Here is a 57,671-nt window from a genome sequence, read left to right as displayed (position 1 = left end):
GTCGGTATCTATTTTGGTATGAAGTCCCCGATGATGCAAACGTCTGACGGGCAAATAGAAGAGTCCTACTCTATTTCTGCCGGACTGGATTTCCCGTCCGTAGGGCCGCAGCACGCCTACCTGAATAGCATTGGTCGTGCCGACTATGTCTCGATTACCGATGATGAAGCGCTGGATGCCTTCAAAGCACTCTGCCGTAGTGAAGGTATTATTCCTGCACTGGAATCCTCCCACGCATTAGCACATGCCTTGAAGATGATCAAAGCAGAGCCGGAGAAAGAGCAACTGCTGGTGGTCAATTTGTCAGGTCGGGGTGATAAAGACATCTTTACCGTGCACGATATTTTGAAAGATCGGGGAGAAATGTAATGGAGCGCTACCAACAGCTATTTGCACGCCTGTCAGAGAAAAAAGAAGGCGCGTTCGTCCCGTTTGTCACGCTGGGCGACCCCTCTCCTGAGCAGTCACTGAAAATTATCGATACGCTGATTGCCGCGGGTGCCGATGCGCTGGAACTAGGCGTGCCCTTTTCTGACCCGCTGGCGGATGGCCCGACCATTCAGGCAGCTAATCTGCGCGCTTTTGCCGCAGGCGTCACGCCAGAGCAATGTTTCGAGATGCTGGCGACCATACGTCAGAAATACCCAGAAATTCCGATTGGCCTGCTGATGTATGCCAATCTGGTCTTCAGCAATGGTATCGATGAATTTTATCAGCGTTGTGCCGAGGTTGGCGTCGATTCGGTGTTAGTGGCGGATGTTCCCGTGGTGGAATCGGCCCCTTTCCGTACGGCAGCGCTACGACACGGTATTGCCCCCATCTTTATCTGCCCGCCTAATGCTGATGATGAACTATTGCGCGAGATCGCCTCTTATGGCCGTGGCTACACCTATCTGGTGTCACGCGCAGGCGTGACAGGAGCAGAAAAACGCGCCCAACTACCGCTGAATCATCTGGTTGCCAAACTGAATGCGTATCATGCTGCCCCACCACTGCAAGGATTTGGCATTTCCGATCCGACTCAAGTGCAAGAAACACTCGCGTCAGGTGCCGCGGGGGCTATTTCTGGCTCAGCGATCGTGCGGATTATTGAAAAAAATCTGAACCAGCCCAGCTTAATGCTGTCAGAGTTACACACCTTTGTGAGTGAAATGAAAGCGGCTACGCGTTCATAACACGTTTCAGGCGCGCGATTTGTACTTAGCGCAAGCAATGTCGCGCGCCGAATAGTGTTTCAAATTATTTCTTATTTTACTGACGAGAAATATATTCAATAATTATTTAATTTCCAAATTTCAATAATTGTAAGTAATCTTTTCAAATTGAAATAATTATTTAATTCCGCATCAAATAAATAAATTAATTTCCCAGTATTTTTTAATCCGCATAAATCCCATAAATAAAACAAGAAGAAAATCACAGAATTGAGATCATTTAAAAAATTCTCTTTTTGAAGATCTTGTTCACATTACTGTAAGATAAAATAAATAGAATGAAATCGCTGAACAAAGTGGCAGCGCGTTTTTTAAATAATAATTCTCTTCAACATGGGATAATAAAATGAAAGTTAAAATATTGACGATGATGGTAACTTCCTTAATCAGCTTAAGCTCCATGGCTGTTACGATTGACTATCGTCATGAGATGAATGATTCAGCAAAAAACGACCATAAAGATCGCCTGCTGATGTCCCACCGTTTTGACAACGGCTTTGGCCTGTCAATGGAAGCAAAATGGGGCCAATCAGACGCAGATAAAACACCAAATAAACCGTATAACGAGCCAGTCAGCAACGGTACTGAAGTCACCGCTAGCTACCAGTACAAGTTTGACAAAACCTTTGGCGTTGAAGCGGGCTTAAACATGGTGTCTTCTTCAAAAGACAACAACTACCGTCCTTATGTCAAAGGTACGGCTAATATTACCGACTCACTGTACTATGGTCTGCGCTACCGTGCATCTTACCTGCGCAAAAGTGACAGCATCGGTACTACAGCCCCTTCAGATATGAAAGGCTATACCATCACCAGTACGCTGGGTTATAAACTGCCTGCGAACTTTGTGGTTGAATACGAATTTGAATACGACAAGAAAACCAAAGCCGGTTCTGTTGGTTACCTCGCCGACAACGACAACTACGGCCTCACTCATAACGTTAAATTAGCGTACAAATATGACAAAAACTGGACGCCTTACGCTGAAGTCGGCAACGTGATTGGCAGTAAAACGACTGACGAGCGCCAAACTCGTTACCGCGTTGGTGTGCAATACAATTTCTAATGGCTAACGCCATATAGAAAATAGATTTAATAGCAAATAGCGTTATTTTTATTGGTTTGTTATTTCCTGTCTATAAAAACGGCGACGTTATTTACGTCGCCGTTTTTTTATGGCGTGCCATCCCTGGCCGCCCCCTTACGGACCGTTGCTCACGCAACGTTAAAAATTTCTCTCGGAAATTTTTTATTCTTCACATCAAATTAAATTAACAATCAGAAGCGATAGCCTACACCAAACATAAAGGCCCACGGATCAAGTTTAGTATGGATACTTTGCTGATCGTTACCGGCTTTAAATTTCACATCAGTATCAATATCCATCCACCATACGGACATGTTTACTAGCCAATTCTTGTCCAGGTTGTAATCCAACCCTGCCTGCGCCGCAATACCCCAGGAATTTTTCAGGCTCAGATCGCTCAAACCCGCACCTTTCCCCGTATCATTGAATTTCTCATCGAAGAACATCGTATAGTTCAGACCAACGCCTAAATAAGGACGTAATTTATCTTGCGCATCGCCAAAATAGTACTGCGCTACCAGTGACGGTGGCAGGTGCTTAACTTCTGCAATCGTTCCCGTACCCGGTGTGCCAACTTTGTGTTTGAACGGCGTAGCGGCGAGCAACTCAACACCAATGTTGTCCGTCACCATGTAGCTGAAAGTCAGACCCAGTTGAGTATTGTTGCTAACCTGAAACTCCCCCAATCCCAGCACGTTGTCCGAGCTTTCAGCAGGACGCACAGTCGCCGTTCCCGCCCGAACAATAAAATCACCCGCTTGATGAGCCTGCGCAAATGCAGGCATGAGCGCCGCTGCCAACAATAAGAAAGATGTTTTTTTCATTACCCACTCCATTTATAGGGTTTAAATTTCGAGCAAAAGATACCCCTAAATGGGTATTATTGTTTTAAGCCAGATCACATCCTTTAAAGGTTTTACGTTCAGATTGAACCAAATCACTTATCACTAACCAATTAAAATTCATGAAATTGATTCAGATCAAAAACAGCATGACGAATAAATTACGTCATGAGTGATGAGGAAAATGGCGACGGCTACCCCTACCACATTGATCCTCAACGAAAGGAAAAACAGCATTGCATCGCCAACGGGGTGCCACAGCGCGAATTAACAGGTTACAATCGCGAGTTAAGTTCTTTCTGTCGATTTATCTTTTTCAAGGAGCCTTCATGCCTATCACGGCTAACACGTTGTACCGTGACACGATGAATTTTACCCGTAACCAGTTCATCAGCATCTTAATGATGTCACTGTTGACGGCATTCATTACTGTCATACTGAATCATGCGCTATCGCCTTCTGGAGACGAGTTACAGATTCTGAGCAGTTCCAGCAGCGATCTGTCATCTTCTGTCGAATCAGGCTTAATGGACTTGATTCAGCAGATGACGCCGGAACAACAAACCGTGTTACTGAAAATGTCGGCAGCCGGCACCTTTGCTGCGTTAGTAGGCAATGCGCTGCTGACGGGCGGGATTCTGATGCTGATTCAGTTGGTTTCTGACGGACACCGCACCAGTGCACTGCGTGCCATTGGCGCCTCTGCACCTTTTTTACTGCGTCTGCTTATCCTGATCCTGCTGTGCACCCTGCTCATCCAGCTTGGCATGATGCTTCTGGTCATTCCTGGCGTGCTGCTCGCTATTGCGCTGAGTTTGTCACCCATCATTGTCGTTACGGAAAAAAGCGGGATTTTCAATGCCATTAAAGTGAGTGCCAAACTGGCTTACGGTAACCTGCGTGCAACCGCACCTGCCATCGTGATGTGGCTACTGGCTAAAATCGCTATTTTGCTGATTGTGTCGAAGTTACCGATTTCCTCACCGACCGTGCTCGGCGTGGTTCTGAACGGCTTGGGCAACCTGATCTCCGCGATCCTGCTCATTTATCTGTTCCGCCTTTATATGCTGCTGCGTGCGTAATTACCGCTCCCGGCCTATGCCACACCTGTGGTGGTATAGGCTTCGCAATCCCTTGGCCGTTACCGACCCATTCGTAATTTTCTGCAAATTATTACAATATCTCGGGAATGGTGATCCACAATAAAGGATAATGGCATGCGCTATCGGGTAACTCTTGCGGGTTATGATTACGACACAGTTGAGTGATGGATTGACATAATGAAGCAACTTCTTGATTTTATACCGTTGGTCGTTTTTTTTGCGGCCTATAAACTTTATGACATCTATATTGCATCGGGTGCACTGATTGCGGCAACGGCGCTGTCACTCGCAGTCACCTGGATGATGTACCGTAAAATAGAGAAAATGACGCTGGTCACCTTTGCGATGGTCGTCGTTTTTGGTTCGCTAACGCTGGTATTCCATAATGATCTGTTTATTAAGTGGAAAGTGACCATCATCTACGCCTTGTTTGCCATTGCCCTGCTGGTTAGCCAGTTTGTCATGAAACAGACTCTGATTCAGAAGATGCTGGGTAAAGAGTTGACCTTACCGCAGCCTGTCTGGGGGAAACTGAATTTCGCCTGGGCCATGTTCTTTCTGGTGTGCGGATTGGTTAACATTTATATTGCTTTCTGGCTACCGCAAAGCGTGTGGGTAAATTTCAAAGTCTTTGGACTAACCGGTGTGACGCTGCTGTTTACGCTGGTTTGTGGCGTCTATATTTATCGCCACTTACCTAACGACCACGAGAAATCAGAAGAAGAAAAAAGCGAGCAACCGTAGTCGCTAAACCGAGGCATACACAATGAGCACACAAAACGTGTTACCACAGGGTGAACTGGTTCTCCGTACGCTGGCAATGCCAGCTGATACCAATGCGAACGGGGATATTTTTGGCGGCTGGTTGATGTCACAAATGGACATCGGCGGTGCCATTCTGGCGAAAGAAATCGCCGAAGGGCGTGTCGTTACTGTACGGGTTGATGGGATGTCGTTCCTCAAACCGGTTGCCGTCGGCGATGTGGTTTGCTGTTATGCGCGTTGCTTACGCACTGGCCGTAGTTCTATCAATGTCAACGTTGAAGTCTGGGTAAAAAAAGTCTCGTCTGAGCCGATTGGTCAGCGCTACCGGGCCACCGAAGCGTTATTCACTTACGTCGCCGTTGATGAAGAAGGGCATCCACGTGAACTGCCAGCGGGTAAAAGCAACTTCACGCCAAGCGAGTAATATCAGGCTGAGCGCTTGCTGAATCGGCACGATTTCACCCGTTCTATAACGAAAGCGGGGCATCATCTATCAAAGACGATGCCCCGTTTCTTTTTATGTATTGCCGGGTATTATTCGACCGCCGCCCCGCCATCAATTTTAAACACGATAGTCACAACCAGATCTTTACCTGGCTTGCTCGCTTCGTAACGCCATTTACGCATCGCCTGTTTGATGTCACGCTCGAACATATTGCGCGGCTCAGCAGAAAGTACCCGAACGTTGTCAACGCGCCCAGATTCATCCACATCAAACTGCATTTTCACTCGACCTTCAACGCGTAACGAGAACGCACGGGCTGGATACTGTGGCTGCGCGCGGCTCAGCGGACGTGGTCCACTCGACTGTGAACTTGCTGCTGGTGCAGGTGCCTGTTTCACTGGCGCATTATTGACATTGCGCGTCGGCTCTTCGCTGGTAAACGGCGAAGGCGGCTGTTTTTCAACGGTTGGTTCACGCTTAACCGGCTTCGGCTGCTCAACCTTCTTCACGGGCTTGGGCTCCGGTTTAGGTTTCGGCTTGGGTTTTGGTTCAGGTAACGGTATCGCGACTGGCTGCGGCACGGGTTCCGGTTCTGGAATCGGTTCCGGCTCAGGTTCTGGCTGCTTAATGGGCTCGGGTTCAGGGGCTGATTTGGCAGCAGGTGCCGCTTCGTAGGCCGCAGGATTCACCATCACAACGCTGATGGGTTTAGACTCCTGCGGTAATTCAATGGAATTATTAAACGAAGCGTACAGCAAACCTGCAATCAGTGAACCGTGAAAACCAACTGAAAGTATGAATGGCCATGAGTAACGACGGGTTAGAAAAAATTTTTTTTGCGGCATAGTCTGTCTTTATCCTCTTATGCCGCCCAAGTTTAAATGCAAATAGCAATCATATTCAATAACAACCCGTGGAATTGTAAAAAAAACAGAAATCGTGGGGGGATTACTCTGGCAAATCAACCTATTGTCCTCGAACAACATCACGTATGATGGTAGAAACACGTTTCTCTTACCGATAGTGTTTGGCCGTTGGGGAACCCTACCCGGAATCCCGAACGCGAGAATTTACCTTCCTACCTGTGAGGCCGCTATGCTCTATGTCATTTATGCTGAAGATAATGTTGATTCCCTAGCAAAACGCCTGTCGGTCAGGCCAGACCATCTTGCCCGTTTACAGGTATTACGCGATCAGGGTCGGCTGATTACTGCTGGCCCCTTACCCGCTATCGATAGCGACGATCCCGGCCAGGCTGGTTTTAGCGGTTCTGTCATTATCGCCGAATTCGCATCGCTGGATGAAGCTACGGCATGGGCCAATGCTGACCCTTACATCGCGGCTGGCGTCTACAAACACGTCAGCGTGAAACCCTACAAAAAGGTGTTTTAAGGGTTCAATTGATATAGGTCATGGTTGCACCAGAAAACCATGGCCCTTACCTCTCCGCTAAAAGCTGAAATATTTTAGTCATTTAACCGTGATAGTTTGACCGCTATTCATCTATAGAGGGTCAACAATCATGTTAATGCCTGCGGTTTTGCGAAACGGAATTGCTACTATCCGCCGCCGTCATCGCCTAAGTATTCTCTCCGGATTGTTATTGATCATTGGGCTATTTTCTTTACTGCAATTGGTTTCTATCGGCGTCATTTCTCAAACGATGACTCAAGTTAGACAGGATATTTCCGCAAACGAGAGTCTGCGCCAGCAACAAGCGGTAATGGATAAAGCACGGATGGAAGTGATGAATGCCAGCGACAAGCTCAACCGCGCGGGTATTTATCTGTTGGTAGATAAAGAAACAGGTTCTGAAGGCAGCTGGCATAGCCTGATGGATGAAGCGGAAGTCTCTCTAAAACAGGCACAAGCGCACTACCAATTACTGGGAACAGCCACGACGAATGAAGCAGACACGCCAGCCTTTGTCGATTTGAAAAAAAGTTACAACCAGCTTTATTCCGGGCTTGTCGAGCTGGCCGAGGGAATCAAAACCACCAATCAGATCGATATTTTCTTTGCTGTCCCGGTTCAGGCCTACCAAAGCGATTTTACTCAAAAGTATTCGCACTATCTGCAAGATACCGATGCACTACAAAAGCAGCATGGCCAACAATTCTTATCCTCTCTCGATCGTGCAAAAACCATTTTTATCACGGTGTTAGGCCTCTTATTGGCGATCGCAATCGCCGTGTGGGTTGGCGTTAATCGGGTCATTATTCGTCCGCTGACACAAATTATTACCCATTTAAAACGGATCGCCGCAGGCGATCTATCTCACTCGGTCAACACAGAAACCCACGGTACACGCGAAGTTGAACAGCTCAATACCAACGTCATTCAAATGCAGGAAGGTCTGGTTACATTGGTCAATCAAGTTCGTCAGGGCGTTGACCACATGGTGACACAAGTCGATCGCGTCGCTGCGGATAACCAACAGCTTTCCGAACAGGCGAATCGCCAATCACGAGAACTTAAAGCCACAACTGAACACATTATTCAGCTCAGCCAACATCTGGAACAAAATACCCTGCATACCCAACAGGCTAATTTGCATGCGGAAGACACCAGTAAAATTGCCACACAGGGTGAAACGATGATGAATGACGTCAAAGCGGCGATGTCAGATATCGCAGGCAGAACGCGAGAAATGACGGAAGCTATTGGGATGATTGAGAACGTAGCATTCCAGACGCACATTTTGTCGTTGAACGCAGCGATTGAAGCCGCGCGGGCTGGGGCAATGGGACGCGGGTTCGCCGTTGTCGCACGAGAGGTCGGCACGTTGGCTTCGCAAAGCAGCCACTCTGCACAGAACATTAATGTGCTGATCCGTGATTCAGATAACAGCGTAACCGCAGGAACGCGGCTGGTAAACAAGCTGAATGACAGCCTACAGAACATCATCCAAACGGCGAAAGGAACGGGCACGTTTCTGAGCGAGATCTCGGAAATATCACATCAGCAAAATGAAAGCATTCATGAAGTGACTGCCCGACTCAGCACGCTGAACGATACCGTCAGAGAAAATGCGGGTCAGGTTGAAGCCTCCGCACACACCTTCACCTCACTGTTGGCGCAAACGGAACGTCTCAGTACCTCGGTATCGTTGTTTATCCTTCCCTCGACAGAACATGACGTTAATTCGATGATTGACCAGAGAGAAATGGCTCAGCGCATTCCAATGATGGGATAAACCCGATGACGGAATAAACCGGTGCCTTGATAGCAACATGCCGTGATAAAAAATAGCGACCATGCTTCGGGTCGCTATTTTTCTCACTGACTTACCACTCGTAAGCTACCGCATAGAGTAATGCCCGCCGTTGGTGCTTCTGCTGCAAATAACGAGCAGAGCGAATATGGCGGTAAGTACGCGATTGCGCTTCCAACCAACGGCCTCTTCTACGCTGGACCTGACGTAACATCCGCCAACGGCCCACTTCATTCCGACTGCGTTTCATGATGCGACTCTTGTTAATCCACTCGCGTTGGGCATTATACCCCCCTGCTGCGTGACAACAATCAGTGAATCGCCCTCTCTGCCATTCTCTTTTTTATCCCCTAAATAATTCGAGTGCGGGACAAAACGTTAGCGCTTTGAACAACGTGAAGCGTTGTCCCACAGGGCGAGTACCGAGTATCGCAGCCAACGTACATGCAGCTTGAAGTATGACGGTGAGATTCAGAGGAAAGGCATTTCCCCTTTTATAGATCTATGCGTACACTTTGTTAATTCTTTGCAGAAGGGAACTGTGCTGCTTTTATGTCGACATTTTATACCGTAATAAGTTGGTTACTGGTTTTTAGCTACTGGTTGCTGATCGCGGGTGTGACCTTGCGTATTCTGATGAAACGCCGGGCTGTGCCTTCAGCGATGGCTTGGCTGCTGGTGATTTATATTCTGCCACTTGTCGGTATTGTCGCTTATCTTTCGTTTGGCGAACTCCACCTCGGCAAACGTCGAGCTGAACGTGCCAGTAAAATGTGGCCATCTACAGCTAAATGGCTGCGCGAATTAAAGGAATACCGCCGTATTTTCGCAACGGAAAACAGCGAAGTCGCTAGCGCGCTATTCCAGCTTTGTGAACGTCGGCAAGGGGTGGGTGGCGTCAAAGGCAACCAGTTGCAGTTGATGACTACGTTTGATGACACCATTAAGGCGCTATTACGTGATATTGAACTTGCACGTAACAACATTGAGATGGTGTTTTATATCTGGCAATCCGGTGGACTGGTCGAGCAAGTTACCTCTTCCCTGATTGCGGCTGCACGACGCGGAGTACATTGCCGTATTCTGCTGGACTCGGCTGGCAGCGTCCAATTTTTCCGCCAGCATCACCCCGAACTTATGCGTACCGCCGGAATAGACGTGGTCGAAGCCCTGAAAGTGAATCTATTCCGTGCTTTCCTGCGCCGTATGGATTTGCGACAGCATCGTAAAATTATCCTGATCGACAACCGGATTGCCTATACCGGTAGTATGAATATGGTCGATCCTCGCTTATTTAAGCAGGATGCAGGCGTTGGGCAATGGATTGATCTGATGGCGCGTATTGAAGGCCCAGTAGCAACCACGCTGGGCATTATTTACTGCTGTGACTGGGAAATGGAAACGGGTAAACGCCTGCTTCCGCCGCCGCCAGATGTTAACGTTATGCCGTTCGAGCAGGAGAGCGGCCACACCATTCAGGTTATTGCTTCAGGCCCTGGCTACCCTGAAGAAATGATTCATCAGGCGCTGCTGACATCCGTGTATTCGGCACGTAAGCAGTTGATCATGACAACCCCCTATTTTGTCCCCAGCGATGACCTGCTACATGCCATTTGTACCGCCGCCCAGCGCGGGGTCGATGTCAGTATTATTGTGCCACACAAAAACGACTCCGTACTGGTCGGCTGGGCCAGCCGTGCGTTCTTCACGGAACTGCTGGCCGCAGGCGTAAAAATTTATCAATTCAAGGACGGACTGCTGCACACCAAAAGCGTGCTGGTCGACGGGCAGCTTAGCCTGGTTGGCACAGTAAATCTCGATATGCGCAGCCTGTGGCTAAATTTTGAAATTACGCTGGTGATCGATGATGCGGGGTTCGGCAGTGATTTAGCCTGCGTGCAGGAAGATTATATTGCCCGCTCACGCCTGTTAAACGCAGCGCAGTGGCAAAATCGTCCTTACTGGCAACGCATCGTCGAGCGGTTGTTCTACTTTTTCAGCCCCCTGCTATAAATACGCGTTTTCCCGTGTTCTAATAAGGCTATTGGGAATTAACAGGAATCGCTTTATGGATTTAAATAATCGCCTGACCGAAGACGAAGCATTGGAACAGGCCTACGATATCTTCTTAGAACTGGCGGCGGACAACCTCGATCCGGCAGATATTTTGCTTTTCAACCTGCAATTCGAAGAGCGCGGCGGTGCTGAATTATTTGACCCCGCTGAAGACTGGGCTGAGCACGTTGATTTCGACCTGAATCCTGATTTCTTTGCCGAAGTCGTGATTGGGCTGGCAGAACAAGACGGTGAAGAAATTACTGATATTTTTGCCCGCGTGCTGATTTGCCGGGAAAAAGATCACAAACTTTGCCACATTTTGTGGAAAGAATAATTCGTTTCGCCTCAATGCAAAGCGTCTGAAAACGCGGGTAATTCTATTTACGAAAAGAAAACGGTGATAATGGAATAGAAGAGTAAAGCGTCCGCGACAGGGATGTCGCGGCTCGAGCGTACAGGGATGTATTCACAGCGTCTTTACGATCTATCCATTATCAACGCTCAACGTACATTGTCAGCAATGCAAGGCGTCTCCCGCAGGAGACGCCTTTTTTACATCGGTAACCGATAAAACGGGTTACTGCGCTTCTGCTTCCGGTAACAACGCCTGCGGATCGACCTTCAGACACGAGACGGCGTGCGCAAAACTCCCTTCCAGTAATGGACGGGTTTTCGAGCACTCAGGGCCGACAACCGGACAACGGGTGCAAAACACGCAACCGGATGGCGGATTGATCGGTGAAGGCAAATCCCCTTCCAGTAGCTGTATCTTCTTGTTACGTTCCTGATCGGGATCGGGAATCGGCACCGCGGACATCAGTGCGCGGGTATAGGGATGCTGCGGGTTTTGATAGACTTGATCGTAGGTTCCCAGCTCTACTGCATGACCCAGATACATCACTAATACGCGGTCAGAAATGTGTTTCACTACCGATAAGTCATGAGCGATGAAAATCAGCGACAGGCGCATTTCACGCTGTAACTGGCGCAGCAGGTTAACCACCTGTGCCTGAATCGATACGTCCAGTGCAGAAACCGGTTCATCACAGATAATCAACTTCGGCTCCAGAATCAGCGCGCGGGCGATACCAATACGCTGACACTGCCCACCAGAGAATTCATGTGGATAACGGTTGATCAGGCTAGGCAGCAGCCCAACCTTCAGCATCATCGCTTTCACACGATCTTTTACCGCCTGCCGATCAAGCTCTGGATGATAAACTTTCAACGGCTCGGCAATAATTTCACCAATGTTCATACGCGGATTCAGCGACGCCAACGGGTCCTGAAATATCATCTGAATATCGCTACGTGCCGCTCGCCATTGATCGGCGCTCATGCCCAGCAGGTCTTTCCCCAACCAGGTGACGCGTCCGTCAGTCGCTTTTACCAGCCCGATAATGGCACGCGCCAGCGTAGATTTACCGCAGCCAGATTCCCCTACCACGCCCAGCGTTTCACCTTCATATAAGCGCAGCGTTACGCCATCGACCGCTTTCAGTTTTTTCGGCGGCTGCCAGAACCACTGTTTATCATCTCTGACATCAAAGTGAACTTTCAGATCGTCCACTTCTAACAACACCTTTTTTTCGTCCGCGTTGTTCATACCACCTCCTCAATCGCTCTAAAGCAGGCGCGCAAGCGGCCATCACCAAAAGATTCCAGTGCAGGTGCACTGTGGCAGACATCCATTGAATACGGGCAGCGTGGCTGGAACGGACACCCTTTCGGCAAACGTAATAAGTTAGGCGGATTACCTGGAATGGTCGCCAGCACCTCATCTTCCGCATCCAGGCGCGGCACGGCGTTGAGCAGGCCGACGGAATACGGATGGCTCGGATGATAAAAGACATCGCGTGCGACACCATATTCCATGGTGCGTCCCGCGTACATGACCAGCACTTTGTCACAAATGCCCGCGACGACACCCAGGTCATGGGTGATCATGATGATGGCAGTATTAAATTCACGCTTCAGCTCGTTCAACAACGTCATTATCTGCGCCTGAACCGTCACATCCAATGCCGTTGTCGGTTCATCGGCAATCAACAATTTCGGACGACACAGCAGTGCCATCGCGATCATTACGCGTTGACGCATCCCACCGGAAAACTCATGCGGATACATTTTCATCCGCTTACGCGCTTCCGGCATTTTGACCGCATCCAGCATTTTGACCGACTCTTCAAACGCTTCACTTTTGCTCAGGCGTTTGTGCAACATCAACACTTCCATCAGTTGTTCACCGACGCGCATGTAAGGGTTCAGTGACGTCATCGGGTCCTGGAAAATCATACTGATTTCTTCAGCACGCAGTTTATTCAGCTGGTTTTCAGGTAAATTGAGAATCTCTTTGCCACGAAAACGCGCCGAACCACCAATGCGACCATTGCGAGCCAGCAATCCCATCAGCGCAAATGCCGTCTGCGATTTACCCGAACCTGATTCACCGACAATCCCCAGTGTTTCACCGGCATTGAGCGTGAAATTCAAGTCGTTAACCGCCGTCACGTCCCCATCTTGCGTCTTGAACGTTACCCGCAGATCCTGAACATGTAGCAGCGCGTCGTGCGCACCCGTTAACTCAATTTTGCTCATGTTGATGCTCCTCAGCGATCTTTCGGGTCGAGGGCATCACGCAGGCCATCGCCGATAAAGTTAAAACAAAACAGCGTGACAACCAGAAACGCCGCCGGATAGAACAGTAACCACGGCGACACTTCCATTGAGTTCGCACCATCATTCAGCAAGGCACCCCAACTGCTTAACGGCTCTTGCGTTCCCAGACCGAGGAAGCTCAGGAAGGATTCGAACAGAATCATGCTTGGTACGAGCAGAGAGGCGTAAACCACCACCACACCGAGCACATTAGGAACAATGTGACGTAAAACGATGCCGCGCGTGGAGACGCCAGAAACCATTGCCGCTTCAATGAACTCTTTACGTTTCAGACTCAGCGTCTGGCCGCGCACGATACGCGCCATGTCCAGCCAGGACACCATACCGATAGCCACGAAAATTAGCAGCATGTTCTGCCCAAAGAACGTGACCAGCAGAATAACGAAGAACATGAATGGGAATGAGTTGAGGATCTCAAGCAGACGCATCATCACCGAGTCCACTTTCCCCCCCAGATAACCGGACATCGCACCATACAGCGTCCCGACGATCACAGCGACCAGCGCGGCAGCCACGCCGACCATCAGCGAAACGCGGCCACCGATGGCAACGCGGACCAGCAGATCGCGGCCTGAAGAATCCGTGCCGAAATAGTGTCCAGACGTCATATCCGGTGCGGCTGACATCATTCCCCAATCTGTATCAGCGTAGTCAAATGCAGACAGCATCGGCGCAAACACCACGAAAAGGGTAATCACAGCCAGAACAAACAGACTAGCCAGCGCCGCGCGATTATGGATAAAACGCAGGCGCGCATCTTGCCACAGGCTGCGCCCTTCAATCTCAGACTGCTCGGTGAAGTTCTCTAACGCTTCAACGTTTTTTCGATTCCAAAACATAGCGCCCCCAATTAATAGCGAATTTTCGGATCGATAACAGCGTAGAGCACGTCAATGATCGCATTAAATAAAATGGTTAAGCCGCCGACTAAAATCGTCAGGCTCAATACCAGTGAGTAATCGCGGTTCAGCGCACCATTCACAAACAGTTGCCCGATACCGGGTAAGCCAAAGATGGTTTCGATCACCATTGAGCCAGTAATAATCCCAACAAACGCTGGCCCCATATAGGAAAGTACCGGCAGTAATGCGGGCTTTAACGCATGGCGCAGGACAATACGACGCATCGGCAGCCCCTTGGCGCGTGCCGTGCGGATAAAGTTAGAGTGTAAGACCTCGATCATCGAACCTCGGGTGATACGCGCGATGCTAGCGATATAAGACAAAGACAGCGCCACCATCGGTAAAATGATGTATTTCGGTGCCCCGCCGTTCCAGCCACCGCCAGGCAACCAACGTAGCGTAATAGCGAAAATCAGCACCAGCAGCGGTGCGACGACAAAGCTGGGAATAACCACCCCCGTCATGGCAAAGCCCATCACGGTATAGTCCCATTTCGTATTTTGATTCAGTGCAGCGATCACACCCGCACTCACACCAAAAACAATGGCAAGAATGAATGCGGCGAACCCTAATTTTGCAGAAACCGGGAAAGACGTCGCGACCAGATCGTTCACGGAATAATCTTTGTATTTAAAAGAAGGACCAAAATCACCCTGCACCAATTGCAGTAAATAGTTACCGTACTGCGTCAGTATGGGATCGTTCAGATGATATTTGGCCTCAATATTCGCCATCACTTCCGGTGGTAAATTACGCTCACCGGTAAAAGGGCTGCCAGGTGCCAATCGCATCATGAAGAATGAGATGGTGATCAGGATAAATAGTGTTGGGATCGCCTCTAAACAGCGGCGAAGGATAAATTTTAACATTGCTCGTACCTATAAAAGGCTGGCGACATCGTTGCGTGCCGCCAGCCATTATTATTAGTGCTTGATGATATAAAGATCTTTCACGTAGACATTATCCTGGGGATCTTTGCCTGTTAAGCCCCCAACATACGTCTTCACCAAACGGGTATTCGCATAGTAATAGACGGGTATGGTAACCGCGTCTTTATTCAGCAGAGCTTCAGCCTGCTGGTAAACGTCTGCACGTTCCTCATCGGTTTTCACCTGCAAGGACTTCGCAACCAGTGCATCAAACTCTTTGCTCTTATAGTGCGAGGTGTTACTGCTGCTATCTGACAGCATGCTGTTGAGGAACGTTGACGGTTCGTTGTAGTCCGCACACCATCCACCACGGGCGAGATCGTAGTTACCTTGATGGCGACTGCTCAGATAGGTTTTCCATTCCTGATTTTCCAGCTTAACGTCTACGCCGATATTCTGTTTCCAGATAGAGGCCGCAGCGATAGCCATTTTCTTATGCAAATCGGATGTGTTGTACAGCAGGCTCAGCGTTAACGGTTTGTCTGCGGTATAACCGGCTTCTGCCAGCAGTTTCTTCGCTTCTGCGTTACGCTTTTCTTGTGGCCAGGTGAACCACTCAGGGGTCTGAGCGTTGAAACCATCAATATACGGCGGTACAAAACCATAGGCTGGAATATCACCCTGATTTTTCACTTTATTGGTCAGAATATCCTGACTTATGCCCATGCGCAGCGCATTACGCACCCGAACGTCGTTAAACGGCGGCTTTTGGTTATTAATTTCGTAATAATAAGTGCACAGGTATGGGTTAACCTTCACTTCATCGGGGATCTCTTTCTTTAACTTTTGAAAGAGTTCAATCGGCAACTGATTGTATGTCATATCAATTTCACCGCTGCGGTAGCGGTTCACGTCAGTCACTTCCGAAGAAATAGGCAGGTAAGTCACCTGATTAATCACAGTATGCGCGTTATCCCAGTATTGCGGGTTACGCTCCAGTACCAATTTTTCGTTCACAACCCAACTTTTCAGCTTGTAGGCGCCATTACCGACCCAGTTTTGTGGCTGCGTCCACTTATCTCCAAATTTCTCAAGCGCCGCTTTATTGACAGGCGACATGGCCGCGTAAACAGGCAGCTTATAGAAGTAAGGGACGGCTTCGGAAAGCGTGACCTCCAACGTATGATCGTCGACCGCTTTCACACCCAGCGTATCTGGAGATTTTTTGCCGGCGATGATGTCATCGATATTCAGCAGATGACCATATTGCAGGTAGCTGGCGTAAGGCGATGCCGTCTTGGGATCGGCTAGGCGCTGCCAGCTGTAGACGAAGTCTTGCGCGGTAACCGGCTCACCATTTGACCATTTGGCATCTTTGCGCAGGTGGAATGTCCACACTTTAAACTCTTTGTTATCCCAGCTTTCCGCTACGCCAGGGCTGGTTTTGCCGTTAACATCAGAAATGACCAGCCCTTCCAGCAGATCGCGCGACACGTTAGATTCGGGTACGCCTTCGATTTTATGCGGATCGAGGGAGGATACTTCCGCACCGTTGTTACGAACCAACTCCTGTTTTTCTGCTAACTGAACGCCTGCGGGAACGGTCGCGGCAAAGGCAGAAACAGCCATCGTACTACTCAATGCCGCAATAATAGCGGCCGCTATTCTTTTTTTAGTTGTGATGTGTGTCATTATTTTCTCCTGTAATGTTTCCGTGTTAGTGATACCTGCACGGTTCCTGAGTTAGCGCCCTGTGAGAAAAACGATTAATCGATTCACCCCACACCCATTCCCACATAGTAGGAATGGGTAAGCATAGAGTAAACACCAAATTAATCGCTGCTCGCTCAATTCATTTGCATCAAACCGTAAACAGCAGCGGATTAATGCTTAATGATATAGAGATCTTTCACCCGAATGTTATCCAACGGGTCTTTACCGGTAATACCACCGACATAAGGTTTGACCAGTCGGGAATTGGCGTAGTAATAGACTGGCACGATCGCCGCATCTTCATCTAGCTGAGATTCCGCCTGCTGGTAAATCTGCGCACGTTCCTCATCCGTTTTTGCCTGAACAGCCTGCACCATCAGCTTGTCGAACACCGCGCTTTTATAATGCGCCGTATTGTTGCTGCTGTCTGACAACATGCTATTCAAGAACGAGGTGGGCTCGTTATAGTCTGCACACCATCCAGCACGAGCAACATCATAATCCCCTTGATGACGCGTGCTGAGATAGGTTTTCCACTCCTGATTCTCCAGCTTCGCGTTAACGCCCAGATTCTGTTTCCAGACCGAGGCTGCCGCAATGGCCAGCTTTTTATGTAAATCTGACGAGTTATAGAGCAAATTAAACGTCAGCGGTTTCTCTGCGGTATAACCCGCTTCCGCCAACAGCTTTTTCGCTTCTTCATTACGTTTCGCCTGTGGCCAGGTAAACCATTCTGGGGTATGTGCTTTCAGTCCGTCGGTAAAAGGAGGGATATAGCCATAGGCAGGAATGTCGCCCTGATTTTTAACTTTATTGGTCAATATGTCTTGATCGAGCCCCATGCGCAGCGCCGTACGTACCCGTACATCATTAAATGGCGGTTTCTGGTTATTGATTTCGTAATAATACGTGCAGAGATAGGGATTGATGTTAACTTCTTGTGGGATTTCTTTTTTTAGCTTCTGGAATAGTTCGATCGGTAATTTATTATTGGTGACATCAATTTCACCCGCGCGGTAACGGTTAACATCCGTCACTTCAGAGGCAATCGGCAGATAGGTGACCTGATTAATCACGGTTTTGGCGTTATCCCAATATTGGGTATTACGCTCCAGCACCAACCGCTCATTTACGACCCAGGACTTAAGACGATAAGCACCATTCCCCACCCAATTTTCCGGCTGAGTCCATTTATCACCAAATTTCTCCACCACCGTTTTATTCACCGGAGACAAGGAGGAGTGATTCAGTAATTTATAGAAGTAAGGAATCGGCTCACTTAACGTCACTTCCAGCGTATGCTCGTCGAGTGCTTTTACACCCAGCGTATCAGGCGATTTTTTACTGGCAATAATGTCATCAATATTCAACAGATGGCCATATTGCAAATAGCTGGCGTAAGGGGATACCGTTTTTGGATCGGCCAGACGCTGCCAGCTATAAACAAAATCCTGGGCGGTAATGGGGTCGCCATTTGACCACTTGGCATTTTTACGTAAATGGAACGTCCAGACTTTAAAATCGCTGCTTTCCCAGCGCTCAGCCACACCAGGAATCGGGTGTCCGTCCGGGTCGGAAATCACCAACCCTTCATAGAGATCGCGCGCAACGTTGGATTCCGGTACGCCTTCTATTTTGTGAGGGTCCAGCGATGACACTTCAGCACCGTTGTTCCTCACCAGAACCTGTTCTTTCGCCAATTCAACACCGGCGGGTACATTAGCAGCCTGAACATTCACGCATGACGCCATCACTGCTGCGGCAATCATACTGGTAACAAAGTATCGTTTTGTTTTGCGAGTTTTCACTTTATAACGCCCCTGTCTTGATACAACGCCATACCGGACTCTATGCCTAAAGATCGCCATCACATAGAGCAGAAAAGATCGCCCATTATCCAAATAAATCATAAGATTATTTTATGAGTATATAACGAATAACAGGTCGACACTCGAAGCTATCAAAAGCAGACACATTCGCCAATATTTTTACATTGATGTTGCTTAATTTTCTTCACCACAGCCCGATATAATTTTCATTACAACACGGTGATACAATAATTAACCCCATGATAATCAATGTTTTTTATGCTTTACTTCAAGTAATTTTTAAATATTCAGCAATTTATAGATTTTGAGCAAAAAAACATCGTAGTGGATTTCATCATTTTCACAGCACAAAAATGATGATGAGTGCTTACCTGTCCGCGTCATTATCTGACCAAAATGTTATTATTTTAACAATTTCATTACTACCGTAGCTCGCCACTGTCACTCCCTTCCGCTGCTATAGGCAGCATGCAAAAATAACGCATTCGATTAAGATATAAGCGCTATTTATACGAACATGTTTTATACGAATGGGTAGTACCCCGCATTGACGCTAACGCCCCCCAGCCACTCCATTTTAGGTAGGGAAATCTCTGCCTCTTCTTTATTAATGATAGTCATTATCAATACCATTATGCTGAATGGTGTCAGCTTAAAGAAATTACGATATTGATCACAAAAAATGCACCCATAAATAGGTATGCTCATCTTATGCCGTGATGAATGCGCAAATAATCTTAATTTTTACGCATTTTCAAAACAATATTTCAAAAATTCACGTTATCGACGGTTACAGTATTTTAAAAAGCGGCGATCGCGCCACAACAGTAGCTAACAAGCTCTTTGAGTCAATTGATGCAAAATAGGCAGGAAAGAATAACCAGGTAACGGAAACGCCTCCTTCTCGTTTATCTATACTGTTCTATTCGGCGAACAATTGACTGAAAGAGTTTAACATTTATCAGGAGAGCATTATGGCCGTAACCAACGTTGCTGAACTTAACGCATTGGTCGAAAGAGTAAGAAAGGCACAGCAGGAATTTGCCACTTACACTCAGGAACAAGTCGACAAGATCTTCCGCGCTGCCGCACTCGCTGCATCGGATGCCCGTATCCCGCTGGCAAAAATGGCAGTTGCCGAATCGGGCATGGGGATTGTGGAAGATAAAGTCATCAAAAACCATTTCGCATCCGAGTACATTTATAACGCCTATCAGGATGAAAAAACCTGCGGCGTCCTCTCTACTGACGACACTTTCGGTACGATTACCATTGCAGAGCCTATCGGCCTGATTTGCGGTATTGTTCCCACCACCAACCCCACTTCTACCGCAATATTTAAAGCGTTGATCAGCCTGAAGACCCGTAACGGGATTATCTTCTCTCCTCATCCACGCGCAAAAAACGCAACCAACAAAGCCGCAGACATCGTTCTGCAAGCAGCAATTGCCGCAGGTGCTCCGAAAGATATCATCGGCTGGATCGATCAGCCTTCTGTCGAGCTGTCCAACCAGCTTATGCACCACCCCGATATCAACCTGATTCTGGCGACTGGCGGCCCGGGCATGGTGAAAGCCGCATACAGCTCCGGTAAACCAGCAATCGGCGTAGGTGCCGGTAACACCCCCGTTGTCGTTGACGAAACCGCGGATATCAAGCGGGCCGTCGCCTCTATTCTGATGTCGAAAACCTTCGATAACGGCGTCATTTGTGCGTCAGAGCAGTCAGTCATCGTGGTAGACAGCGTCTATGATGCCGTGCGTGAACGTTTTGCTACCCACGGCGGCTACATGCTGAAAGGCAAAGAACTCCATGCTGTACAAGGTATTCTGCTGAAAAACGGTTCACTGAATGCCGATATTGTGGGCCAACCTGCGCCGAAAATCGCAGAGATGGCGGGTATCACCGTCCCTGCTAACACCAAAGTGCTGATCGGTGAAGTGACGGCCGTTGATGAATCTGAACCGTTTGCCCATGAAAAACTGTCGCCAACGCTGGCGATGTACCGTGCGAAAGACTTCAACGACGCCGTCATTAAAGCGGAAAAACTGGTCGCAATGGGTGGCATCGGTCACACATCTTGCCTGTATACCGATCAGGACAATCAGCCAGAACGCGTGAATCATTTCGGTAATATGATGAAAACGGCGCGTATCTTGATTAACACGCCGGCGTCTCAGGGCGGTATCGGCGATCTCTACAACTTCAAACTCGCTCCGTCTCTGACGCTGGGCTGTGGCTCTTGGGGCGGAAACTCCATCTCCGAAAACGTCGGTCCGAAGCATTTGATCAACAAGAAAACGGTAGCCAAGCGAGCAGAGAATATGTTGTGGCATAAACTTCCAAAATCTATTTATTTCCGCCGCGGCTCACTGCCAATCGCACTTGAAGAAGTCGCCTCCGATGGTGCAAAACGTGCATTTATCGTGACCGACCGTTTCCTGTTCAACAATGGTTATGTCGATCAGGTAACTTCTGTACTGAAACACCACGGACTGGAAACCGAAGTTTTCTTTGAGGTTGAAGCCGATCCGACACTGAGCATCGTGCGTAAAGGTGCGGAACAAATGCACTCCTTCAAGCCGGATGTCATTATCGCGCTGGGTGGCGGTTCGCCAATGGATGCCGCCAAGATCATGTGGGTAATGTATGAGCACCCTACGACACACTTTGAAGAGCTGGCACTGCGCTTTATGGATATCCGTAAACGTATCTACAAGTTCCCGAAAATGGGTGTTAAAGCCAAAATGGTGGCAATAACCACCACATCCGGCACGGGTTCCGAAGTTACGCCGTTTGCCGTGGTAACCGACGATGCAACCGGACAGAAGTACCCGTTAGCAGATTATGCCTTGACGCCAGACATGGCGATTGTTGACGCAAACCTGGTAATGAATATGCCGAAATCGCTGTGTGCGTTTGGCGGGCTCGATGCCGTGACGCACTCACTGGAAGCCTATGTTTCCGTGCTGGCAAACGAATATTCAGACGGACAGGCGTTACAAGCGCTGAAACTTCTGAAAGAGAACCTGCCAGACAGCTACCGTGACGGCGCGAAAAACCCGGTTGCCCGTGAGCGCGTGCACAACGCCGCGACGATTGCCGGTATCGCGTTTGCCAACGCCTTCCTCGGCGTCTGTCACTCAATGGCGCATAAGCTTGGTTCTGAGTTCCATATTCCACACGGTCTGGCTAACGCCCTACTGATCTCTAACGTGATTCGCTATAACGCGAATGACAACCCGACCAAACAGACGACATTCAGTCAGTATGACCGTCCGCAAGCACGCCGTCGTTACGCCGAAATCGCCGATCATCTGCGCCTGACTGCACCTGGCGATCGCACCGCGCAGAAAATCGAGAAATTGCTGAACTGGCTGGAAGAAATGAAGACTGAACTGGGAATCCCGACGTCCATCCGTGAAGCTGGCGTACAGGAAGCCGATTTCCTGGCCAAGGTCGATAAGCTGTCAGAAGATGCGTTTGACGATCAGTGTACTGGCGCTAACCCGCGCTATCCGTTGATTTCCGAATTGAAACAGATTCTGCTGGATACTTACTATGGTCGTAAGTTCTCTGAAGAGATAAAAACGGAAGAAGTTGAACCTGTAGCAAAAACTGCAAAAACCGGCAAGAAAGCCACACATTAACACGTCGGTGATTATTGACTTCAGTTATCTCTTTGCAATACCCAACCCTAAAAGGGTTGGGTATTTTTATTACAGGAGCCCAATGCCAGCGCGCCTTATGACGTAGGTTATTAATCGCCTCTACTGTCGGCTATTTAGCCGCCTTACTCGCTTTCTTTACGGGTTAATCCCAGCGCAATTTTATAATGCTTGCGGCATACCGAAACATAACTTTCATTGCCACCAATAACAACCTGCTCCCCTTCGTGGACCGCATTACCCTGTGCATCTAACCGCAATACACAGTTAGCTTTACGACCACAATGACAGACTGTTTTTAACTCGATCAGCTTATCAGCCCACGCCAATAAATAGTGGCTACCAGAAAACAAATCGCCACGAAAATCAGTACGCAATCCGTAACACAATACTGGGATATCTAATTGGTCTACGACATCGGAAAGCTCACTCACCTGCTCGCGGGTTAAAAATTGACATTCGTCAATTAATACACAGTCTACAGGTTGGGTACGGTGCTCTTTCTCCAACAATCCAAATAAAGGTGTCTGCGGATTAAACAATAATGCCGGAGAAGAAAGGCCTATCCGTGAACTTACTATCCCCACACCGTGCCGATTATCTATTTCTGCGGTGAACACCAGCGTGCGCATCCCACGTTCCTGGTAGTTATATGACGACTGCAATAGTGCCGTCGATTTCCCTGCATTCATTGCAGAATAATAAAAATAAAGTTGGGCCACTCAGCTACTCCAAAAGGCAGGGTATATACTCATAATACTTCAAGTTGCATGTGCGTTGGCTGCGTTTAAATACTCGGTCCGTCGTGAACTCAGCCCTAAAAAGCCGTGGCAGGCAGCGTTCAAATCGACTTACAGCAGATTTGTTCTGTGCTTGCCACGTTACAATGCTCATCGCTGAGCATTGTCCTAAAGGGTTAACGCTTCGTGTTGTTCAAAACGAATACGTTTTGCCCTGAAACTCGAATTATTTGGCGTATATGATATTCGTATCGTAAGAACTTATTGTAACAACTCGTCTTCCCGCTATGCAATGGGCTATTCCTCGACCACATGTTGTCCAATCAGCAACCACCAGCGTTCGGCTATGATAAAAGATATAAACATCTCTTATAACAATGGCGCGGCGTCAATAAGCCATTTCCCATCGTTTGCAGTAAAAAAATGGCATACCAAATGTATTTTTTTGATAACCAGAAAGTATTTATATTTATGTAACATACGATGTGAGTTCTGTTTTAAAAATGACGTTTTTTAACAAACTTACAAATTTGACTATTGCAGAAAAGAAAATAGCACTCTATTATCACACTACACGCCACCAATAATATTAATTTGAGATTATCACAATGAGCGAAGCACTAAAAATTCTTAACAACATCCGTACTCTGCGTGCCCAGGCAAGAGAATGTACCCTGGATACTTTAGAAGAAATGCTGGAAAAACTGGAAGTCGTGGTTAATGAACGCCGCGAAGAAGATAGCCAGGTTCAGGCTGAAGTTGAAGAACGTGCGCGTAAATTGCAACAATATCGCGATATGCTGATTGCCGATGGTATTGACCCTAACGAATTATTACAGTCTTTAGGTTCAGTGAAAGTTGCAGGTAAAAGCAAACGCGCTGCCCGTCCTGCAAAATATCAATATACTGACGAAAACAACGAAGTTAAAACCTGGACCGGCCAAGGTCGTACACCAGCAGTAATCAAAAAAGCAATCGAAGAGCAAGGCAAATCTTTAGACGATTTCCTGCTGTAATCTTGCATAAACCCTGAATACTAAAACCCCCGATAAGAACGGGGGTTTTTCTTTGATACGTCTTTTAAGAAAAGAAAACAGATAGGTTGCCGCTTTGTTAGCCCTCTGTTTAGTGTAAACAGAGGGCAATAATTACCTTCTGTTATTTTTCTTCTGCGTCAATCGTTTCCTGCAACCATTGTGCGAACTCTTGGCCTAAACCGTCATGGCGCAAGCCATATTCCACGAATGCCTGCATATAGCCGAGTTTATTACCACAGTCATGGCTCACACCTTTCAGGTGATACGCTTCTACCGTTTCTTTTTCCATCAACATCGCAATGGCGTCAGTCAGCTGAATTTCATTACCAGCACCCGGTGGTGTTTTCTCCAACAGCGACCAAATATCAGCAGAAAGCACATAACGGCCAACGACCGCTAAATTAGACGGTGCTTCGGAAGCTTTAGGTTTTTCAACCACGCCAACCATAGGGACGCTATCCCCTGCTTTTAATTCCACGCCTTTGCAATCAACCACGCCATAGCTACTTACATTTTCAACTGGCTCAACCATAATCTGGCTGTGGCCTGTAGTAGAGAAACGTTGCAGCATTTCGCTCAGGTTATCTTTCTTCAGATCGGATTCATATTCATCAATAATCACATCCGGCAAAATAACCGCGACAGGCTCATCCCCAACTAACGGATGTGCGCACAATACCGCATGGCCCAATCCTTTCGCTAATCCCTGACGTACTTGCATAATGGTAACGTGTTTAGGGCAGATGGATTGAATTTCCTCCAATAGCTGACGTTTAACCCGCTTCTCCAATATCGCTTCCAGTTCAAAACTGGTATCGAAATGGTTTTCAATAGAATTCTTAGACGAGTGTGTAACCAAAATAATTTCATTAATCCCTGCGGCGATACACTCATTAACAACATATTGGATCAGCGGTTTATCTACCAACGGCAGCATTTCTTTAGGGATAGCTTTGGTGGCAGGCAGCATACGCGTCCCTAATCCAGCAACCGGTATGACCGCTTTTTTTACTTTTTTATTCACAATAGACATAAACAGCCTCTTATATACCGTTCAAATAATGAACTTTATTTATCTAAGCAAGATAACCAATGGAGTATAACGACTTTGACAAGGACGCGCTTGTCCCAACGTTACCGTTCAATAAAAAATAAGATAACTCCCTACATCGTAGGAAATAAAGAATAATACCGAAAGATAGATATTACCCGAAATCAACATCCGCGTCGTTCTATCAGACTATTCTGTCGTCAACATAAGTCGTAAGCGGCCGCCGCCGCCCCATATCTGACATTGCCATGCTTCACACTGATAATTAAGCTGATTGAGATAGGCTCCTTCAAGTGTTCCCAAAGGAACCCCGCTATTCAATGCGACCTGCTGCTCGTTAACATTTAGCGTGGCGTTTAGCCCGGCAGAGATAAGTATCAGCTGTTTCAGCGGCCGATGATAATACCCCACAAGCAAAGGAAAACGGCCATCCAGACTCGCCTGTCGCAGCAGTTGGTTTACCTGCTTTAATAACGTCGGCAAATACGGTAAACGGTGTTGCTGATCGGCCAAATGTTCCTGAAGTAACCCATTGAACAACGTTCGAAGCAGCAACGCTGCCAGCGTTCCATTATTATTGGCACCTTGAGTGACATCAAGGCAATAGAATGCCAACTCATCCTCAGAAAGCGCGGCGATGTCTAACACGAGCCCCGGTTGTTCCGCCGTCGTCAGTTGCCGGTAGTTAACGCGGCAGCGAGCAAGAGTTTGCTGAACGGGGGGTTGCAATTGAGCAAGCAGTTTATTTATCGCTTCAGGCGATTGATTGAGGGAATCCATATCCTGCATCAGCTGATCCATCTCATTAAGTTGCGAGGTGAACATGTCAGGATAGAGGCAGGACATCACAGCTTCACGCAAACGCGTGTAATCACGAATAGGCTTAAGCAATACATCCTGAACACCAAGACGCAAGACTTTTGCAATATCCGCCATTTGGCTGGTTGCAGAAATGACGAGTATTGGCGTGTCGTTGTCCTTCAAGCGCAAATGTTCAAGGAACTCGATCCCGCCCATCGTCGGCATCTTCAGATCGCAAATCATTAAATCGGGTTGGTAATGTTCAAGGATACTTAGCGCATCTAATCCATTAATCGCTTCCCGAATAGAAGCCCCAAGAGAAGTCAGATAACCAGCGAGCACAGATCGAAAAACGGCCTCGTCATCAATGACTAAAATATGCTTACCCGCCAGTGGTTGTTCCATCAGTACCCCTTACTTCAAACACCGAATAATCACACTTGCTTTAGCGCCAATGCGCCGGATAGATGGCACACCATGTCTTCTTCATTTATTCTCTCAACTACATGCATACATTTTTTGCTATGCCTTTTTTGCTAGCGGTAACAATTCATCACACATCTTTTCTACCGCCTTATAGCCAGCCTCAATCGCCTCCTGCGCCCGATGAAAATCTAACGTAGCGATCTGGGGACAATTGGGTTGTAACAGTACGTCAGGTGGATCGCCCGCCATTCGCATCATTTTCAACCTATTTTCCAGAATCTGGATCGATGTGCTCATTATCTCCATCGCCGTGGGTGAATTTTCTGCTTGCTGACGTCTGCCTCTCAGTAAACGTTCCCGGATTCTACTCCGCCAATCTTGCGGAACATTGTCTATATCAATGTCAACCTCTGATGCCGTTGGCTTAATCGACAGCAGATCCTGATGATTAAGGCTAGCATCATGCTGGAGATCGACAGCAATCACGATATCAGCGCCCATTGCCCGCGCCAGAGAAACGGGTACAGGATTAACCACCGCACCATCCACCAGCCAGTAATCGTTAAATCGAACGGGGGATAACAAGCCAGGCATACTACAAGACGCCCGCATTGCCTGATGCAAATCGCCTTCTGTCAGCCACAGTTCACGACCCGTGCTGAGATTTGTTGTCACCACACCATATTTGATAGCACAGTCTTCAATCTGTGTTGTATGTAACAAATGCTTCACACTATTAAAAACACGATCGCCACGCAACAGACTTCCACGCTGCCAGGAGAGATCCATCAACCGAATCACATCCCAGTAGCCAAATCCCCTCACCCACTGCTCCATCGAGGGCAAATGGTTTGTCGCATACGCCGCACCAACCAACGCACCAATAGAACAACCTGCAACAACATCGACATCTATCCCCAGCTCTGTTAACGCATTAAATACCCCTATATGCGCCCATCCTTTCGCTGCCCCAGATCCCAAGGCTATTCCAATCTTTTTCCGCTGCATGATTGTTCCACCCATCTTCATTTTAGCGCACATTGCTACACGTAGAGTTTCTTAGGTAACATATCGGCATCCTGCATAGGGATCTGTTTATTATCTATCAGTTTTTATCTTAAATTTTCTTCAGGAGACGTTGTGTCAGAATCTTGCCCCTGTTGCAGTGGGTTGCAGTATAACGCATGCTGTCAACCCTATCTCACGCATGCCGCAACAGCGGCCGAGCCCGTTGTGTTAATGCGATCGCGTTACACTGCTTACGTCAAACACGATGTCGACTACCTTATCGCAACCTGGCATCCCGATTGCCAGCCCGATAAATGGCGTGAGTCTCTCACTGCAAGCTGTCAGAATTCACAGTGGCTCGGCCTCACTATACTGGCAACATCTCCTGGAAAAACGCCTGATGAGGGCTATGTGGAATTCGCCGCACGTTATCTATCGGAAACCGACAGTCAGCGAACAGAATTAATGCGAGAGCGCTCACGCTTCCTTCGCCAGCATAATCGCTGGTACTATATAGACGGCGTTCATATGCAGACAGGCAGAAATGAACCTTGCCCGTGTGGTTCCGGCAAAAAATACAAAAAGTGTTGCGGACAATAGAACACCGGCAGTCGTCCACGCGGCGTTATCGCTGCGTTACCATAAGATCGTTATTTTAGTTTTCGGACAGGATCCACACGCTCATGCAATCCCAAAATATACAAAGAAAAGTATTACGAACCATTTGCCCCGACGCAAAAGGGCTCATCGCGAAAATTACGAATATTTGTTATAAGCACGAACTGAACATCGTACAAAACAATGAGTTTGTTGATCATCGCACTGGCCGCTTTTTCATGCGAACCGAGTTGGAAGGGATTTTCAACGACACCACGCTGTTAGCCGATCTGGACAGCGCGCTTCCCGAAGGGTCTTCTCGAGAATTAACCGCAGCAGGCCGCCGCCGCATCGTGGTTTTGGTGACGAAAGAAGCCCACTGCCTAGGCGATCTGTTGATGAAAAGCGCCTATGGCGGCCTGGATGTAGAAATCGCTGCCGTCATCGGCAACCACGATACCTTGCAGACACTGGTTGAACGGTTTGATATTCCCTTCCATTTAGTTAGCCATGAAGGGTTAACGCGCGAAGAACACGATCAACAGATGATCGCGCAGATCGATCAATACAAACCTGATTACGTTGTACTGGCGAAATACATGCGCGTCCTGACACCGGCGTTCGTACAGCACTACCCGAATCAGGTGATTAACATCCACCATTCATTCTTACCCGCCTTTATTGGTGCCCGTCCGTACCATCAAGCTTACGAACGTGGTGTAAAAATCATTGGCGCGACAGCTCACTACGTCAACGATAATCTGGATGAAGGCCCGATCATCATGCAGGACGTCATTCACGTTGACCATACTTACTCGGGTGATGACATGATGCGTGCAGGCCGTGACGTTGAGAAAAACGTCCTCAGTCGCGCTCTATATCGCGTACTGGCGCAACGTGTTTTTGTCTACGGTAACCGCACCATTATTCTGTAATTGGTTGATCGGACATCTTTTTGTATAAGGATGCACCGAACGGAATAAAAAAACGGCAAGCGAATTTATTTTTGATATATACCGCTTTACAGGGGCGCGTCATTTGATATGATGCGCCCCGCTTGAAGCGAAAGCGTCTTGCAGCAAGGCCAGTGGTGGGGTTCCCGAGCGGCCAAAGGGAGCAGACTGTAAATCTGCCGTCACAGACTTCGAAGGTTCGAATCCTTCCCCCACCACCATTTCAAAGCAACACCTCTGAATTACATCCCAACGCAAAAATATCAAATTCCCATCAGGGGAAGGTAAGAACCTTCGACCAAGGTTCGACAAAACCGGCACGGTTTTGAGTCTCTTCCTCAGTATACCTACCTATAACTTCCGCAATTTTGCTTAATCACCTCCTTATCCAAAAACGCCTGACGGATAAAAATAGGCTTCACAATGAATAAGTTATATGCGTTAATAGCATTATCGTCCGGAAAGGGAATTCTAGAGACTCGATACTATGAATGAATATTACAGCCGTAACTTTAGTCGTCTTGAAGCGGAAACTGACAGAGAAATAGCTGAAACACGATCTCTGGATCGTGACGTTTTTTTGCTACAAAACGAACTCGATAGAGTAAAAAACAGCGTAGCAAATAAGTACATAAAATGGAGCCTAGCAAAGGACCGTTTTATTAGCGAAGTGACAGCCTATTCACTCGATATCATCAGTAAAATGAACACGGGTGAACTCTCCCCCCATGAAGCCATCCACTCTTTGGAACAAGAAATCGCTGCGCTCAAAAGGCAAGATCAAATGCTTGCCATGGAGCAAATGAAACAAGTCATTATTGCCAAACCTGTCGTTACTGAAGAAGATCGTAATACACGAGCAAGAGAAAAAACCCAACGAATTAATCTGGCAATTGCCAGTTTGGGATTCGTCGGCGGTGGGCTTCAATTGGTGGCAGGCGCAGGTATTGCGGGAACAGGGGCTGGCATCATTCCTGGCACCTTGATGATGGCGCACGGGTTCAATAATGTCATCGAAAACGGTTACTACCTTCTCTACCGAGAATCCTATACTGGCCCGGTTCGGTTTGTTTACAGGCAGATTGGTTCTCAACTCGGTTTACCGAATAACAACAGTGATATTATTTATACTTTTGTTGATATTGGTTTATCCATCAATGGGTTACTTGGATATCGTTTGGCAGAAGACGCTCAAAGACTGTATCGATTTATCAATGCAGATTTGCTCTGGGGAATGAAGAATATGGGGATGAAGTTAATGAGCAAAAATGACATTTTTTTAGAAGTCACTTTTGATATCAACACGTTGGCAGGACAGTATCAGTCATACTAGGTCCCCTTTCCTTATATCCTTTACTAAAAAAACCGCAGAGAGTTATTATGACTTTTTTTTACATTTCTTTATCTCTGCTTATGCTCACTCCAACTTACTTTATTATAAAAAAACTTACCTCATCAGAGAATGTTTATCATAAATTTGGCGGAATTATTGCTTCTTGTGCATTTATGTCTTTTCATTTCTACACTTATCATTCCGAAAGAATTCCTTTTTTTGACATGTCTATTGTAGGTAATAATATGGTTCACTACAGTTCTATTATATTTGGATTTACCAGCGGATTTGTAGGCTGGGCAGCTCATCACGAAGATTAGAAGCCATGAAAGACATCTAATAGATCTACGCATAATTACGGGACAACCATATTATGGTGAGCGTCTTATATCTTCTTTTTTCAACAATTTCCCTTGTTCCTCTTTACTCATTTGTGAAAAAACTGACAGCCTCAGAATTTATCTACAATAGGTTTTCTGCAATTCTATTGGCTACCATTTTTATGTGCTTTCATCTTTATATTTTTCACGCAGAAGAAATACCAATATTACGTATTTCCATAAAAGACAATGAATTTATCTACAACAGCTCGTTTATATTTTCCTTACTGTGTGCGACTATCTGTGCGATAGCACATAACCGAAGCTAAAAACATTGAAAGGTTACTTAAAATGGCATTCATTTATATATTAATATCAACAATCGTTCTTATTCCTGCCTATTTTTCTATAAAAAAACTTACCGAGCATGATGACGTTTACTATAAATTTCTTGGCATTTTTATCTCTTGCACATTAATGTTTTTCCATTTTTACACCTATCACGATGGGAAAATACCATTTATTGGCACATCTATTGAAAACAATGACCTTGCCCATTACAGCTCTTTCATATTTGGTTTAATCAGTGGGTTTGTAGGATGGGCGGCATATCATGAAGACTAAAATAATCATAAAAAACATAAAGATAGAATAACGCACAGTCTTTATTACTGAATCACTATGCGTTTTTAAACTTACTGACAGTCTCTCGAAATTTTTATTAGCAAAAACTTAATAAGAAGAGTCCTGCCAGAAGAGACACGAACTGGTGCGTGCTGCAATATGTTCCCATTCTATTGTTGCATACTTTAAAGAAACGCTTTCCTGTGGCTGCATTCCATTATGCGTCATAGAATTGGGGAAGAAGAAACGAAGATCGGTAATAATCGCACTTTTTAGCCGTAGTAAAAAATAGTATTCATTCCCCCCTGTTTGGGCCGTTCGATAAAACTTAAATTCACAATCTAGCTTTTCATTATCATCTAGTGCTTGCGCAAATAACGGGGTCGCTTTATCTACTGGTTTACGAATTTCAACAGGCTGAAAAAGCACATTTTCAGCTCGTGATATGTGGCTGGTAAGTTCATAGATGAAAATTTCATCTTCGTGTGCAGCCTGATATTTATTTCCTATTGAGGCAACCGTTGAACATCCTGATGATATTAATCCTTGTTTACTACCGGTTACGCTCATATAGATCAAACTAGCCATAGAAATCTCCTCCTGGAAATAATAATCCAATAATGAAACACTGATTTATGATGAAAACATCGTCAGAAAAAGTAGTCTACGCTGTTAATCTTATCCCTGCAATTTATAAGATTAACAACGAACACTCATCATCAGCGCGACATCCCATGGCCTAGTAGCAAAAATATAGTCTTATGCCTTGCCTTTCCAGCGCCCTGGTACATAAGAGAACACAGGGAGTTGCCATGACCAACGAATTGCCGCCAGACGCACAGCCAGACCAATAGTAAATGACGCCAGCAGATTAATATCATGGTTAACGTTAAACGATTTTAGCCCCAGATATAACAGCGCAACTAACAGCGAAACGCTGGCGTACAGCTCCTTCTTCAACACCATTGGCGTACGGTTACAGAAAATATCACGCAATATTCCACCGAAAATACCGGTCACGATACCCGCCATGACCACCACCGTCATCGAATAATTCAGCTTCAGCGCAACATTGCAGCCAATAATGGTAAAGGCAATGAGCCCCATCGCATCCAGTACCAGAAAGAGGCGATGCAAATGGTGCATGAAGCGCGCAATGATAATTGTGAAAAGACCCGCACCAATGGTGAGATAAATATAGCCGGGATGCTGCGTCCAGCCGATGGGATAATTACCGAGGAGAATATCGCGAACGGTGCCACCGCCGAGCGCGGTAATAAAGGCAATCATGCCTACGCCAAAAATATCCATATTGCGACGTCCGGCGGCCAGCGCCCCGGACATCCCTTCTGCCGTAATCGCGATCAGATAGATGTAAGTCAGCACACAAGTTATCCTGTGAAATGTGCCACTCCCTCTGTCCGCTTTACCTGAGAGTTTACGCAGCAGAGCTGCTTGCCCCTTCGGTGGGTTGCATCGCAACCTCTCTCCAGTTGGCTTCAATGGAATTCGCAGTTAGGGTGGCCTGAGCGATTATGGGAGTTTGCGCCTTCGGCGGAGCGTCATATATACCCTAAATAATGACGGGTACACGCCCTCTCTCCTGCGAGGTGCGGAGTATAACGGTCGATAAGCCTCGTGTTCAACTGAATATAAGTGAATCTTATTTTCAGCGGTTTTCATCTGCCACAACCGTTCCGACTTGCCAGTCCGAAAGCACAGCCTAGCCGTGACGCCATACTCCATTTTCTGCTACCATCTGGTCACATTTTTTAGCGAATGGCAGCGAACATGAAAGTTGTATCTTTTAATATCAATGGCCTGCGGGCGCGCCCTCATCAGTTGGCCGCCATTATCGAACAACACCAGCCAGATGTGATCGGGTTGCAGGAAACCAAAGTCCACGATGACATGTTTCCGTTAGAGGATGTCAGCCAGTACGGTTACCACGTTTATTATCACGGACAGAAGGGCCACTACGGCGTTGCTCTATTGTGTAAGGCGCAGCCTATTGCTGTTCGTCGCGGTTTCCCAACGGATGAAGACGATGCGCAACGCCGGATCATCATGGCGGACTTCGCCACCGAGCACGGTACGCTTACGGTAGTAAACGGATATTTCCCGCAGGGAGAAAGCCGCGACCACCCAGTGAAATTCCCCGCTAAGACGCGCTTCTATCAGGATCTGCAAACCTATCTGGAGCAGCATCACCGCGCGACACAACCGTTGATTGTGATGGGGGATGTCAATATCAGCCCAACCGATCTGGATATCGGGATCGGCGAAGAAAACCGCAAGCGCTGGTTACGCACCGGAAAATGCTCCTTCTTACCGGAAGAGCGTGAATGGATGGCGCGTTTGCAAGGGTGGGGACTCATCGATACCTTCCGTGCTGCCAATCCAGAGAGCAATGACCGTTTCTCGTGGTTTGACTATCGCTCTTCTGGGTTTGATGACAACCGTGGCCTGCGTATCGACCTGATTCTCGCCAGCACCTTTCTGGCCGAACGCTGTGTCGCTACTGGTATTGATTACGATATTCGTGGAATGGAAAAACCTTCCGACCATGCGCCGATCTGGGCGGAATTTACACTTTAAAACCCCTGTGCAGTAAAAATAAATCACCGCGGTGCGGAAAAGCCACCGCGGTGATTACGATCGATTGCCGTGTTGAGCATTGAAACTCGTATTTTCTCACTTCACGTTTATTGCTTCACCAGTTGCCATATCAGGTTGTTTGTTCCCAGCGTTTGCTTGTCCCGCACACATTGCAGAATCACCCCTTCAACCTTTACCACGGCACCTTCGGAATAATTACGGTTTTCATACACACAGCAGCGCAGGCAGTTATTGTTCTGCTCGCGTACCGTCGTCGTTCCAGCGCCCCACACTTCCGGTGGAACGGGAACGACAATATCCGTTCCGCCACGATTAGCCTGCACCAGCGTAGGCAGCACCAGCATCACACTGGCGAAACACAAAGACACTAATGATTTCATTGCTTCTGCTCCTTCGCTTTTTTAGCCTGAGGTTTGCGCCGTTTTGAGGCCCCCGACGGCGGCGCAGAAAGCCCTTTGAACGCTCTTACTGCGCCGTTTTGTTTCGCTTGCTGGATCAACGCCTGCAAGGAGTTCGTCAGCGGTTGCATAAAATCCTGATAGCGGCATTTCTTCTCGCTAATCTGCGTCAACGTGGCTTCCCAATGTGCAGTCATATCGGGGTGCGCCGCACTATCAGGCAGTGAGTGAATTAATGCTCGCCCTGCTTCACTCGCGTGAATATACCGAGATTTCTTAAACAGAAATGTCCGCTTAAACAATAATTCGATAATCCCCGCACGCGTCGCCTCTGTGCCTAAACCATCGGTCGCCCGCAGGATTTTCTTCAGTTCCTTATCCTGCACAAAGCGTGCGATGCCCGTCATCGCTGATAACAGCGTCGCATCGGTAAAAGGCCGCGGCGGTTGAGTTTGACGCTCAACGACCTCACCGCGTTCACACAGCAATTCATCGCCCTTTGCCACCACGGGCAACGGCATACCTTCGTTTTCTTCGTCCCGCTCTCTGCCACCTAACAAGGTACGCCAACCCGCCTCAGCGAGAAACCTCGCTTTGGCAATAAATTTACCGCCCGCAATATCCAATTCAATGACACATTTGCGAAACACCGCGTCCGGGCAGAACTGCATAATGTACTGCCGCGCAACTAAACCATATACCTTGCGTTCATTCTCCGTCAGCGAGGCACTTGCACTGCGCGCGGTGGGAATAATCGCATGGTGAGCATCAACCTTTCCATCGTCCCAGCAGCGGTTACGCCGATCGACATCCATTACTGGCTGCGGCAACAGATCGGGCTGATGCACGGCGATCGCATTGAAGACGGCATGACGCCCGGCAAAATGCTCTTCGGGCAGATAACGACAGTCAGAACGCGGGTACGTGATCAACTTATGGGTTTCATACAGCTTCTGACAGACGTCCAGCACCTGCTGCGCACTTAGTCCAAAACGCTTCGCCGCTTCAATCTGGAGCGTTGAGAGCGAATAAGGCAGCGGCGCGGTTTCTGACTCTCGTTTGTCATTATAGCTGGTGACGAATGCGGGCTGGCCTTCGATACGTTTGACGACATGATCCGCCAAAGATCGATGCAGCAATCGCCCTTCTTCATCCTGATAAGGCTCGCAAGATTCACTGGGCTGCCAAATAGCGACAAAACGCTCATCGGCTGGCGTCACGATATGGGCTTTAACTTCAAAATAGTCTTTGGAAACGAAGTTTTCTATCTCTTCATCTCGCCGCACCACCAGTCCCAGCACGGGCGTTTGCACACGACCAACCGACAGCACGCCGTCATAACCCGCATTGCGCCCTAAAATCGTATAGGCGCGGGTCATGTTAATGCCGTAGAGCCAATCAGCACGGGAGCGAGCCAAGGCCGAGACACATAAAGGAATGAACTCTCTGTTCTCACGCAGACGAGAAACCGCACGTTCTACCGCCTGTGGGTTGAGATCGTTAACCAGACAACGACGTACCTGCTGGCGTTTCTCTTCTGCCAGAGAAAGATATTCCAGTACTTCATCAACCAGCAGTTGTCCTTCACGATCGGGGTCTCCCGCGTGAATGACTTCGCTGGCATCATTCAACAACTTTTTTATGGTATTGAGCTGTTTGCTAACCGAGGGGCGCGGTTGTAACAACCATTTTTGGGGAATGATAGGTAAGTCGGCAAGAGACCAGCGAGCATAGCGCGCATCATAAACATCCGGCTGCGCCTGCTCCAGCAGGTGTCCTACGCACCACGTCACAACATCATTCTGACCACAGGCAATAAAGCCATCACCGCGTCGATGCGGTTTGGGTAACACGTCTGCAATCGCCCGTGCAAGACTGGGCTTTTCGGCAATAAAAAGTCGCATTATTCACCATCAAGCAGACTGGGCATTTCCCGCGTAACCCGCGGGAAAGCACGCTGTAAAACGGGTAGGAAATCGATACTATTCAAAAGATGACGATCAGAAGTAGTGAACAAACGCGTCAGTATCCAGCGGCGTAACCGTAGTAGAGGCTTTGAGCTGTGGTGTACCCAGATAGAGGAAGCCCACAATTTCATCCTGCTCGCGGCAGTGGAATGCTTCACGTACCAAAGCATTGTGCGTCCAGGCGCCGCTACGCCAGATACCATTAAAGCCCTGCGCCAAGGCAGCCATCTGCATCGCTTGAACCGCACAGCCTGCGGAAACAATTTGCTCCCAGAGCGGCACTTTCGGGTTCTCTTCACAATGAGCAACAACGGTAATAATCAGTGGCGCGCGATAAGGCGCCTGACGAGCTTTATCGATGCCAGCCTCATCCAGGCCTTCCTGCTGCGCCGCACGGGTCAGTACCGTACTAAAACGATCCAAACCGTCATTTTCGATCATAAAAAAACGCCATGGCTGCATCGCACCATGATCCGGCGCACGCATACCTGCGTGGATAATGTTATTCAATGCATCACCCGTCGGTGCTGGCGCGGTCAGGCGCGAGGCCGAACGACGATTCAATAGCAACTCAAGAGCATCCATCGCATATCTCCTGTCTGGCAATATAATTTCTGCGGTACAACCGATTTATCTACAAGAAACGGTTGTAGAGCAACGTTGCGCGCCACGTTAGCACAAGTAGAAGTTTTGTTACAAGATAGCCCCAACAGCGCGCCCCACAGCGGTGATTTAATGCTGACTTTTTACTGTTCGCTCATTAGGATACTATCACTCCTTGTGCTTCACCACTTGCCAGAAGGCAAGTTGAAGGACGTAGGGCACACGCTGTTTACCCGTTCATGGAGATATCATGCGCACATTGTGGCGAATTTTTAGCGGATTTTTTAAGTGGACATGGCGTCTGCTTAATTTCATCAGAGAATTTATTCTCAATATTTTCCTTATTGCACTGATTTTAGTTGGCGTTGGGATCTACTCGCAGGTAAAAACAACGCCAGAAGAGGCCACAAAAGGGGCATTGCTGGTCGATCTAACCGGTGTGGTGGTTGATCAACCCTCCGTCAATAACAAACTGCGTCAATTAGGGCGCGAGTTCTTCGGCGCATCCAATAATCGTCGCCAGGAAAACTCACTGTTTGATATCGTCGACAGCATTCGTCAGGCAAAAAGTGACGACAACATCACGGGGATCGTGCTGGATCTCAGCGACTTTACCGGTGCCGATCAACCCTCTATGCAGTATATCGGTAAGGCGCTGCGCGAATTTCGCGATAGCGGTAAACCGATTTATGCCGTCGGCGATAGCTACAACCAGTCTCAATATTATTTGGCCAGTTTTGCCAATACGGTGTCATTGACGCCACAAGGCAGTGTAGATCTGCATGGTTTTGCAACCAACAATCTCTACTTCAAATCCATGCTCGACAAGCTGAAAGTGACCACCAATATCTTCCGTGTGGGAACCTATAAATCAGCCGTTGAGCCGTATCTGCGTGACGATATGTCCCCTGCTGCGCGCGATGCCGATAGCCGCTGGATTAACGCCCTGTGGCAGCAGTATTTAAACACCGTTTCCGCTAACCGCCAGATTACGCCTCAGCAACTTTTCCCAGGTGCAACCAGCATTCTGGCGGGCTTGCAGGCCGTTCAGGGCGATACCGCCCGCTATGCGCTGGATAACAAGCTGGTTGATGAAGTCGCCTCGCGTTCTGTGATCGAGCAGTCGCTGGTTAAAGCGTTCGGTTGGAATAGCCAGAAGAACCACTTTAATTTCATCAGTATCTACGACTATGTCGTCAAACCACCGGTGCAAAACAATAACCAGATCGCGGTTGTCTTTGCTAATGGTGCCATCATTGATGGGCCGGAAACGCCGGGGATGGTCGGTGGTGATACCACAGCAGCACAAATTCGTGCCGCACGCCTCGATCCTAAAGTTAAAGCGCTGGTACTGCGCGTCAATAGCCCCGGGGGTAGCGTCACTGCGTCAGAGCTAATTCGATCAGAATTGATGGCACTCCGTCTGGCAGGTAAACCGATCGTGGTCTCTATGGGGGGAATGGCGGCATCCGGCGGTTATTGGATCTCAACGCCCGCGAACGCGATCATCTCCAGTGCCAGTACACTGACCGGTTCTATCGGTATTTTTGGCGTGATTACCACGTTCGAAGATTCGCTGGAAAGTCTTGGCGTCCATACGGACGGCGTTGCCACCTCTCCGCTGGCCGATCTGTCGATCACGAAGTCATTGCCGCCTGAGTTCTCACAGATGATGCAGTTGAGTATCGAACGCGGTTATAAGAATTTCATCGATATCGTGGCGCAGGCACGTAAGAAAACGCCGGAGCAAATCGATCAGATCGCGCAAGGTCACGTCTGGGTCGGTAGCGACGCAAAAGAGAATGGTCTGGTCGATCAGATCGGTGATTTTGATGACGCCGTGAAGAAGGCCGCAGAGTTGGCTAAACTGGGACAATATCAATTGAACTGGTATGCCGAACAGCCGAGCCTGCTCGATACCATGTTGAATCAGGTGAACGCTTCCGTTTACGCCCTGCTGCCGGTTGCTGTCCAGTCCATGTTGCCAGCACCGGTGGCGCAGCTGGCGGAAGCCATGCGTTCACAGCCGTCCATCATGAATAACCTGAACGACCCGCAGAACCGATACGCATTTTGTCTCACCTGCGGAGAAGTCCGGTAGCGTTTAGACAAATCTCAAGTCTAGCCCGGTAATAGTCATTGCTTATGATAGTATTACCGGGCTGCTTTTCCCTCTATACTCTTGTTTTGATCCTGACTCACACCACCATGCGAAAGAAATCCATTTATGTCGCTTATACGGGCGGCACCATCGGTATGCAGCGTTCCGCGAATGGCTATGTCCCAGTATCGGGCCATTTACAGCAGCAACTGGCAAACATGCCTGAATTCCACCGCGAAGAAATGCCGTCGTTCACGATTCATGAATATGACCCGCTGATCGATTCGTCTGACATGACGCCAGCGGATTGGCAATCCATCGCGGACGATATTCAAGCCCACTACGATGATTACGACGGTTTCGTCATTTTGCATGGCACAGACACGATGGCGTTCACCGCCTCTGCGCTCTCATTTATGCTGGAGAATCTTGCCAAACCGGTTATCGTGACAGGGTCACAAATACCACTTGCGGAATTGCGCTCGGACGGCCAGACGAACCTATTGAACGCGCTATACGTAGCGGCTAATCATCCCATTAATGAAGTCGCCCTCTTCTTCAATAACAAGCTCTTGCGCGGTAATCGCACGACCAAAGCCCATGCGGATGGTTTTGATGCCTTTGCATCCCCTAATTATCCACCGCTGCTGGAAGCCGGTATCCATATTCGTCGGCTGGCACCCACCGTGGAATGCAGCCACTGTCCACCGCTGAAAGTCCACCACATTACGCCGCAGCCTATTGGGGTGATTACGATTTATCCCGGCATTTCTGCCGATGTCATCAGCAATTTCCTCCGGCAGCCGGTGAAAGCACTTATCTTACGCTCCTATGGCGTCGGCAACGCGCCGCAAAGCCCTGGACTACTGCGCGAATTACGTGAAGCTTCGGCCCGCGGCATTGTGGTCGTTAACCTGACTCAGTGTATTTCCGGGCGTGTGAATATGGGCGGCTATGCAACAGGCAACGCGCTGGCGCAGGCGGGTGTCATTAGTGGCTTTGACATGACCGTTGAAGCAGCATTAACCAAACTGCATTACTTATTGAGCCAGCAAGACTTAAGCGCCGATGATATTCGCCGTTTAATGCAGCAGAACCTGCATGGGGAATTGAGCGATAAAGATTGAGCAATCACGGAGTAAATAATGAAAAAAGCATTGCTATTAGTTGATTTACAAAATGATTTCTTCCCTGGCGGTGCACTGACGGTTAACGAAAGCGATCAGGTACTTGAGGTTGCTAATCGTGCCATTGATGCCTGTGTAGCCGCAGGCGTTACGGTGATTGCCAGCCAGGACTGGCACCCAAATAACCACGGCTGCTTTGCCGTGAGTGAACAGGCGGTAGTCGGTGAAATCGGTGAATTAAACGGATGGCCGCAAATCTGGTGGCCCATCCATTGTGTTCAGGGGACGACGGGTGCCGATTTTCATCCAGCGCTCCAACTGTCCGCTATTCAGTGGATAGTACAAAAAGGCACACAGCCTGACATCGATAGCTACAGCACTTTTTTCGATAACGGTCATCGGGTTAAAACTGAATTAGATGATTGGCTACGCGCTCACCATATTACCCATTTAACCATTCTGGGTCTGGCGACCGACTATTGCGTCAAATTTAGCGTATGGGATGCCATCGCCTTGGGATATCACACAGAAGTCCTGGTGGATGGCTGTCGTGGTGTCAATCTTTCGCCCGACGATAGCACATTCGCATTGCAGGAAATGGTACAGCGTGGGGCAACGCTTATCGATATGACACAGTTTCTTGCAACGCTGTCTGCCGATCGCTGAAACCACCAGCAGGGAGAATAGCGGCGGCCACCGAGGCTGCCGCTGATATTTTAAGCATCAGGCTTCAGCGTAACGATCGCCTCAGCACCGTTAAACTGGCGCTTCAGCTCTTGTTTGCTCTTCATCACAATTTCACCATTGGTGCCAATGGTCATGTGCTCAGCCTGCTCATTATGGCGAGCCTGCCACATCATCACCATTTGCAGGCAGTTTTCTTTCTGTTCAGCGGTCAACGCAACACCGTCTGGCCATTTGCCCAGCTCTACCGCCGTGACTAACCGCTGATAAATTTCTGGCGTCATGGCGTCGATCAGATCATTGAGTTCCATATCCGGTTTCTGCTCCGAGAAAGGTCAGATTTATTATTACTGGATTCCTGTGCTGGCAGCGTTTTATAACAGCTGAATCGTTTAAAGCCAGACATCATTACCAGTCACTGTCACACCTATCGCAAACAGATTACCCGTCAACGCGTTCGCCATCAACGTCATCGATAAAGCTCAACGAAGCAGAATTCACGCAGTAGCGTTCGCCAGTGGTTTTTGGACCATCAGGGAAAACGTGCCCCAGATGTGCATCACACTGCCCGCAGCGGATCTCAATACGGCGCATGTTGTGTGAATCATCTTCCAGATAGCGAATCGCTTCTGAGGACACGGGCTGATCGAAGCTCGGCCAGCCACAACCAGAATCATATTTACTGTCAGAATAAAACAGCGGAGCCTGGCAGCACAGACAGTGATAAGCGCCTGTGCGCTTGTTATGCAGCAATTTACCTGAAAACGCAGGCTCAGTACCGCGTTGCTGGGTGACATAGCGCTGCATCTCTGTCAGTTCAGTATTGTCGGACGAAGTGTGCGAAGCAGAGTCGTTAGTCATGGAAGTCTCACTGCGGTGTTATTTATTCAATTAATCATTGATTATAACAAAAAATTAACAACCTAACAGGTCGTTCTGGCTTAATATTAGCAATGTTATTAGCATGAATATTTAATTGTGACACACATCACATATTGAAATGACACGGGCTTTATATGATGCATTCCGCCCCCATATCAGTCTTAGATGTTACTTAGTTACAGGCTCGAGCGGTTTTCGCACAAAGTTTGGTCATAGGTTTGACTTACAGCAACTATTGACACGATTCCGCTTGACGCTCAGCAAGGTTTTTGTAATTTTACAACCAACCTTTTATTCACAAACCAATAGCTGGTGGAATATATGACTATCAAAGTAGGTATCAACGGTTTTGGCCGTATCGGCCGTATTGTTTTCCGCGCTGCACAAGAGCGTTCTGACATCGAGATCGTTGCAATCAACGACCTGTTAGATGCTGATTACATGGCGTATATGCTGAAGTACGACTCAACTCATGGTCGTTTCAACGGCACCGTTGAAGTTAAAGATGGCCACCTGGTTGTTAACGGCAAAACCATTCGTGTTACCGCAGAGCGTGATCCTGCAAACCTGAAGTGGAATGAAGTCAACGTTGATGTTGTTGCTGAAGCAACTGGCCTGTTCCTGACTGACGAAACTGCACGTAAGCACATCGCTGCTGGCGCTAAGAAAGTCGTTCTGACTGGTCCATCTAAAGATGACACCCCAATGTTCGTTATGGGCGTAAACCACAAAACTTACGCAGGTCAGGAAATCGTTTCTAACGCTTCTTGTACCACTAACTGCCTGGCGCCGTTGGCAAAAGTTATCAACGACAACTTCGGTATCGTTGAAGCACTGATGACCACCGTTCACGCAACCACTGCAACGCAGAAAACCGTTGATGGCCCGTCTCACAAAGACTGGCGCGGCGGCCGTGGCGCAGCACAGAACATCATCCCATCTTCTACCGGTGCAGCTAAAGCAGTAGGTAAAGTGATTCCTGAGCTGAACGGCAAACTGACTGGTATGGCGTTCCGCGTTCCTACCCCGAACGTGTCTGTTGTTGACCTGACTGCACGTCTGGAAAAACCAGCGTCTTACAAAGAAATCTGCGCAGCTATCAAAGCCGCTTCTGAAGGCGAGCTGAAAGGCGTTCTGGGTTACACCGAAGACGAAGTGGTTTCTACCGATTTCAACGGTGAAAAACTGACTTCCGTGTTTGATGCTAAAGCCGGTATCGCACTGAGCGACAACTTTGTGAAACTGGTTTCCTGGTACGACAACGAAACAGGTTACTCAAACAAGGTTCTGGATCTGATTGCTCACATTTCTAAATAAGTGTCAGCGATGATTCGGTGAAAAAAGGGCGACGTGATGTCGCCCTTTTTTATTGTTTATTGCAGATTTCTTTTACAACGAAAAACAATCAAAAAAGGTTCTATCATGCATAACACAATTTTCTCGCTCCCCGTCACTAAGCAAATTAGCACCACCCTTAGCCAACGTCAGTTGGATCAATTACCCGTCATCGTCGTCGATCATCCTGAAGTTCGTGCAGCCGTAGCATTACAAGGGGCTCACCTGCTCAGTTGGCAACCGACGAATGAAGAACCCGTACTTTGGCTGAGCGACAATACGCCTTTTACTCAGCACGTTGCCATTCGCGGCGGCGTCCCGATCTGTTTCCCGTGGTTTGGCCCTTTCGCCGAACCTAATCATGGCTTTGCTCGTTTGCTGCCCTGGGAGTTTACCGCTCACAGCGAAGATGAGCACGGCGTGCAACTCACATTCACGCTGCGGGACAATGAAGAAACGCGTAAAAGCTGGCCACACGAGTTCACACTCATCGCCCGTTTCAAGCTGGGCAAAGAGTGCGGTATTGAGCTGGAAGCGCATGGCGATTACAGCATCACCAGCGCGCTGCACACCTATTTCAACATCGGCGACATCAGCGATATTCGCATTGCCGGTCTGGGTGAATCATTCATCGATAAAGTGGATCAGGGAAAGCTGGCAACGCAGCAAGGCGATTTAGTCTTTACTGACCGTACAGACCGTATCTATACCCAACCGCAGGACACCAGCGTGGTACATGATGCAGTACTGAAACGCGCTATTGAAGTACACCACACACACCATAGCGATGTGGTGTCATGGAACCCTGGCGCAGAACTGTCTCGTACGATTAGTGACATGACCGATGAAGGATATAAAACGTTCGTTTGCGTAGAAACCGCGCGAATTAATCAGCCGTTTGTCGCGTCCACCAACGCTCCGGCTCGTCTGACGACGGTTATCCGCATCAAGAAATAACTACGGCTATAACGTAGCTATATGGGTGTATGGCGAAACCGCCATACACTTCTTCTGCAAATGCTTTATCTTCCGCTATACCACATCCAGATGCTGTTTGCGCGTTGGCGGTGGAAACGCCTGAGCTAACTGCGCGATATCTTCCGCAGATAACTGCACGTCCAGCGCTTTCGCATTTTCCTGCACATGCTTTACAGAACTGGCTTTTGGAATTGCGATCACGCCCGGCTGGCGAATCACCCACGCCAGTAAAAGTTGAGCAGACGTGATGTTATGTTCACGCGCAATGCGGTTTACCACCGGATGCGAGAATAATCCCTCACGCAAGCGCCCCGCCTGCGCCAGCGGGCAATATGCCATCACGGGCAGCTGCTGTTGCTGACACCACGGTAACAAATCAAACTCAATACCGCGCGAGGCCAGATGGTAAAGCACTTGATTGGTCATGCAATGCGGTCCGCCATTTAACAACCACAGCTCCTGCATATCCTCAAGGTCGAGATTGGACACGCCCCACTGACCGATTTTGCCCGCCTGCTGTAGTCGTTCCATTGCGGCAATCGTATCAACTAACGGGATGCCGCCACGCCAGTGCAGCAGATACAAATCAAGACGCTCGGTTTTCAGTCGCTTCAGGCTGCGTTCACACGCCTGTATCGCCTTTTCGCCTCCCGCATTGTGCGGGTAGACTTTCGAGACCAGATAAACGCTGTCACGGCGGCCGCGTATTGCTTCGCCGACTACGTCCTCCGCCCTGCCTTCCGCATACATTTCGGCGGTATCAATCAACGTTAACCCAAGGTCGATGCCCGCTTGCAGCGCCGTCACTTCCTGCGTTTTCATGCGGGCATCTTCGCCCATGTACCACGTTCCCTGACCGATCGCCGGTACGCGGGTGTTATCTGGAAAACGAATCGCTTTTGTCACGAGTCCTCCTTGTTATACCGTCAACGTAACCAGTTTGCCGTCAAACCTAACATGGCATTCGGTGCACCATAAATGTGCAAATGGGGTGATATCACCCCATTACTGTACGGCAGATGCACGATGCTTACGAAAAGCGTTAGAAGCGATAGCTAACGCCTGCGCTCATTAAGATGCTGTGGTTACTATCAACAATCGGGCTGTCTTTCATTTCGTCAGACAAACGCGTGTAACGGCCCACGGCCCAGGCGCTCCAGCTTTGGTTAATCTGATAGCCCGCGCTCAGTTCAAGATACGGAGCCCAGCCATCACCCGGGCTGTACTGGTTAAATCCAGAACGCGAAGATTCTTGCGCACTCACGCCGTAGTAATATTGGTTCATGTTTTCACTGAACCAGGTCGCACCGATACCGGGAGTGATGCTCAGATCGCCCATTGAGAAACGGTAAAGATAGGCGGTGTCCCACGCGAAGCCGTTGCTGTAATCCAGCGTATCCCCGGCCAGCACGGTACGGATTTCACCCCAGTCGGCGGTATGACGATAAGCGGCACCCGCCATCAGCGTACCGCGACGTTTGTCCAACTGCTTCATACGCAGATCGTCGCTATCTCCCGGCTTAAACCCTAAAGGCAGGTAGTACGCCGTTAAAGAGAAACGATTTGCGCCGTCATTCCACAGGTAGTATCCACCACCCAGCCCGCGGAAATAAAAACTTTCACTTTCATAATTCAGTACAGGAAGCGGATAAACATCATTATCAACACCACGATACACAGACGTTGAACCCGCAGCGCCAAGGCCCAGAGAGACATCTGCGGCATAGGCTGAAGGCAGGAGCACGGCACCAGAAACCAGTGCGGCCAGCATACATAGTTGAGGTTTTTTCACAGTTTTCTATTTCCTATTACAGATAGATATCATGAAACATGATAGGCCAATTACACACGTTCGCATTCAGGTTATATAAAAATAACATTAACGAATAACCTAACTATTCGATAGGTTTTACGTGCGCTAACGTCGGTAATAGGCAGTGTCCTTAAGGCTGAGCGCCCATTCTCTATAATGTTACACAGATTTTCCTGAAAGTGAGTCCTTGAAATATCTTAAAAATACGTCCGTGGACTAGAGGAAATTTTACGGATGCAAACTACGCTTTAATACAGAAGGTGACGTCTTCCTGACCAGTGGGAATGAATAAAATCACGACGCCCTGACGCTACAAGTTGGCATAAGGGTTGCTGGACTCAGGAGATTTCTTCTTTCGGAGGGCAATATATTAATAGGCATATATTCCACACGCTCTCTTAATCTGTGCTAATCGACGAAGGACGGGCATCGCTATGAACATATTTGATCACTACCGCCAGCGCTACGACGCTGCCAAGGACGAAGAGTTCACTCTGCAGGAATTCCTTACTATCTGTCAGCAGGATCGCAATGCTTATGCGAACGCGGCTGAACGATTGTTAACGGCTATCGGTGAGCCTGTAATGGTGGATACCGCCCAAGAATCACGAATGTCACGCTTATTTTCGAACCGGGTGATTGCCCGCTACCCTGCTTTTGAAGAATTTTACGGTATGGAAGAGGCTATCGAACAGATTGTCTCTTACCTGAAGCACGCTGCGCAGGGATTGGAGGAAAAAAAACAGATTCTGTATCTGTTGGGGCCAGTCGGTGGCGGGAAATCTTCGCTGGCTGAACGCTTGAAAGCACTAATGCAGCGTGTGCCCATTTACATCCTCAGCGCCAACGGTGAACGCAGCCCGGTAAATGACCACCCTCTCTGCCTGTTCAATCCGCAGGAAGATGCCGCAATACTCGAGAAAGAGTATACGATTCCGCGACGCTACCTTGGCACCATCATGTCGCCGTGGGCTGCCAAACGCTTGCAGGAGTTTGGTGGCGACATTTCCAAATTCAGAGTCGTCAAAGTGTGGCCATCCATTCTAGCGCAAATCGGGATCGCGAAAACCGAACCGGGCGATGAGAACAATCAGGATATTTCAGCGCTGGTCGGTAAAGTCGATATCCGCAAGCTGGAACATTTTGCCCAGAACGATCCCGATGCCTATGGTTACTCCGGTGCATTGTGCCGCGCGAACCAAGGCATTATGGAGTTCGTGGAGATGTTCAAGGCTCCCATCAAAGTGCTCCACCCGCTGCTGACTGCAACACAGGAAGGCAACTATAACGGGACGGAAGGCATTGCTGCCCTGCCGTTTAACGGGATTATTCTGGCGCACTCCAACGAGTCCGAGTGGGTGCAATTCCGTAACAACAAGAACAATGAAGCGTTTCTTGACCGCGTGTATATCGTGAAGGTGCCATACTGCCTGCGCGTATCCGAAGAGGTCAAAATCTACGACAAACTGCTGGATCACAGCGAGCTGACACATGCGCCTTGCGCCCCCGGCACGCTGGAAACGTTGGCTCGCTTCTCCATTCTGTCGCGTCTGAAAGATCCGGAAAACTCCAGCATTTACTCTAAGATGCGGGTTTACGACGGGGAAAGCCTGAAAGATACCGATCCAAAAGCGAAATCCTATCAGGAGTACCGCGACTATGCGGGCGTGGATGAAGGGATGAACGGTCTGTCGACCCGCTTTGCGTTCAAGATTCTGTCGCGCGTCTTTAACTTCGATCACAGCGAAGTCGCCGCCAACCCGGTACACCTGTTCTACGTACTGGAACAGCAGATCGAGCGTGAGCAATTCCCACAGGAGTTGGCAGAGAAGTATCTGGAACACCTGAAAGGCTATCTGACGCCGAAGTACGCCGAATTTATCGGTAAAGAGATCCAGACAGCCTATCTCGAATCCTATTCCGAATACGGCCAGAATATTTTTGACCGTTATGTTACCTATGCGGACTTCTGGATTCAGGATCAGGAGTACCGTGATCCAGATACTGGCCAGTTGTTTGACCGTGAGTCGTTGAACGCCGAGCTGGAAAAGATCGAGAAACCTGCGGGTATCAGTAACCCTAAAGACTTCCGTAACGAGATCGTCAACTTTGTCCTGCGCGCCCGTGCCAGCAATAGCGGCAGGAATCCAAACTGGACCAGCTACGAGAAACTGCGCACGGTTATCGAGAAGAAGATGTTCTCCAACACGGAAGAGCTGTTGCCTGTGATTTCGTTTAATACCAAAACCTCAACGGATGAACAGAAAAAGCATGATGACTTCGTCGATCGCATGATGGAGAAAGGCTATACCCGGAAACAGGTACGTTTGCTGTGCGAATGGTATCTGCGGGTGAGGAAATCATCATAATGACGCACGATGCTGGCAACAGCGTTTGGGGGAAACATGGCCTATTTTATTGACCGACGACTGAACGGCAAAAACAAAAGCACGGTGAACCGCCAACGCTTTCTGCGCCGCTATAAGTCGCAAATAAAACAGTCGATTTCCGAGGCCATTAATAAGCGTTCGGTGACCGACATCGAAAGCGGGGAGTCGGTGTCGATCCCCAATGCAGACATCAACGAACCGATGTTCCATCAGGGTCGTGGAGGACGCCGCCACCGCGTCCACCCCGGCAACGATCACTTCGTACAGAATGACAAAATCGAGCGGCCACAAGGAGGTGGCAGCGGTGGTTCCGGTCAGGGGGATGCCAGTAAAGACGGCGAAGGCGAGGATGGGTTTGTCTTTCAGATCTCCAAAGATGAATATCTGGATCTGCTGTTTGAAGATCTGGCGCTGCCGAATCTGAAGAAGACCCAGCATCGGCAAATGACCGAATACAAAACGCATCGCGCCGGCTACACCGCTAACGGCGTTCCTGCCAATATCAGTGTCGTGCGTTCACTACAAAACTCGCTGGCACGCCGTATGGCGATGACAGCGGGTAAACGTCGCACGTTGCATGAGTTGGAAGAGTCGTTAGAGCAATTGGCGCACACCGAACCAGCACAATTGCTGGAGGAGGAACGATTACGGCAGGACATCGCCGAGCTGCGCCAGAAAATCGCACGCGTACCTTTTATCGATACGTTTGACCTGCGCTACAAGAATTACGAGCGTCGAGCCGAGCCATCGAGCCAGGCCGTAATGTTCTGTTTGATGGACGTGTCTGGTTCTATGGATCAGTCGACGAAAGACATGGCGAAACGCTTTTATATTTTGCTGTATCTGTTCCTCAGCAGAAATTACAAAAACGTTGACGTTGTCTATATTCGCCACCACACCCAGGCGAAAGAGGTCGATGAACAGGAGTTCTTCTACTCACAGGAAACCGGCGGCACCATTGTCTCCAGTGCGCTAAAGCTGATGGAGGACGTCGTGCGCGAGCGCTACGATCCGTCACAGTGGAATATCTACGCCGCACAGGCGTCGGACGGCGATAACTGGGCGGATGATTCACCGCTGTGTCACCAGATTCTGGCGAATCAGCTTCTGCCGATGGTGCGTTACTACAGCTATATTGAAATCACCCGACGTTCACACCAGACGCTCTGGCGAGAATATGAAACGCTGCGCGATACGTTCGACAATTTCGCCATGCAACATATCCGCGATCAGGATGATATTTACCCTGTCTTCCGTGAACTCTTCCGTAAACAAACCGTAGGGCATTAGCTACCTCTCAATCGGCCAGTTATCTGTTAACAGTTAGCTGGCTGATTTTATCTCTGTGGGCATTTTTCTATAAACATGCATTTAAAATACATGTATTATAAATAGCATTATACCTGCACAGAGAATCGCTCATGAATATTGATAAATTCAAACACCAGCATACTGAAATACTCGCAAGCATTGACACCCTGCGTCGGCTATCGCGAGAAGGCGTAACGGAGAACGCCACTGACATCGCCCGCGCCATTGTCGCCATGAGCTCGACGATCAAACTACATCTTTCTGCGGAAGATCGCGTGCTTTACCCTTCTCTGCAACGCAGCGGTGATGAACAGTTAACGAAAATGAGCCAGCATTATCAGGATGAAATGCAAACCATTGCCGCAGATTACGATGCCTTTTCCCGCCGCTGGAATACAGCTTCACAGTTAGTGGGTCATGATAGGGATTTCCGGGCTGACGCGAATCACGTCTTGCGTAAAGTCTATGAGCGTATGCAGCGGGAGAATCACGATTTTTACCCCCGCATTGAAACAGCCTAGGCACATTAAGTACGCCTGACTAAAGGGTGGAGAATGTCTGACATAGGACACTCCCCCTGTTAATGACCGCCTGCGACCGAACACATAAGCTCATTTTCCGCCACAACTTTGTGACACCGTCACGAATATAACGCTTCCTTTCCGCTAGCGTGCGCATTACCCTGTCAGACCCATAAAACATAGATTTCTGTTTTGTTATGCAACGATTTGTTCTGATTTTACTGACTCTGGTTCTACTCGGCCCTCTGGGCATCGACATTTACTTACCGCTTATTCCCGCCATCGCCGTGGCGCTGAACAGCCCAGAATCGCTGATCCAATCCACCGTCGCCCTCTTTATTTTGGTTATGGGATTAGGACAGCTTTTGGCTGGACCACTGGTTGATAAGTATGGTCGACGTCCAATGGCGCTGGCAGGTGTCGTCATCTACATCATTGGGGCGATCATGGCGGCACTGGCCACCGACGCCACGCTATTCATTCTCTCACGCCTTTTCCAGGGCATGGCCGTCTGCTGTACCGCCGTTGCCATTTTCAGCAGCGTGCGTGACAAACTAAACGGCGATGATGCCGCCAGAACCTATGGTTTTCTTAACGGAACGCTGAATATTGTACCCGCGCTGGCACCGCTATTCGGTGGGCTTTTAGCCGAGGCCTTCGGCTGGCGTGCCCCTTTCTGGTTCCTCGCAGGCTACAGCATTCTGGTACTGGCCATCGTGATCCGCTTCCTGCCCGAAACACGGCCGGATTCAACCTTGCCCGTACACGGCTTGCCGCTGCGCCAATATGCACGCCTGTTATCCGATCGCCACTTTCTGGGCTTCGCGTCAGTCAATGCGGGCGCAATGGGGATGGCATTAACCTATGTCACCTTTTCACCTGTGGTGTTAATGAATCAGGCACAGCTCACACCGCTTGAGTTTTCCATTGCCTTCGGTGCGAACGGCTTTTGGATCATGCTGGTCAGCTTCTTCGCGAATCGTATTATCCGCAAAGTCGGTAGACCACGTTGTCTGGCTATCGGTAGCCTGCTGATGGGGGCGGGTTTTCTTTCGCTGCTCGGCGGTGTCGCGCTCTTGCCTGAGGCGATGCAAGACACCTGGCCAACCTACATGCTGCCCGTCGCGCTGGCCTGTGCCGGTCTGGCATTTTTGATCGGGCCATCCACCAGCTATGCGCTGGAGCCTTATTCTAACGAGGCGGGAATTGCCTCGGCGATGGTAGGATTTGTGCAGATGGCAGGCGGTGCAGCGCTGGGGCTGATTGCGATGGCGCTCCCTCTGCCGTCAAAAATATCACTGGCGCTGGTGATGCTCTGTGCCGCCCTGTTGGCGATACGCGCCCGCCTGCTCACGCGGCACCACAAGGGCAGCATTACGTCGCTGCCCCGCACGTAGTTTAAAACTAATTAGTTCAAAACTAACGAACATACCTTTCCACGGATAAATCATCGGCTTCAATCTCCGGTGATTTATCCGACAGAATATCTGCCAATAATTTCCCTGACCCGCAGGCCATCGTCCAGCCTAACGTGCCGTGTCCGGTATTCAGATACAGATTTTTCAGCGGTGAACGCCCCACCAGCGGCGTACCGTCCGGCGTCATCGGGCGCAGCCCTGTCCAGAATGTCGCTTGTTCGATCGGACCACAATGGGGATAGAGATCGCGCACCACCATTTCCAGCGTCTCGCGCCGTTTAAGGTTCAGATCGGTGTTAAAACCCACCACTTCCGCCATGCCACCAACGCGAATACGATGGTCAAAACGTGTGATAGCAACTTTGTACGTTTCATCCAGCACGGTAGAAACCGGTGCGGCGGCATCATCCGCCAGCGGAATTGTCAGTGAATAGCCTTTCAACGGATAAACCGGAATATCGAACCACTGGCGCAGTAGCCCTGTTGAATAGGAACCGCAGGCCATCACATAGGCATCTGCCACAATCATGCCATCGTCGCACTGCACGCCCGTGACATGATGCCCTTCAACTCGCAGTTGACGAACGTGACGCCCCAGCTTGAAGGTGACACCGGCCTCGGTAGCCATCGCCGCCAGTTGACGAGTAAACAGCTGGCAGTCTCCCGTTTCATCATGCGGTAACCGCAGCCCTCCGGTGAGTTTATCCGCCACGCTCGCCAGCGCAGGTTCAACCGAGGCTAGCGCCTGTCGGGTCAACAGTTGGTAAGGCACGCCAGCCTCTTCCAGCACGGCAATATCCCGTGTCGCATTGTCATATTGCTGTTCAGTGCGGAACAGTTGCAGCGTTCCCCCCTGTCGACCTTCGTACTGGATACCGGTATCTCGCCGCAGTTGTTGCAGGCAGTCACGGCTGTATTCCGCCAGGCGCACCATCCGGGCTTTATTGGTTTTATAGTGGCGCGCATCACAGTTGAGTAACATTTGCCACATCCAGCAAAGCTGTGTCGCCGTGAAATCCGGCCGGATAGCCAGCGGTGCATGACGCTGGAACATCCATTTTATCGCTTTCAGCGGTATTCCAGGTGCAGCCCACGGTGCCGCATAGCCGGGTGAGATCTGCCCTGCATTCGCTGCACTGGTTTCAAGCGCGGGCTCCGGTTGCCTGTCGATAACGGTGACATCATGCCCTGCCTGCGCAAGATACCAGGCGGTACTTACGCCAACTACACCACTTCCCAGAATCACAACCCGCATGCGACTACTCTCCCTTTGCACCGTTAAAGACCATTTAATCTGCTAATGAATCACTCATTTACTGGAATAAAACACTAGTTAAAAGGTGAAACTGAAGACTACTCTAGCATTTGGGAAGCAATTGTCACCTGCCTCAGTGATAACATTTATCTATTGTTATCTTTTCGTCTCGTCGATTCTTCACTGAAATCGTAACGAAATAACTGTGAAACCATTCACAAAATACGCTTTCGTTTTTTCGCAAAAAAGAGAAGGAACAATAAAAAAGATAAAAATGTTAAATCCCAATTTAATTAACACGTTAGTCAGGTTGCTTATTTTTAAATCATGACTAGCATCACACAAATAAAGGCAACAATATCGCTGTCAAGACATACCCTCGCGTAATTAAATACAAAATTGCGACATCCATCAAAAAAACGCCTTATCAGTTTAATAACATTGTGTTCACACGATGGTTATTCATATTTTTCGAGGGCGATGATGAAAATTGGATTAGTCATTAGCGGCGGCGACGTTAGCGGAATAAATAACTTCATCTATCAGGTGAATCGAATGACTGCCGCTGACATCGTCATTTTCGATGGTGGAATTAATGGCCTTATCGATAATTGCTGTAAAACTCTCACTCGTCGAGATCTGGTGGATTACTCCATTTCATCAATGCCGCTGATTGCATCAGGGAGAAAAAATGGAAAATGTAGAAAAACAGACTATGAGCACATCGTTAAAAACATCCAAAAACAAAAACTCGATGTGCTCATTATGGCTGGAGGTGATGGTTCATTTCAATTTCTAAAAAGGTTAAGCCACTATGGCATTCATTGTTACGGTGTAGGAATGACCATCGACAATGATATTTCAGGAAACAGCTATACGATTGGTTTTTCTACTGCCTGCGAGCAGGTAATGAGTGAAGTGGAGAAATTACGCAATACCGGCCGGGGATTACAGGGACGAGTCTTTATGATTGAATTACTCGGCGGTTATTGCGGTGAGTTAACATTACAGGCGGCATTAAAAAGCAACGCCGATATCGCACTCATTCCAGAATCACCGTGGAACATTGACACCTTATCGCAACGTATTCGGGAGAAAATCGCCGAACAAAATAGCGTAATTATTTTATGTTCTGAGGGATACACTCAGGAATATACGCCTGGCTTTCAGGGGGCGATAGACACGATTATCAAGAAAATTGAGCATAAGGTTGGCATCCGCATCCGAAAAACCATTTTAGGATACGGTTTACGAAATGGCGCGCCCACCGGGGAAGAAATTATTCAGGGCACACTGTTAGCAGAGGAAATGGTCAGATGCATTAACGCCGGCCTGACCAATAAAATTATCATTATTAATAATAACAATAAAGCCATCCCTATTGACCTGGAGGATTCCGAACGACGCTTAGTTGATGTCGACAGTCATTTTTATAAGCTCGCGAAAGCGCATCACCTTATATGAGGCCATGATTATGTTGAAAGTACTTTGCGTTTGCGGTTGTGGATTAGGTTCTAGTTTCGCTATCGAAATGAGCGCGAAATCCGTACTGAAAAAATTGGGAATTGATGCAGAAATCAATCACACCACCATTTCAGAAGCCTCAGCCTTCAATTATGACATCATTCTAACCCAGAAAATATTTGCTGACATCCTGAATAGCGATGCCAGTGAAGATGAGAAAAAAAGAGTCATCATTCTTAATAAGCTTACCGACAAAGATGAAATAGAAGAAAAAATTTTAGCCTACATCCAGGCGCATAAATAGTATGAGGTGAAAAATGAACACCGTTATTAATTTCATTGTGAAAGATTTATTAGGCCAGGCATCGATATTAATCGCGCTGATCGCCATGATCGGGTTGATTTTACAGAAGAAGTCGGTAGGGAAAATTGCAGAAGGTACATTCAAGACACTGCTGGGTTTCCTCATCATGATGGCGGGGATTAACATTATCGTCGATGCCCTGACGTACTTAAACAGCATCTTTACCCACGGTTTCGGTATGAAAGGCTACATCACCGACGTCGCCGCCATCGCGGGCTTGGCAAACCGCGAACTTGGGTCCGAAGTCGCATTGACGCTGATGGTGATCTTTGCCGTCAATATCCTGATTGCGCGAATTACCCCCTTTAAATATATCTTCCTGACGGGACAGGCTCTGCTGTGGATGGCTACAATCGGTACTGTGATCGGCTATAAATCGGGTTTGACCGGCGCGACGCTGATCCTCACCGGAGGAATCTTTGGCGGCATTATGGCGGTGTTGATGCCTGCGTTGGCGCAGCCGATTGTCCGTAAAATCACAAATTCCGATGATGTTGCGCTAGGACATTTTTGTACCATCGGATATCTGGTGCAGGCGGCCGTCGCTCGGGTCGTCGGTAAAAATTCCAAATCCACCGAAGATTTAACGCTGCCCGATAACTTCAAATTCTTGCAGGATACTTACCTCTCGATGGCCGTCGTCATGGTGCCGATGTATCTCATCCCTGCCGTGGCTGCGGGACCGACATACATCGCGCAATATGCCAATGGCGTCAACTATCTGATGTATTCCTTCATGCAATCCATGCAGTTTGTCGCGGGCGTTTTCGTTCTCTACAGCGGTGTACGTCTGCTGCTTAATGAGCTGGTTCCCGCCTTTCGAGGGATCGCCATGCGTCTGGTGCCTAACGCTAAACCCGCATTGGATTGCCCTGTGCTCTTCCCTTATGCGCCGAACGCCGTGATTGTCGGGTTTCTCGCTACCACCGTCGGTTCCATTCTGGGAATGCTGATCTTCCCGATGTTTGGATTGGCGATGATTTTGCCGGGCTTATTGACCAACTTCTTTGCGGGCGGAACAGCGGGTATTTTCGGTAACGCGATGGGAGGACGGCGTGGCGCAATTATCGGCGGTGTCGTTCATGGTCTTTTCATTACCTTATTGCCCGCTATTCTGGTGCCGTTACTGGAAGTCTTCGGCTTTACCGGCGTGACCTTCAGTGATTCTGATGTCATTGGTACAGGACTAATATTAGGACACGCCTTCCAGCAAGATTGGTTATTTGTCGCCGCATTTATCGCGTTCGTGGCATTCATTGCTTTTATTGCGAACCGTAAACTATCGCAATAGTGTACTGGCCTGTCGTCATTATGAAAATAGCTTAAGGAGTCACTATGTTTTCTCTACTTAAACGTTTTTTATCGCCGGCCTCCTCTTCCTGCCGCCGTGATAATACAGAGGACAACCGCGTCGGGGAAATTGAGGAAGAATTAGCGGAACTTGAATCTCGTTTAGCACAAGACCCGACCCATAGTGAAACGCAAAAAATGCTAATAATTAAATACAACCAGGCCATTCAATTATTTTCTTCCCATCCTAACTATCGGGATCGCGTTGATACTATTTTCATTCAGATAGATGAACTCAGGAATATCATTCGGAAAAATATATGAGGCTTTATGAGCATAAAAAATTTCCTTTTGCAGCACAATTGTATTCAGCTCGGCGTGACATGTAAGACCTGGGAAGACGCTATTTATTGTGCCGCACAGCCATTAATCAGTGCGGGATGTATTACGAAGGCGTATCCCATCGCGGTGATAGAAAACACGAAGGAATACGGTCCTTATTATGTATTTGATGAAGGTATCGCTATTCCTCATGCGCGCCCTGAGTGCGGCGTTCGGGAGAATTGTTTTAGTTTACTGACGTTACAGACACCGCTCTCTATTCACGGAAGTGAACCGGTGGATATTTTAATTATGTTTGGCGGGGTTAACAGTGATGCACATATTACGGAAGGTATCGCCTCCATCGTCAACCTATTAGAACAGGACGACATACTCTCTCGTATCCGATGTGCCACCACAGCAGATGATATTGTCGGGGTATTATGAAAACACTTATTTTAGTCAATGGCATCCCCGCATCAGGGAAAAGCACGGTAGCACGTATTATTGCTGACGAATTGCATCTCCCACGGTTAAGCCTGGATGAAATAAAAGAGCCATTCATGATGCAGTTCTGCGATGTCATTGATAGAACGTTAAATAGAAAGCTGGGCTATGCCGCGTATCAGGCGATGTTTAATATCGTTAGACAGGCTCCAGAGAATAGTATTTTCATACTTGATGCCTGGTTCGGGTTCCGTGAAAAATCGATATTACAGGACTATCTGACGTCGTGTGGTGTCAAGCATCCGCTTGAAATATGGAATGCTATTTCACCTGACCGAGTTGTGGAACGGTATCAAAATAGAATGAATCAAAGAATAAAGGGTCACCCCGGTGATGAGTATCTCCCAGAGTTAATTTCACTCGCGCATCAAGCTCAACCAATGTGTATTGGAACGTGTTACACGGTTGATCAGGATAAGGAAATTAATCATCAGGAATTAATTCAATGGATCAAAACACACCTGGATTAATCGCTTATTTACATTAATTTTTATGAGGGTAATTATTATGAACACCATGACAACCGCTGAGCACCGGGGCTATCAGTTAATTTGTGACGAGACGGGCGCCATGATGGTTATTGCCTGCGATCAACGTGGCGGTATGCGAACACTATTAGCGCCAACGTCAGAAACACAGGCTGCCATTTCCAATGAAACATTAGGCAAAACAAAATATGATATCACCCGCTATTTGGCGGCTGAGGCGGGCTGTGTGCTGGTTGACCCGATCTGCGCCATACCGGGTCTGATAGACGAAAATATTTTGCCTCGCGATACCGGCCTGCTCATCGGGCTTGATGCTTCTGGCTGGGAAACGAGCCCGGAAGGCTACCGGATCTCCACTATGGTTGACGGCGTAACGGCCCGTAAAGTGCGCGAATGGGGTGCCACCGGAGGAAAAATCATGATCTACCTTCGCCCGGATATCCCCGACGCCAATACCCGCAACCTTGAAACACTTCGAACCGTGATTCAGGACTTTGCACAGGAAGATTTACTGCTCGTCGTCGAGTTCCTCACCTACTCTCTGGAAAATGAATCTC

General features: G+C 48.4%; 56 protein-coding genes, 1 tRNA gene and 1 riboswitch (2 of these 58 running past the window's edge). Of the genes, 34 read left to right on the top strand and 23 right to left on the bottom strand.

The features are described from left to right. The 3 genes from trpB to EDI29_RS03135 all read left to right on the top strand — a co-directional run. On the top strand, positions 1-369 hold the 3' end of the coding sequence (trpB, locus tag EDI29_RS03145; RefSeq protein ID WP_193555636.1) for a tryptophan synthase subunit beta. The gene continues 825 nt to the left of window position 1, outside the view; 369 of the gene's 1,194 nt are visible here — the last part of the coding sequence; its start codon lies beyond the left edge, outside the window; the stop codon is at positions 367-369. Beyond that, positions 369-1,175: a tryptophan synthase subunit alpha gene (gene trpA, locus EDI29_RS03140; RefSeq protein ID WP_137739678.1), complete on the top strand. Its 807-nt coding sequence runs from the start codon at positions 369-371 to the stop codon at positions 1,173-1,175. The genes trpB and trpA overlap by 1 nt, the downstream gene beginning before the upstream one ends. A gap of 385 nt (positions 1,176-1,560) precedes the next feature. Beyond that, positions 1,561-2,280 (top strand): oligogalacturonate-specific porin KdgM family protein, encoded by a 720-nt coding sequence (locus EDI29_RS03135; protein WP_107170404.1) that lies wholly within the window; start codon positions 1,561-1,563, stop codon positions 2,278-2,280. Positions 2,281-2,492: 212 nt separating this feature from the next. Here EDI29_RS03135 and ompW read toward each other — a convergent pair whose 3' ends face one another. Continuing rightward, positions 2,493-3,125, bottom strand: coding sequence for an outer membrane protein OmpW (ompW, locus tag EDI29_RS03130; RefSeq protein ID WP_137739677.1), 633 nt, complete (start codon positions 3,123-3,125; stop codon positions 2,493-2,495). 347 nt (positions 3,126-3,472) lie between these two features. Here ompW and EDI29_RS03125 point away from each other — a divergent pair, with 347 nt between their 5' ends. From EDI29_RS03125 to yciA, 3 genes are all read left to right on the top strand, one after another. Further along, positions 3,473-4,225, top strand: a complete 753-nt coding sequence (locus EDI29_RS03125; protein WP_137739676.1) for a YciC family protein — start codon at positions 3,473-3,475, stop codon at positions 4,223-4,225. Between the two features lie 198 nt (positions 4,226-4,423). After that, a complete protein-coding gene (locus tag EDI29_RS03120) occupies positions 4,424-4,990 on the top strand; it encodes a septation protein A (protein WP_137739675.1) in 567 nt (188 codons plus the stop codon). A 22-nt stretch (positions 4,991-5,012) separates the two neighbouring features. Further along, positions 5,013-5,435 (top strand): acyl-CoA thioester hydrolase YciA, encoded by a 423-nt coding sequence (yciA, locus tag EDI29_RS03115; protein ID WP_010275288.1) that lies wholly within the window; start codon positions 5,013-5,015, stop codon positions 5,433-5,435. Positions 5,436-5,545: 110 nt separating this feature from the next. Here the strand turns inward: yciA and tonB are convergent, their stop codons facing one another. Continuing rightward, positions 5,546-6,301, bottom strand: a complete 756-nt coding sequence (gene tonB / locus EDI29_RS03110) for a TonB system transport protein TonB (protein WP_137739674.1) — start codon at positions 6,299-6,301, stop codon at positions 5,546-5,548. A 250-nt stretch (positions 6,302-6,551) separates the two neighbouring features. Between tonB and EDI29_RS03105 the strand changes: the two genes are divergently transcribed. Beyond that, positions 6,552-6,848, top strand: a complete 297-nt coding sequence (locus EDI29_RS03105; protein WP_137739673.1) for a YciI family protein — start codon at positions 6,552-6,554, stop codon at positions 6,846-6,848. A 130-nt stretch (positions 6,849-6,978) separates the two neighbouring features. Next, positions 6,979-8,652, top strand: a complete 1,674-nt coding sequence (locus tag EDI29_RS03100) for a Tar ligand binding domain-containing protein (protein ID WP_137739672.1) — start codon at positions 6,979-6,981, stop codon at positions 8,650-8,652. Between the two features lie 91 nt (positions 8,653-8,743). On the opposite strand, the gene EDI29_RS03095 is transcribed toward EDI29_RS03100, so the two are convergent. After that, on the bottom strand, positions 8,744-8,920 hold the full coding sequence (locus tag EDI29_RS03095) for a YciY family protein (protein ID WP_133169874.1): 177 nt from the start codon (positions 8,918-8,920) through the stop codon (positions 8,744-8,746). A gap of 302 nt (positions 8,921-9,222) precedes the next feature. Here EDI29_RS03095 and cls point away from each other — a divergent pair, with 302 nt between their 5' ends. Together cls and EDI29_RS03085 are read left to right on the top strand one after the other, a co-directional pair. After that, positions 9,223-10,683: a cardiolipin synthase gene (cls, locus tag EDI29_RS03090; RefSeq protein ID WP_137739671.1), complete on the top strand. Its 1,461-nt coding sequence runs from the start codon at positions 9,223-9,225 to the stop codon at positions 10,681-10,683. Between the two features lie 55 nt (positions 10,684-10,738). Further along, the gene (locus EDI29_RS03085) at positions 10,739-11,062 is read left to right on the top strand and encodes an HI1450 family dsDNA-mimic protein (protein ID WP_005968702.1); all 324 of its coding nucleotides are present in this window, start codon (positions 10,739-10,741) and stop codon (positions 11,060-11,062) included. 243 nt (positions 11,063-11,305) lie between these two features. Here the strand turns inward: EDI29_RS03085 and oppF are convergent, their stop codons facing one another. From oppF to oppA (EDI29_RS03055), 6 genes are all read right to left on the bottom strand, one after another. Beyond that, positions 11,306-12,334: a murein tripeptide/oligopeptide ABC transporter ATP binding protein OppF gene (gene oppF, locus EDI29_RS03080; protein WP_137739670.1), complete on the bottom strand. Its 1,029-nt coding sequence runs from the start codon at positions 12,332-12,334 to the stop codon at positions 11,306-11,308. Then, a complete protein-coding gene (gene oppD / locus EDI29_RS03075) occupies positions 12,331-13,326 on the bottom strand; it encodes an ABC transporter ATP-binding protein (RefSeq protein ID WP_107170413.1) in 996 nt (331 codons plus the stop codon). Before oppD ends, oppF begins: the two co-directional genes overlap by 4 nt. 11 nt (positions 13,327-13,337) lie before the next feature. Then, positions 13,338-14,246: an oligopeptide ABC transporter permease OppC gene (gene oppC, locus EDI29_RS03070; RefSeq protein ID WP_137739669.1), complete on the bottom strand. Its 909-nt coding sequence runs from the start codon at positions 14,244-14,246 to the stop codon at positions 13,338-13,340. Between the two features lie 11 nt (positions 14,247-14,257). Beyond that, entirely contained in the window at positions 14,258-15,178 is a 921-nt protein-coding gene (oppB, locus tag EDI29_RS03065) for an oligopeptide ABC transporter permease OppB (protein ID WP_005968711.1), read from the bottom strand. A 54-nt stretch (positions 15,179-15,232) separates the two neighbouring features. Then, positions 15,233-16,870 (bottom strand): oligopeptide ABC transporter substrate-binding protein OppA, encoded by a 1,638-nt coding sequence (gene oppA, locus EDI29_RS03060; RefSeq protein WP_137739668.1) that lies wholly within the window; start codon positions 16,868-16,870, stop codon positions 15,233-15,235. A gap of 191 nt (positions 16,871-17,061) precedes the next feature. After that, a complete protein-coding gene (gene oppA / locus EDI29_RS03055; RefSeq protein ID WP_137739929.1) occupies positions 17,062-18,660 on the bottom strand; it encodes an oligopeptide ABC transporter substrate-binding protein OppA in 1,599 nt (532 codons plus the stop codon). Between the two features lie 1,034 nt (positions 18,661-19,694). Here oppA (EDI29_RS03055) and adhE point away from each other — a divergent pair. Then, positions 19,695-22,370, top strand: a complete 2,676-nt coding sequence (gene adhE, locus EDI29_RS03050) for a bifunctional acetaldehyde-CoA/alcohol dehydrogenase (RefSeq protein ID WP_137739667.1) — start codon at positions 19,695-19,697, stop codon at positions 22,368-22,370. A 143-nt stretch (positions 22,371-22,513) separates the two neighbouring features. On the opposite strand, the gene EDI29_RS03045 is transcribed toward adhE, so the two are convergent. Next, on the bottom strand, positions 22,514-23,110 hold the full coding sequence (locus EDI29_RS03045; protein ID WP_137739666.1) for a thymidine kinase: 597 nt from the start codon (positions 23,108-23,110) through the stop codon (positions 22,514-22,516). Positions 23,111-23,736: 626 nt separating this feature from the next. Here EDI29_RS03045 and hns point away from each other — a divergent pair. Further along, positions 23,737-24,144: a histone-like nucleoid-structuring protein H-NS gene (gene hns / locus EDI29_RS03040; RefSeq protein WP_107171071.1), complete on the top strand. Its 408-nt coding sequence runs from the start codon at positions 23,737-23,739 to the stop codon at positions 24,142-24,144. Between the two features lie 142 nt (positions 24,145-24,286). Here the strand turns inward: hns and galU are convergent, their stop codons facing one another. From galU to rssA, 3 genes are all read right to left on the bottom strand, one after another. Further along, positions 24,287-25,198 carry a UTP--glucose-1-phosphate uridylyltransferase GalU gene (galU, locus tag EDI29_RS03035; RefSeq protein ID WP_107171072.1) on the bottom strand — a complete coding sequence of 304 codons (912 nt, stop codon included), beginning with the start codon at positions 25,196-25,198 and terminating at the stop codon, positions 24,287-24,289. A gap of 207 nt (positions 25,199-25,405) precedes the next feature. Beyond that, complete coding sequence (gene rssB, locus EDI29_RS03030; protein WP_107171073.1) at positions 25,406-26,422, bottom strand: two-component system response regulator RssB; 1,017 nt, start codon at positions 26,420-26,422, stop codon at positions 25,406-25,408. 117 nt (positions 26,423-26,539) lie between these two features. Beyond that, positions 26,540-27,451: a patatin-like phospholipase RssA gene (gene rssA / locus EDI29_RS03025; RefSeq protein ID WP_137739665.1), complete on the bottom strand. Its 912-nt coding sequence runs from the start codon at positions 27,449-27,451 to the stop codon at positions 26,540-26,542. A 132-nt stretch (positions 27,452-27,583) separates the two neighbouring features. On the opposite strand from rssA, the gene EDI29_RS03020 reads away from it, so the two are divergent. From EDI29_RS03020 to EDI29_RS02995, 5 genes are all read left to right on the top strand, one after another. Then, positions 27,584-28,051 (top strand): YchJ family protein, encoded by a 468-nt coding sequence (locus EDI29_RS03020; RefSeq protein ID WP_137739664.1) that lies wholly within the window; start codon positions 27,584-27,586, stop codon positions 28,049-28,051. An 83-nt stretch (positions 28,052-28,134) separates the two neighbouring features. After that, positions 28,135-28,983, top strand: coding sequence for a formyltetrahydrofolate deformylase (gene purU / locus EDI29_RS03015; protein ID WP_005968735.1), 849 nt, complete (start codon positions 28,135-28,137; stop codon positions 28,981-28,983). Positions 28,984-29,137: 154 nt separating this feature from the next. Beyond that, positions 29,138-29,222 (top strand) — tRNA-Tyr (locus EDI29_RS03010). Between the two features lie 266 nt (positions 29,223-29,488). Beyond that, complete coding sequence (locus EDI29_RS03005) at positions 29,489-30,334, top strand: DUF4225 domain-containing protein (protein WP_137739663.1); 846 nt, start codon at positions 29,489-29,491, stop codon at positions 30,332-30,334. A 671-nt stretch (positions 30,335-31,005) separates the two neighbouring features. Continuing rightward, complete coding sequence (locus EDI29_RS02995; protein WP_137739661.1) at positions 31,006-31,278, top strand: hypothetical protein; 273 nt, start codon at positions 31,006-31,008, stop codon at positions 31,276-31,278. Between the two features lie 108 nt (positions 31,279-31,386). On the opposite strand, the gene EDI29_RS02990 is transcribed toward EDI29_RS02995, so the two are convergent. Together EDI29_RS02990 and EDI29_RS02985 are read right to left on the bottom strand one after the other, a co-directional pair. Then, positions 31,387-31,866, bottom strand: coding sequence for an Hcp family type VI secretion system effector (locus EDI29_RS02990; protein ID WP_137739660.1), 480 nt, complete (start codon positions 31,864-31,866; stop codon positions 31,387-31,389). Positions 31,867-32,037: 171 nt separating this feature from the next. After that, on the bottom strand, positions 32,038-32,664 hold the full coding sequence (locus EDI29_RS02985; RefSeq protein ID WP_137739659.1) for a trimeric intracellular cation channel family protein: 627 nt from the start codon (positions 32,662-32,664) through the stop codon (positions 32,038-32,040). A 21-nt stretch (positions 32,665-32,685) separates the two neighbouring features. After that, a riboswitch (glycine riboswitch) is annotated at positions 32,686-32,781 on the bottom strand. A 288-nt stretch (positions 32,782-33,069) separates the two neighbouring features. On the opposite strand from EDI29_RS02985, the gene xthA reads away from it, so the two are divergent. Beyond that, a complete protein-coding gene (gene xthA, locus EDI29_RS02980) occupies positions 33,070-33,876 on the top strand; it encodes an exodeoxyribonuclease III (RefSeq protein WP_137739658.1) in 807 nt (268 codons plus the stop codon). 107 nt (positions 33,877-33,983) lie between these two features. Here the strand turns inward: xthA and EDI29_RS02975 are convergent, their stop codons facing one another. The 3 genes from EDI29_RS02975 to EDI29_RS02965 all read right to left on the bottom strand — a co-directional run bounded on the left by EDI29_RS02975 (position 33,984) and on the right by EDI29_RS02965 (position 36,847). After that, on the bottom strand, positions 33,984-34,277 hold the full coding sequence (locus EDI29_RS02975) for a YnjH family protein (protein WP_137739657.1): 294 nt from the start codon (positions 34,275-34,277) through the stop codon (positions 33,984-33,986). Continuing rightward, positions 34,274-36,199: a DNA topoisomerase III gene (locus EDI29_RS02970; protein WP_137739656.1), complete on the bottom strand. Its 1,926-nt coding sequence runs from the start codon at positions 36,197-36,199 to the stop codon at positions 34,274-34,276. Before EDI29_RS02970 ends, EDI29_RS02975 begins: the two co-directional genes overlap by 4 nt. A 96-nt stretch (positions 36,200-36,295) precedes the next feature. Further along, positions 36,296-36,847, bottom strand: a complete 552-nt coding sequence (locus EDI29_RS02965) for an NAD(P)H nitroreductase (protein ID WP_107171100.1) — start codon at positions 36,845-36,847, stop codon at positions 36,296-36,298. 268 nt (positions 36,848-37,115) lie between these two features. Between EDI29_RS02965 and sppA the strand changes: the two genes are divergently transcribed. From sppA to pncA, 3 genes are all read left to right on the top strand, one after another. Then, positions 37,116-38,966: a signal peptide peptidase SppA gene (sppA, locus tag EDI29_RS02960; protein ID WP_137739655.1), complete on the top strand. Its 1,851-nt coding sequence runs from the start codon at positions 37,116-37,118 to the stop codon at positions 38,964-38,966. A 107-nt stretch (positions 38,967-39,073) separates the two neighbouring features. Beyond that, complete coding sequence (gene ansA, locus EDI29_RS02955) at positions 39,074-40,093, top strand: asparaginase (RefSeq protein WP_137739654.1); 1,020 nt, start codon at positions 39,074-39,076, stop codon at positions 40,091-40,093. 18 nt (positions 40,094-40,111) lie between these two features. Continuing rightward, positions 40,112-40,759 carry a bifunctional nicotinamidase/pyrazinamidase gene (gene pncA / locus EDI29_RS02950; protein WP_137739653.1) on the top strand — a complete coding sequence of 216 codons (648 nt, stop codon included), beginning with the start codon at positions 40,112-40,114 and terminating at the stop codon, positions 40,757-40,759. A gap of 50 nt (positions 40,760-40,809) precedes the next feature. Here pncA and EDI29_RS02945 read toward each other — a convergent pair whose 3' ends face one another. Together EDI29_RS02945 and msrB are read right to left on the bottom strand one after the other, a co-directional pair. Further along, positions 40,810-41,088, bottom strand: coding sequence for a YeaC family protein (locus EDI29_RS02945; RefSeq protein WP_137739652.1), 279 nt, complete (start codon positions 41,086-41,088; stop codon positions 40,810-40,812). A gap of 130 nt (positions 41,089-41,218) precedes the next feature. Next, positions 41,219-41,638: a peptide-methionine (R)-S-oxide reductase MsrB gene (msrB, locus tag EDI29_RS02940; RefSeq protein ID WP_107171105.1), complete on the bottom strand. Its 420-nt coding sequence runs from the start codon at positions 41,636-41,638 to the stop codon at positions 41,219-41,221. Positions 41,639-41,980: 342 nt separating this feature from the next. Between msrB and gapA the strand changes: the two genes are divergently transcribed. Continuing rightward, positions 41,981-42,976: a glyceraldehyde-3-phosphate dehydrogenase gene (gapA, locus tag EDI29_RS02935; protein WP_167494469.1), complete on the top strand. Its 996-nt coding sequence runs from the start codon at positions 41,981-41,983 to the stop codon at positions 42,974-42,976. Between the two features lie 105 nt (positions 42,977-43,081). After that, positions 43,082-43,951 carry a D-hexose-6-phosphate mutarotase gene (locus EDI29_RS02930; RefSeq protein ID WP_137739650.1) on the top strand — a complete coding sequence of 290 codons (870 nt, stop codon included), beginning with the start codon at positions 43,082-43,084 and terminating at the stop codon, positions 43,949-43,951. Between the two features lie 75 nt (positions 43,952-44,026). Here the strand turns inward: EDI29_RS02930 and EDI29_RS02925 are convergent, their stop codons facing one another. Beyond that, positions 44,027-44,878 carry an aldo/keto reductase gene (locus EDI29_RS02925; protein WP_137739649.1) on the bottom strand — a complete coding sequence of 284 codons (852 nt, stop codon included), beginning with the start codon at positions 44,876-44,878 and terminating at the stop codon, positions 44,027-44,029. A 136-nt stretch (positions 44,879-45,014) separates the two neighbouring features. After that, positions 45,015-45,764 (bottom strand): MipA/OmpV family protein, encoded by a 750-nt coding sequence (locus EDI29_RS02920; protein ID WP_137739648.1) that lies wholly within the window; start codon positions 45,762-45,764, stop codon positions 45,015-45,017. A gap of 455 nt (positions 45,765-46,219) precedes the next feature. Here EDI29_RS02920 and yeaG point away from each other — a divergent pair, with 455 nt between their 5' ends. From yeaG to EDI29_RS02900, 4 genes are all read left to right on the top strand, one after another. Beyond that, positions 46,220-48,154 (top strand): protein kinase YeaG, encoded by a 1,935-nt coding sequence (yeaG, locus tag EDI29_RS02915; RefSeq protein WP_137739647.1) that lies wholly within the window; start codon positions 46,220-46,222, stop codon positions 48,152-48,154. A gap of 36 nt (positions 48,155-48,190) precedes the next feature. Then, entirely contained in the window at positions 48,191-49,465 is a 1,275-nt protein-coding gene (locus tag EDI29_RS02910) for a YeaH/YhbH family protein (protein ID WP_137739646.1), read from the top strand. Positions 49,466-49,596: 131 nt separating this feature from the next. Further along, positions 49,597-50,007: a hemerythrin domain-containing protein gene (locus tag EDI29_RS02905; RefSeq protein WP_005968772.1), complete on the top strand. Its 411-nt coding sequence runs from the start codon at positions 49,597-49,599 to the stop codon at positions 50,005-50,007. Between the two features lie 197 nt (positions 50,008-50,204). Then, a complete protein-coding gene (locus EDI29_RS02900; protein WP_137739645.1) occupies positions 50,205-51,404 on the top strand; it encodes a multidrug effflux MFS transporter in 1,200 nt (399 codons plus the stop codon). Between the two features lie 22 nt (positions 51,405-51,426). Here the strand turns inward: EDI29_RS02900 and EDI29_RS02895 are convergent, their stop codons facing one another. Next, positions 51,427-52,701 carry a D-amino acid dehydrogenase gene (locus tag EDI29_RS02895; protein ID WP_323639061.1) on the bottom strand — a complete coding sequence of 425 codons (1,275 nt, stop codon included), beginning with the start codon at positions 52,699-52,701 and terminating at the stop codon, positions 51,427-51,429. 462 nt (positions 52,702-53,163) lie between these two features. Between EDI29_RS02895 and EDI29_RS02890 the strand changes: the two genes are divergently transcribed. The 7 genes in view from EDI29_RS02890 to EDI29_RS02860 are tightly spaced (at most 44 nt apart) and all read left to right on the top strand, a layout consistent with a single transcriptional unit that may run on beyond the window. Beyond that, complete coding sequence (locus tag EDI29_RS02890; RefSeq protein WP_137739928.1) at positions 53,164-54,144, top strand: 6-phosphofructokinase; 981 nt, start codon at positions 53,164-53,166, stop codon at positions 54,142-54,144. Positions 54,145-54,154: 10 nt separating this feature from the next. Beyond that, entirely contained in the window at positions 54,155-54,448 is a 294-nt protein-coding gene (locus EDI29_RS02885) for a PTS sugar transporter subunit IIB (protein ID WP_137739643.1), read from the top strand. 13 nt (positions 54,449-54,461) lie between these two features. After that, positions 54,462-55,799 (top strand): PTS sugar transporter subunit IIC, encoded by a 1,338-nt coding sequence (locus EDI29_RS02880; protein ID WP_137739642.1) that lies wholly within the window; start codon positions 54,462-54,464, stop codon positions 55,797-55,799. A 44-nt stretch (positions 55,800-55,843) separates the two neighbouring features. After that, on the top strand, positions 55,844-56,122 hold the full coding sequence (locus EDI29_RS02875) for a hypothetical protein (protein ID WP_137739641.1): 279 nt from the start codon (positions 55,844-55,846) through the stop codon (positions 56,120-56,122). 6 nt (positions 56,123-56,128) lie between these two features. Continuing rightward, positions 56,129-56,566 (top strand): PTS sugar transporter subunit IIA, encoded by a 438-nt coding sequence (locus tag EDI29_RS02870; RefSeq protein ID WP_137739640.1) that lies wholly within the window; start codon positions 56,129-56,131, stop codon positions 56,564-56,566. Then, positions 56,563-57,096, top strand: coding sequence for a P-loop nucleotide/nucleoside kinase family protein (locus tag EDI29_RS02865; RefSeq protein ID WP_137739639.1), 534 nt, complete (start codon positions 56,563-56,565; stop codon positions 57,094-57,096). Before EDI29_RS02870 ends, EDI29_RS02865 begins: the two co-directional genes overlap by 4 nt. Positions 57,097-57,133: 37 nt before the next feature. Then, on the top strand, positions 57,134-57,671 hold the 5' portion of the coding sequence (locus tag EDI29_RS02860; RefSeq protein ID WP_137739638.1) for a tagatose-bisphosphate aldolase. 362 nt of this gene lie beyond the right edge of the window; 538 of the gene's 900 nt are visible here — the first part of the coding sequence; its start codon is at positions 57,134-57,136; its stop codon lies beyond the right edge, outside the window.

The organism is Pectobacterium polonicum (assembly GCF_005497185.1).
GTDB lineage: Bacteria > Pseudomonadota > Gammaproteobacteria > Enterobacterales > Enterobacteriaceae > Pectobacterium > Pectobacterium polonicum.
Note: the sequence above shows the minus strand (reverse complement) of the source record. Positions and strands in the feature narration are given on the sequence as shown.

Excerpts from the sequence above, each read along its gene's own strand:
- EDI29_RS02905 (WP_005968772.1), top strand. The coding sequence starts at position 49,597 with ATGAATATTGATAAATTCAAACACCAGCATACTGAAATACTCGCAAGC.
- EDI29_RS03085 (WP_005968702.1), top strand. The coding sequence starts at position 10,739 with ATGGATTTAAATAATCGCCTGACCGAAGACGAAGCATTGGAACAGGCC.
- pncA (WP_137739653.1), top strand. The coding sequence starts at position 40,112 with ATGAAAAAAGCATTGCTATTAGTTGATTTACAAAATGATTTCTTCCCT.
- adhE (WP_137739667.1), top strand. The coding sequence starts at position 19,695 with ATGGCCGTAACCAACGTTGCTGAACTTAACGCATTGGTCGAAAGAGTA.
- EDI29_RS02910 (WP_137739646.1), top strand. The coding sequence starts at position 48,191 with ATGGCCTATTTTATTGACCGACGACTGAACGGCAAAAACAAAAGCACG.
- galU (WP_107171072.1), bottom strand. The coding sequence starts at position 25,198 with ATGTCTATTGTGAATAAAAAAGTAAAAAAAGCGGTCATACCGGTTGCT.
- purU (WP_005968735.1), top strand. The coding sequence starts at position 28,135 with ATGCAATCCCAAAATATACAAAGAAAAGTATTACGAACCATTTGCCCC.
- EDI29_RS02970 (WP_137739656.1), bottom strand. The coding sequence starts at position 36,199 with ATGCGACTTTTTATTGCCGAAAAGCCCAGTCTTGCACGGGCGATTGCA.
- EDI29_RS02885 (WP_137739643.1), top strand. The coding sequence starts at position 54,155 with ATGTTGAAAGTACTTTGCGTTTGCGGTTGTGGATTAGGTTCTAGTTTC.
- xthA (WP_137739658.1), top strand. The coding sequence starts at position 33,070 with ATGAAAGTTGTATCTTTTAATATCAATGGCCTGCGGGCGCGCCCTCAT.
- EDI29_RS02965 (WP_107171100.1), bottom strand. The coding sequence starts at position 36,847 with ATGGATGCTCTTGAGTTGCTATTGAATCGTCGTTCGGCCTCGCGCCTG.
- EDI29_RS02865 (WP_137739639.1), top strand. The coding sequence starts at position 56,563 with ATGAAAACACTTATTTTAGTCAATGGCATCCCCGCATCAGGGAAAAGC.
- msrB (WP_107171105.1), bottom strand. The coding sequence starts at position 41,638 with ATGACTAACGACTCTGCTTCGCACACTTCGTCCGACAATACTGAACTG.
- oppC (WP_137739669.1), bottom strand. The coding sequence starts at position 14,246 with ATGTTTTGGAATCGAAAAAACGTTGAAGCGTTAGAGAACTTCACCGAG.
- EDI29_RS03135 (WP_107170404.1), top strand. The coding sequence starts at position 1,561 with ATGAAAGTTAAAATATTGACGATGATGGTAACTTCCTTAATCAGCTTA.
- EDI29_RS02990 (WP_137739660.1), bottom strand. The coding sequence starts at position 31,866 with ATGGCTAGTTTGATCTATATGAGCGTAACCGGTAGTAAACAAGGATTA.
- EDI29_RS02875 (WP_137739641.1), top strand. The coding sequence starts at position 55,844 with ATGTTTTCTCTACTTAAACGTTTTTTATCGCCGGCCTCCTCTTCCTGC.
- yciA (WP_010275288.1), top strand. The coding sequence starts at position 5,013 with ATGAGCACACAAAACGTGTTACCACAGGGTGAACTGGTTCTCCGTACG.
- sppA (WP_137739655.1), top strand. The coding sequence starts at position 37,116 with ATGCGCACATTGTGGCGAATTTTTAGCGGATTTTTTAAGTGGACATGG.
- EDI29_RS03095 (WP_133169874.1), bottom strand. The coding sequence starts at position 8,920 with ATGAAACGCAGTCGGAATGAAGTGGGCCGTTGGCGGATGTTACGTCAG.
- EDI29_RS03120 (WP_137739675.1), top strand. The coding sequence starts at position 4,424 with ATGAAGCAACTTCTTGATTTTATACCGTTGGTCGTTTTTTTTGCGGCC.
- rssA (WP_137739665.1), bottom strand. The coding sequence starts at position 27,451 with ATGCAGCGGAAAAAGATTGGAATAGCCTTGGGATCTGGGGCAGCGAAA.
- EDI29_RS03005 (WP_137739663.1), top strand. The coding sequence starts at position 29,489 with ATGAATGAATATTACAGCCGTAACTTTAGTCGTCTTGAAGCGGAAACT.
- oppA (WP_137739668.1), bottom strand. The coding sequence starts at position 16,870 with ATGACACACATCACAACTAAAAAAAGAATAGCGGCCGCTATTATTGCG.
- trpA (WP_137739678.1), top strand. The coding sequence starts at position 369 with ATGGAGCGCTACCAACAGCTATTTGCACGCCTGTCAGAGAAAAAAGAA.
- oppB (WP_005968711.1), bottom strand. The coding sequence starts at position 15,178 with ATGTTAAAATTTATCCTTCGCCGCTGTTTAGAGGCGATCCCAACACTA.
- EDI29_RS02880 (WP_137739642.1), top strand. The coding sequence starts at position 54,462 with ATGAACACCGTTATTAATTTCATTGTGAAAGATTTATTAGGCCAGGCA.
- ansA (WP_137739654.1), top strand. The coding sequence starts at position 39,074 with ATGCGAAAGAAATCCATTTATGTCGCTTATACGGGCGGCACCATCGGT.
- hns (WP_107171071.1), top strand. The coding sequence starts at position 23,737 with ATGAGCGAAGCACTAAAAATTCTTAACAACATCCGTACTCTGCGTGCC.
- EDI29_RS02930 (WP_137739650.1), top strand. The coding sequence starts at position 43,082 with ATGCATAACACAATTTTCTCGCTCCCCGTCACTAAGCAAATTAGCACC.
- oppA (WP_137739929.1), bottom strand. The coding sequence starts at position 18,660 with ATGATTGCCGCAGCAGTGATGGCGTCATGCGTGAATGTTCAGGCTGCT.
- oppF (WP_137739670.1), bottom strand. The coding sequence starts at position 12,334 with ATGAACAACGCGGACGAAAAAAAGGTGTTGTTAGAAGTGGACGATCTG.
- EDI29_RS02890 (WP_137739928.1), top strand. The coding sequence starts at position 53,164 with ATGAAAATTGGATTAGTCATTAGCGGCGGCGACGTTAGCGGAATAAAT.
- rssB (WP_107171073.1), bottom strand. The coding sequence starts at position 26,422 with ATGGAACAACCACTGGCGGGTAAGCATATTTTAGTCATTGATGACGAG.
- yeaG (WP_137739647.1), top strand. The coding sequence starts at position 46,220 with ATGAACATATTTGATCACTACCGCCAGCGCTACGACGCTGCCAAGGAC.
- EDI29_RS02995 (WP_137739661.1), top strand. The coding sequence starts at position 31,006 with ATGGCATTCATTTATATATTAATATCAACAATCGTTCTTATTCCTGCC.
- oppD (WP_107170413.1), bottom strand. The coding sequence starts at position 13,326 with ATGAGCAAAATTGAGTTAACGGGTGCGCACGACGCGCTGCTACATGTT.
- ompW (WP_137739677.1), bottom strand. The coding sequence starts at position 3,125 with ATGAAAAAAACATCTTTCTTATTGTTGGCAGCGGCGCTCATGCCTGCA.
- gapA (WP_167494469.1), top strand. The coding sequence starts at position 41,981 with ATGACTATCAAAGTAGGTATCAACGGTTTTGGCCGTATCGGCCGTATT.
- EDI29_RS03105 (WP_137739673.1), top strand. The coding sequence starts at position 6,552 with ATGCTCTATGTCATTTATGCTGAAGATAATGTTGATTCCCTAGCAAAA.
- EDI29_RS03125 (WP_137739676.1), top strand. The coding sequence starts at position 3,473 with ATGCCTATCACGGCTAACACGTTGTACCGTGACACGATGAATTTTACC.
- EDI29_RS02900 (WP_137739645.1), top strand. The coding sequence starts at position 50,205 with ATGCAACGATTTGTTCTGATTTTACTGACTCTGGTTCTACTCGGCCCT.
- EDI29_RS02945 (WP_137739652.1), bottom strand. The coding sequence starts at position 41,088 with ATGGAACTCAATGATCTGATCGACGCCATGACGCCAGAAATTTATCAG.
- tonB (WP_137739674.1), bottom strand. The coding sequence starts at position 6,301 with ATGCCGCAAAAAAAATTTTTTCTAACCCGTCGTTACTCATGGCCATTC.
- EDI29_RS03100 (WP_137739672.1), top strand. The coding sequence starts at position 6,979 with ATGTTAATGCCTGCGGTTTTGCGAAACGGAATTGCTACTATCCGCCGC.
- EDI29_RS02870 (WP_137739640.1), top strand. The coding sequence starts at position 56,129 with ATGAGCATAAAAAATTTCCTTTTGCAGCACAATTGTATTCAGCTCGGC.
- EDI29_RS02975 (WP_137739657.1), bottom strand. The coding sequence starts at position 34,277 with ATGAAATCATTAGTGTCTTTGTGTTTCGCCAGTGTGATGCTGGTGCTG.
- cls (WP_137739671.1), top strand. The coding sequence starts at position 9,223 with ATGTCGACATTTTATACCGTAATAAGTTGGTTACTGGTTTTTAGCTAC.